54 protein-coding genes and 1 tRNA gene (1 of these 55 running past the window's edge) are annotated in these 56,753 nt (G+C 66.2%); 40 read left to right on the forward strand and 15 right to left on the reverse strand.

Annotated features, from left to right (window positions below):
• A partial coding sequence (locus tag F3J15_RS07635) for a regulator (RefSeq protein WP_166889495.1) occupies positions 1-794 on the reverse strand: 794 nt, incomplete at its 3' end.
• Positions 795-944: 150 nt separating this feature from the next.
• Between F3J15_RS07635 and F3J15_RS07640 the strand changes: the two genes are divergently transcribed.
• The 9 genes from F3J15_RS07640 to ftsB all read left to right on the forward strand — a co-directional run bounded on the left by F3J15_RS07640 (position 945) and on the right by ftsB (position 12,019).
• Positions 945-2,198, forward strand: coding sequence for a lipoprotein-releasing ABC transporter permease subunit (locus tag F3J15_RS07640; RefSeq protein WP_043190315.1), 1,254 nt, complete (start codon positions 945-947; stop codon positions 2,196-2,198).
• Between the two features lie 55 nt (positions 2,199-2,253).
• The gene (lolD, locus tag F3J15_RS07645; RefSeq protein WP_034174517.1) at positions 2,254-2,949 is read left to right on the forward strand and encodes a lipoprotein-releasing ABC transporter ATP-binding protein LolD; all 696 of its coding nucleotides are present in this window, start codon (positions 2,254-2,256) and stop codon (positions 2,947-2,949) included.
• Between the two features lie 67 nt (positions 2,950-3,016).
• Positions 3,017-3,805 (forward strand): TatD family hydrolase, encoded by a 789-nt coding sequence (locus F3J15_RS07650; RefSeq protein WP_089445935.1) that lies wholly within the window; start codon positions 3,017-3,019, stop codon positions 3,803-3,805.
• A 57-nt stretch (positions 3,806-3,862) separates the two neighbouring features.
• Complete coding sequence (locus tag F3J15_RS07655; protein WP_166889498.1) at positions 3,863-6,346, forward strand: DNA internalization-related competence protein ComEC/Rec2; 2,484 nt, start codon at positions 3,863-3,865, stop codon at positions 6,344-6,346.
• 239 nt (positions 6,347-6,585) lie between these two features.
• A complete protein-coding gene (locus tag F3J15_RS07660) occupies positions 6,586-7,431 on the forward strand; it encodes an alpha/beta hydrolase (RefSeq protein ID WP_166889500.1) in 846 nt (281 codons plus the stop codon).
• A gap of 181 nt (positions 7,432-7,612) precedes the next feature.
• On the forward strand, positions 7,613-9,271 hold the full coding sequence (locus F3J15_RS07665; RefSeq protein ID WP_069248345.1) for a CTP synthase: 1,659 nt from the start codon (positions 7,613-7,615) through the stop codon (positions 9,269-9,271).
• Entirely contained in the window at positions 9,268-10,122 is an 855-nt protein-coding gene (kdsA, locus tag F3J15_RS07670) for a 3-deoxy-8-phosphooctulonate synthase (protein WP_166889502.1), read from the forward strand. Before F3J15_RS07665 ends, kdsA begins: the two co-directional genes overlap by 4 nt.
• A 106-nt stretch (positions 10,123-10,228) precedes the next feature.
• Positions 10,229-11,512: a phosphopyruvate hydratase gene (gene eno, locus F3J15_RS07675; RefSeq protein ID WP_011352544.1), complete on the forward strand. Its 1,284-nt coding sequence runs from the start codon at positions 10,229-10,231 to the stop codon at positions 11,510-11,512.
• Positions 11,513-11,593: 81 nt separating this feature from the next.
• On the forward strand, positions 11,594-12,019 hold the full coding sequence (ftsB, locus tag F3J15_RS07680) for a cell division protein FtsB (RefSeq protein WP_046546044.1): 426 nt from the start codon (positions 11,594-11,596) through the stop codon (positions 12,017-12,019).
• Positions 12,020-12,109: 90 nt separating this feature from the next.
• Here the strand turns inward: ftsB and F3J15_RS07685 are convergent, their stop codons facing one another.
• The 3 genes from F3J15_RS07685 to F3J15_RS07695 form a co-directional block, all read right to left on the reverse strand.
• Positions 12,110-12,472: a hypothetical protein gene (locus F3J15_RS07685; protein WP_166889504.1), complete on the reverse strand. Its 363-nt coding sequence runs from the start codon at positions 12,470-12,472 to the stop codon at positions 12,110-12,112.
• A 134-nt stretch (positions 12,473-12,606) separates the two neighbouring features.
• On the reverse strand, positions 12,607-13,557 hold the full coding sequence (gene hslO / locus F3J15_RS07690) for an Hsp33 family molecular chaperone HslO (protein WP_089445930.1): 951 nt from the start codon (positions 13,555-13,557) through the stop codon (positions 12,607-12,609).
• A 25-nt stretch (positions 13,558-13,582) separates the two neighbouring features.
• Positions 13,583-14,107, reverse strand: coding sequence for a gamma carbonic anhydrase family protein (locus F3J15_RS07695; protein ID WP_071334714.1), 525 nt, complete (start codon positions 14,105-14,107; stop codon positions 13,583-13,585).
• Between the two features lie 142 nt (positions 14,108-14,249).
• Here F3J15_RS07695 and F3J15_RS07700 point away from each other — a divergent pair, with 142 nt between their 5' ends.
• The 11 genes from F3J15_RS07700 to F3J15_RS07750 all read left to right on the forward strand — a co-directional run bounded on the left by F3J15_RS07700 (position 14,250) and on the right by F3J15_RS07750 (position 23,606).
• Positions 14,250-15,107 (forward strand): ferritin-like domain-containing protein, encoded by an 858-nt coding sequence (locus F3J15_RS07700; RefSeq protein WP_166889506.1) that lies wholly within the window; start codon positions 14,250-14,252, stop codon positions 15,105-15,107.
• Between the two features lie 178 nt (positions 15,108-15,285).
• The gene (locus F3J15_RS07705) at positions 15,286-16,176 is read left to right on the forward strand and encodes an alpha/beta hydrolase (protein ID WP_166889508.1); all 891 of its coding nucleotides are present in this window, start codon (positions 15,286-15,288) and stop codon (positions 16,174-16,176) included.
• Between the two features lie 81 nt (positions 16,177-16,257).
• Entirely contained in the window at positions 16,258-17,088 is an 831-nt protein-coding gene (locus F3J15_RS07710; protein WP_069249326.1) for a 3',5'-nucleoside bisphosphate phosphatase, read from the forward strand.
• Between the two features lie 73 nt (positions 17,089-17,161).
• A complete protein-coding gene (locus F3J15_RS07715) occupies positions 17,162-17,794 on the forward strand; it encodes an L-threonylcarbamoyladenylate synthase (protein WP_089445925.1) in 633 nt (210 codons plus the stop codon).
• A 49-nt stretch (positions 17,795-17,843) separates the two neighbouring features.
• Positions 17,844-18,506 carry a site-2 protease family protein gene (locus tag F3J15_RS07720; RefSeq protein WP_039364721.1) on the forward strand — a complete coding sequence of 221 codons (663 nt, stop codon included), beginning with the start codon at positions 17,844-17,846 and terminating at the stop codon, positions 18,504-18,506.
• 8 nt (positions 18,507-18,514) lie between these two features.
• The gene (locus F3J15_RS07725) at positions 18,515-19,717 is read left to right on the forward strand and encodes a tryptophan--tRNA ligase (protein ID WP_011352534.1); all 1,203 of its coding nucleotides are present in this window, start codon (positions 18,515-18,517) and stop codon (positions 19,715-19,717) included.
• Positions 19,718-19,725: 8 nt separating this feature from the next.
• On the forward strand, positions 19,726-20,328 hold the full coding sequence (locus F3J15_RS07730; protein ID WP_166889511.1) for a class I SAM-dependent methyltransferase: 603 nt from the start codon (positions 19,726-19,728) through the stop codon (positions 20,326-20,328).
• A 48-nt stretch (positions 20,329-20,376) separates the two neighbouring features.
• Complete coding sequence (gene dapA / locus F3J15_RS07735) at positions 20,377-21,282, forward strand: 4-hydroxy-tetrahydrodipicolinate synthase (protein WP_089445923.1); 906 nt, start codon at positions 20,377-20,379, stop codon at positions 21,280-21,282.
• A gap of 111 nt (positions 21,283-21,393) precedes the next feature.
• Positions 21,394-22,539, forward strand: a complete 1,146-nt coding sequence (gene bamC, locus F3J15_RS07740) for an outer membrane protein assembly factor BamC (RefSeq protein WP_069248335.1) — start codon at positions 21,394-21,396, stop codon at positions 22,537-22,539.
• A gap of 4 nt (positions 22,540-22,543) precedes the next feature.
• Entirely contained in the window at positions 22,544-23,320 is a 777-nt protein-coding gene (locus F3J15_RS07745) for an MBL fold metallo-hydrolase (RefSeq protein WP_089445922.1), read from the forward strand.
• Between the two features lie 121 nt (positions 23,321-23,441).
• Positions 23,442-23,606, forward strand: a complete 165-nt coding sequence (locus F3J15_RS07750) for a hypothetical protein (RefSeq protein WP_164725389.1) — start codon at positions 23,442-23,444, stop codon at positions 23,604-23,606.
• A 20-nt stretch (positions 23,607-23,626) separates the two neighbouring features.
• Here F3J15_RS07750 and F3J15_RS38200 read toward each other — a convergent pair whose 3' ends face one another.
• Positions 23,627-23,872, reverse strand: coding sequence for a hypothetical protein (locus F3J15_RS38200; RefSeq protein WP_075122947.1), 246 nt, complete (start codon positions 23,870-23,872; stop codon positions 23,627-23,629).
• Positions 23,873-23,928: 56 nt separating this feature from the next.
• Positions 23,929-25,149: a cupin domain-containing protein gene (locus F3J15_RS07755; protein WP_166889633.1), complete on the reverse strand. Its 1,221-nt coding sequence runs from the start codon at positions 25,147-25,149 to the stop codon at positions 23,929-23,931.
• A 32-nt stretch (positions 25,150-25,181) separates the two neighbouring features.
• On the opposite strand from F3J15_RS07755, the gene F3J15_RS07760 reads away from it, so the two are divergent.
• The gene (locus F3J15_RS07760) at positions 25,182-25,730 is read left to right on the forward strand and encodes a peptidylprolyl isomerase (protein ID WP_166889514.1); all 549 of its coding nucleotides are present in this window, start codon (positions 25,182-25,184) and stop codon (positions 25,728-25,730) included.
• On the opposite strand, the gene F3J15_RS07765 is transcribed toward F3J15_RS07760, so the two are convergent.
• Positions 25,710-26,981 (reverse strand): hypothetical protein, encoded by a 1,272-nt coding sequence (locus F3J15_RS07765; RefSeq protein WP_205190730.1) that lies wholly within the window; start codon positions 26,979-26,981, stop codon positions 25,710-25,712. The two genes, F3J15_RS07760 and F3J15_RS07765, sit on opposite strands and share 21 nt — an antisense overlap.
• Positions 26,962-29,619 (reverse strand): DNA mismatch repair protein MutS, encoded by a 2,658-nt coding sequence (mutS, locus tag F3J15_RS07770; protein ID WP_166889517.1) that lies wholly within the window; start codon positions 29,617-29,619, stop codon positions 26,962-26,964. Before mutS ends, F3J15_RS07765 begins: the two co-directional genes overlap by 20 nt.
• 312 nt (positions 29,620-29,931) lie before the next feature.
• Between mutS and F3J15_RS07775 the strand changes: the two genes are divergently transcribed.
• Both F3J15_RS07775 and F3J15_RS07780 read left to right on the forward strand, forming a co-directional pair.
• Positions 29,932-30,399 carry an SOS response-associated peptidase family protein gene (locus F3J15_RS07775; protein ID WP_166889637.1) on the forward strand — a complete coding sequence of 156 codons (468 nt, stop codon included), beginning with the start codon at positions 29,932-29,934 and terminating at the stop codon, positions 30,397-30,399.
• A 47-nt stretch (positions 30,400-30,446) separates the two neighbouring features.
• Positions 30,447-31,976 carry a CYTH and CHAD domain-containing protein gene (locus tag F3J15_RS07780; protein WP_166889520.1) on the forward strand — a complete coding sequence of 510 codons (1,530 nt, stop codon included), beginning with the start codon at positions 30,447-30,449 and terminating at the stop codon, positions 31,974-31,976.
• 330 nt (positions 31,977-32,306) lie between these two features.
• On the opposite strand, the gene F3J15_RS07785 is transcribed toward F3J15_RS07780, so the two are convergent.
• Together F3J15_RS07785 and F3J15_RS07790 are read right to left on the reverse strand one after the other, a co-directional pair.
• On the reverse strand, positions 32,307-33,929 hold the full coding sequence (locus tag F3J15_RS07785; protein WP_166889639.1) for an NAD(P)/FAD-dependent oxidoreductase: 1,623 nt from the start codon (positions 33,927-33,929) through the stop codon (positions 32,307-32,309).
• 313 nt (positions 33,930-34,242) lie between these two features.
• Positions 34,243-35,046: an inositol monophosphatase family protein gene (locus tag F3J15_RS07790; RefSeq protein WP_011352522.1), complete on the reverse strand. Its 804-nt coding sequence runs from the start codon at positions 35,044-35,046 to the stop codon at positions 34,243-34,245.
• 280 nt (positions 35,047-35,326) lie between these two features.
• Between F3J15_RS07790 and F3J15_RS07795 the strand changes: the two genes are divergently transcribed.
• On the forward strand, positions 35,327-36,151 hold the full coding sequence (locus F3J15_RS07795; protein ID WP_166889523.1) for an RNA methyltransferase: 825 nt from the start codon (positions 35,327-35,329) through the stop codon (positions 36,149-36,151).
• Positions 36,152-36,419: 268 nt separating this feature from the next.
• Positions 36,420-37,223, forward strand: coding sequence for a serine O-acetyltransferase (cysE, locus tag F3J15_RS07800; RefSeq protein WP_089425733.1), 804 nt, complete (start codon positions 36,420-36,422; stop codon positions 37,221-37,223).
• 48 nt (positions 37,224-37,271) lie between these two features.
• On the opposite strand, the gene F3J15_RS07805 is transcribed toward cysE, so the two are convergent.
• The 4 genes from F3J15_RS07805 to F3J15_RS07820 all read right to left on the reverse strand — a co-directional run bounded on the left by F3J15_RS07805 (position 37,272) and on the right by F3J15_RS07820 (position 40,019).
• The gene (locus F3J15_RS07805) at positions 37,272-38,072 is read right to left on the reverse strand and encodes a UDP-2,3-diacylglucosamine diphosphatase (RefSeq protein ID WP_069248326.1); all 801 of its coding nucleotides are present in this window, start codon (positions 38,070-38,072) and stop codon (positions 37,272-37,274) included.
• 23 nt (positions 38,073-38,095) lie between these two features.
• On the reverse strand, positions 38,096-38,587 hold the full coding sequence (locus F3J15_RS07810; protein WP_006478428.1) for a peptidylprolyl isomerase: 492 nt from the start codon (positions 38,585-38,587) through the stop codon (positions 38,096-38,098).
• An 88-nt stretch (positions 38,588-38,675) separates the two neighbouring features.
• Positions 38,676-39,257 carry a peptidylprolyl isomerase gene (locus F3J15_RS07815; protein WP_011352517.1) on the reverse strand — a complete coding sequence of 194 codons (582 nt, stop codon included), beginning with the start codon at positions 39,255-39,257 and terminating at the stop codon, positions 38,676-38,678.
• Positions 39,258-39,296: 39 nt separating this feature from the next.
• Positions 39,297-40,019, reverse strand: a complete 723-nt coding sequence (locus F3J15_RS07820; RefSeq protein ID WP_047850693.1) for a tetratricopeptide repeat protein — start codon at positions 40,017-40,019, stop codon at positions 39,297-39,299.
• A 234-nt stretch (positions 40,020-40,253) separates the two neighbouring features.
• On the opposite strand from F3J15_RS07820, the gene cysS reads away from it, so the two are divergent.
• From cysS to cyoD, 12 genes are all read left to right on the forward strand, one after another.
• Positions 40,254-41,651 (forward strand): cysteine--tRNA ligase, encoded by a 1,398-nt coding sequence (cysS, locus tag F3J15_RS07825; protein ID WP_069248324.1) that lies wholly within the window; start codon positions 40,254-40,256, stop codon positions 41,649-41,651.
• A 43-nt stretch (positions 41,652-41,694) separates the two neighbouring features.
• Positions 41,695-42,522: a DNA-3-methyladenine glycosylase gene (locus tag F3J15_RS07830; protein WP_089484184.1), complete on the forward strand. Its 828-nt coding sequence runs from the start codon at positions 41,695-41,697 to the stop codon at positions 42,520-42,522.
• Positions 42,523-42,625: 103 nt separating this feature from the next.
• On the forward strand, positions 42,626-43,597 hold the full coding sequence (locus F3J15_RS07835) for an acetyl-CoA carboxylase carboxyltransferase subunit alpha (protein ID WP_039364696.1): 972 nt from the start codon (positions 42,626-42,628) through the stop codon (positions 43,595-43,597).
• Between the two features lie 46 nt (positions 43,598-43,643).
• A complete protein-coding gene (tilS, locus tag F3J15_RS07840) occupies positions 43,644-45,065 on the forward strand; it encodes a tRNA lysidine(34) synthetase TilS (RefSeq protein WP_166889538.1) in 1,422 nt (473 codons plus the stop codon).
• A 343-nt stretch (positions 45,066-45,408) separates the two neighbouring features.
• The gene (locus F3J15_RS07845) at positions 45,409-46,662 is read left to right on the forward strand and encodes an aspartate kinase (RefSeq protein WP_027787050.1); all 1,254 of its coding nucleotides are present in this window, start codon (positions 45,409-45,411) and stop codon (positions 46,660-46,662) included.
• Between the two features lie 110 nt (positions 46,663-46,772).
• Positions 46,773-46,866 (forward strand) — tRNA-Ser (locus F3J15_RS07850).
• A gap of 6 nt (positions 46,867-46,872) precedes the next feature.
• Complete coding sequence (locus F3J15_RS07855) at positions 46,873-47,217, forward strand: hypothetical protein (RefSeq protein ID WP_166889541.1); 345 nt, start codon at positions 46,873-46,875, stop codon at positions 47,215-47,217.
• A 586-nt stretch (positions 47,218-47,803) separates the two neighbouring features.
• Positions 47,804-49,333 carry an NADH-quinone oxidoreductase subunit M gene (locus tag F3J15_RS07860; RefSeq protein WP_089445900.1) on the forward strand — a complete coding sequence of 510 codons (1,530 nt, stop codon included), beginning with the start codon at positions 47,804-47,806 and terminating at the stop codon, positions 49,331-49,333.
• 275 nt (positions 49,334-49,608) lie between these two features.
• Positions 49,609-50,496 (forward strand): ubiquinol oxidase subunit II, encoded by an 888-nt coding sequence (gene cyoA / locus F3J15_RS07865; protein WP_039342567.1) that lies wholly within the window; start codon positions 49,609-49,611, stop codon positions 50,494-50,496.
• 3 nt (positions 50,497-50,499) lie between these two features.
• On the forward strand, positions 50,500-52,506 hold the full coding sequence (cyoB, locus tag F3J15_RS07870; protein ID WP_069248320.1) for a cytochrome o ubiquinol oxidase subunit I: 2,007 nt from the start codon (positions 50,500-50,502) through the stop codon (positions 52,504-52,506).
• On the forward strand, positions 52,506-53,114 hold the full coding sequence (gene cyoC / locus F3J15_RS07875; protein WP_085039314.1) for a cytochrome o ubiquinol oxidase subunit III: 609 nt from the start codon (positions 52,506-52,508) through the stop codon (positions 53,112-53,114). Before cyoB ends, cyoC begins: the two co-directional genes overlap by 1 nt.
• Positions 53,115-53,447, forward strand: coding sequence for a cytochrome o ubiquinol oxidase subunit IV (gene cyoD / locus F3J15_RS07880; RefSeq protein ID WP_009692722.1), 333 nt, complete (start codon positions 53,115-53,117; stop codon positions 53,445-53,447).
• A 107-nt stretch (positions 53,448-53,554) separates the two neighbouring features.
• On the opposite strand, the gene F3J15_RS07885 is transcribed toward cyoD, so the two are convergent.
• Complete coding sequence (locus F3J15_RS07885) at positions 53,555-53,854, reverse strand: DUF4148 domain-containing protein (protein ID WP_069248318.1); 300 nt, start codon at positions 53,852-53,854, stop codon at positions 53,555-53,557.
• Between the two features lie 216 nt (positions 53,855-54,070).
• Between F3J15_RS07885 and F3J15_RS07890 the strand changes: the two genes are divergently transcribed.
• The 3 genes in view from F3J15_RS07890 to F3J15_RS07900 are tightly spaced (at most 19 nt apart) and all read left to right on the forward strand, a layout consistent with a single transcriptional unit that may run on beyond the window.
• Positions 54,071-54,745, forward strand: a complete 675-nt coding sequence (locus F3J15_RS07890; RefSeq protein ID WP_089445897.1) for a response regulator transcription factor — start codon at positions 54,071-54,073, stop codon at positions 54,743-54,745.
• An 11-nt stretch (positions 54,746-54,756) separates the two neighbouring features.
• Positions 54,757-56,148 carry a HAMP domain-containing sensor histidine kinase gene (locus F3J15_RS07895; RefSeq protein WP_166889544.1) on the forward strand — a complete coding sequence of 464 codons (1,392 nt, stop codon included), beginning with the start codon at positions 54,757-54,759 and terminating at the stop codon, positions 56,146-56,148.
• A 19-nt stretch (positions 56,149-56,167) separates the two neighbouring features.
• A protein-coding gene (locus tag F3J15_RS07900; protein ID WP_166889546.1) for a winged helix-turn-helix domain-containing protein crosses the window boundary here: on the forward strand, positions 56,168-56,753 show its 5' portion. The gene runs 80 nt beyond the window's last position; only the first 586 of its 666 coding nucleotides appear in the window; it begins with the start codon at positions 56,168-56,170; its stop codon lies beyond the right edge, outside the window.

Genomic DNA, 56,753 nt, shown 5'->3' on the forward strand with positions numbered 1-56,753 from the left:
GGCGGCGCGCCGGCGTCGGCTTGCGCGGCGCGCGCGAGGCCGAGCGCCGCAGGCGACGCGGACAGCACGCGCGCGAACGGCTTGCCCACCGGCTTCAGCGTGCCCTGCGCATGGAACCAGATCGAATTGACGGCCGGCAGGCCACGCGCCTCGCGGGCCTCGTTGACCGGATGCTGGAACCACGCCATCTGCACTTCGTTCTGCAGCTTCATCCACATCCGCGAGCGCTCGCCCGTATGGGCTTCGTGCGGCAGCCAGATCTCGATGTTGCGGCCGCTCGCGCGCAGCGGCGCGGCGCCGGCGAGGCGGGCGAGCTGCTCGCTCGACAGGTACCAGCGTGATGGGTTCGGCGCCTCGAGCCGGACGCCGAGCTCCTCGATCAGCGGCCGCGCGACCGCGAGCAGCGCGGCGGCGTCGCCTTCGTCGAGTGCGAGGGCCGCCGGATCGACGAGCACCAGGTGATCGTGCGCGATTTCGACGTGGACGGGCTCGACGCAAGCCCACGCGTGCGCGCCGGGATCGCCGCCGTCGGCCAGCAGCATGTAGGGCGCGAGCGGCGCCTCGTCCGCGGCGTTGCCCTGGGTTGCGCCGAACTGGCGGGCCAGCCAGCGCTCGTGCGGCAGCGTGCGCTGGAAGTCCTCGCCGGCCACGCGCTCGACGAGGCTGGCGCGGGCGAGCAACTTTTCGAGCGCGGGGCTGTCCAGCGTGTGCAGGGACGAGGCCGCATCGGCCGCCGACGGCAGCGCGAACGGAACGAGAAAATGGAGGCGTCGGTCGTGCATGATGGTGCGCATTGTATGGCAAACTGCGCGCGTGATCGGGCCGGCTGACGGCCCGTTCGCGTCCGGCGGCCGTTTTTCGACCGTGCCCGGGCCGGTGGCCGCCACCGGGCGGCGGTCCGGCCGCGGGGCGCCTCCCCGCCGTAACCAGCAGAAAGGATTCGCTTGAAACTTCCGTACGAATGGCAGATCGGCTGGCGCTACACGCGCGCCGGCAAACGCACGACCGGTAACGGCTTCATTTCCTTCATCGCACTCGTGTCGATGCTCGGGATCGCGCTCGGCGTCGCGGCGCTGATCGTCGTGCTGTCCGTGATGAACGGCTTCCAGAAGGAAGTGCGCGACCGCATGCTGTCGGTGCTCGCGCACGTCGAGGTGTTCTCGCCGACCGGCTCGATGCCCGACTGGCAACTGACCGCGCAGGAAGCGCGCCGCAATCCGTCGGTGATCGGCGCGGCGCCGTACGTCGACGCGCAGGCGCTGCTCACCCGCCAGGACGCGGTGAGCGGCGTGATGCTGCGCGGCGTCGAGCCGACGCTCGAGCCGCAGGTGTCGGACATCGGCAAGGACATGAAGGCGGGCCAGCTCGGCGCGCTGGTGCCGGGCCAGTTCGGCATCGTGCTCGGCGATGCGCTCGCGGGCAACCTCGGCGTGACGGTCGGCGACAAGGTCACGCTGGTCGCGCCGGAAGGATCGATCACGCCGGCCGGCATGATGCCGCGGCTGAAGCAGTTCACGGTCGTCGGCGTGTTCGAGTCCGGGCACTACGAATACGACAGCACGCTCGCGATGATCAACATCCGCGACGCCGAGGCGCTGTTCCGGATGGCCGCGCCGACCGGCGTGCGGCTGCGGCTGAAGGACATGCAGAAGGCGCCGGACGTGGCGGTCGAGCTGTCGCATACGCTGTCGGGCAGCCTGTATATCCGCGACTGGACCCAGCAGAACAAGACCTGGTTCTCGGCCGTGCAGATCGAGAAGCGGATGATGTTCATCATCCTCACGCTGATCATCGCGGTGGCCGCTTTCAACCTCGTGTCGTCGCTCGTGATGACGGTGACCAACAAGCAGGCCGACATCGCGATCCTGCGCACGCTCGGCGCGCAGCCGGGGTCGATCATGAAGATCTTCGTCGTGCAGGGCGTGACGATCGGCTTCGTCGGCACGGCGTCGGGCGTCGCGCTCGGCTGCCTGATCGCGTGGAGCATCCCGTGGCTGATCCCGATGATCGAGCACCTGTTCGGCGTGCAGTTCCTGCCGCCGTCCGTGTACTTCATCAGCGAGCTGCCGTCCGAACTCGTCGCGAGCGACGTGATCCGGATCGGGCTGATCGCGTTCGCGCTGTCGGCGGTCGCGACGCTCTATCCGAGCTGGCGCGGGGCGAAGGTGAAGCCGGCGGAGGCGCTCCGCTATGAATGATCGCGCGACCGCATTCGCGGATTCACGACAACACAACAAACAGGATTCGGCAGGTATGCAGGAATACGTGCTTCAGGCGCGCGGGATCACGAAGGCGTTCGTGCAGGGCGGCTTCAACGTGCAGGTGCTCAACAACACCGAGTTGACCGTGCGGCGCGGCGAGAAGCTCGCGGTCGTCGGCGCGTCGGGTTCCGGCAAGAGCACGCTGCTGCACGTGCTGGGCGGGCTCGACGAGCCGAGCGCGGGCGAGGTGTCGCTGCTCGGCAAGCCGTTCACGCAACTCGCCGAGCGCGAGCGCAACGAACTGCGCAACCGTGCGCTCGGCTTCGTCTACCAGTTCCACCACCTGTTGCCCGAGTTCACCGCGCTCGACAACGTCGCGATGCCGCTGCGCATCCGCCGGATGACGACCGAGGACGCGCGCGAGCAGGCCCAGGCGATGCTCGAACGCGTCGGTCTCGGCCCGCGTGCGAAGCACCGGCCGGGCGAGCTGTCGGGCGGCGAACGGCAGCGCGTTGCGATCGCGCGTGCGCTGGTCACGAAGCCCGCGTGCGTGCTCGCCGACGAGCCGACCGGCAACCTCGACGGCACGACGGCCGATACGGTGTTCAACCTGATGCTCGAATTGTCAGAGACGCTCGAAACGAGCTTCGTGATCGTCACGCACGATCCCGATCTCGCCGCGCGCTGCGACCGCATCATGCGGCTGCGCGACGGCGTGCTGCACGAGGAGCCGGCGCTGCCGGTGTAAGAAGCGAACGCGCTTGGCCTGCTGCCGGGGTGGTCCCGGTGCGGCGCCAGCGCGCAGGACTGCCGCCATGTGGATCGACACGCACTGCCATCTCGATGCCGCCGAGTTCGACGCCGACCGCGACGCGGTCGCGCACGCGGCGCGCGCCGCCGGCGTGTCGCGCATCGTGATCCCGAGCGTCGGGCGCGACAACTTCACGACGGTGCGCGAACTCGCGCAACGCACACCGGGCGCGGTCTACGCGCTTGGCATCCATCCGATGTATACGCCACGCGCACGCGACGAGGATCTCGACCTGCTGCGCATGGAGATCGAGGCGAGCCTCGACGATCCGCGCTTCGTCGCGATCGGCGAGATCGGGCTCGACTATTTCGTGCCGGGGCTCGACGAAGACCGGCAGCAGTTCTTCTACCAGGGGCAGCTCAAGCTCGCGCGCGAATTCGATCTGCCCGTGCTGTGCCACGTGCGCAAGTCGCAGGATCGCGTGCTCGCCGGGCTGCGCCGTTTCGGCGTGCGGCGCGGCATCGCGCATGCGTTCAACGGCAGTTTCCAGCAGGCTGAAGCGTATCTCGCGCACGGGCTGCATCTCGGCTTCGGCGGCAACGTGACCTTCACGCGCGCGCTGCAGATCCGCCGGCTCGCGGCGCAGTTGCCGCTCGAGGCGATCGTCGTCGAGACGGACGCACCCGACATCGCGCCCGAATGGGCGTACAAATCCCGGAACACGCCCGACCAGGTGCCGCGCATCGGCGACGTGCTCGCCGAACTGCGCGGGATCGACGCCGGCGCGGTGTCCCTATGCACTTCGGCTAACGCGCTCGCCGCGCTGCCGCGACTCGCACTTTCGTCCGCATAATCGTTGCCCTGAGGCGCCGCATGCTCGATGGTGGCGCCGGGTCGACGAGGAGAGGCGATGCGCGTGTGGTGGATCGCGTTCGCGCTCGGCGTGGTCGTACTGCAGCGGCAGGCGACGCTGCCGGGGGCGCTCGCATGGACGATCGGTGCGGCCGTGCTCGTGGGCTGCGCGGTGTTGAGCGTGTGGAGCATGCGTCGCCGGCGTACGCGGGCGACCGTCGCATTCGGATGGATGCTGTGCGCGCTCGTGGCGTGCGTCGTCGGGTTCGGCTACGCGGCCGCGCGGGCCGAATGGCGGCTGCGCGACAGCCTGCCCGTCGAGTGGGAAGGGCGCGACATCGTCGTCACCGGCGTGATCCGCGGGCTGCCCGTGGTCGACGAGACAGGCGCGCGGCTGCTGGTCGCGGTCGAGTCGAACGATGCGGGGCTGAGCCGTTTCCCGCCGTTGATCCGGCTGTCGTGGCGCGCTTATGGCGCATCGGTGACACGCGATCCACTTCCCGATCTGCGCGCCGCGCAGCGCTGGCGTTTCGTCGTACGCCTGAAGCGCCCGCATGCCGAGGCCAATCCCGGCGTGCGCGACAGCGAGGCGGCATGGCTGGCCGCAGGCATTCGCGCGATCGGCTATGTCAGCGCGCCCCGGCGGGCGGAATTACTCGATGAACGCGCATCGGGATGGCGTGCGTCGATCGATCGGCTGCGCGACGCGCTGCGCTCGCGTATCGGCGAGTCGCTCGGCAGCGACGCGGGCCATCGCGGCATCGTCGCCGCGCTCGCGATCGGCGACCAGTCGGGCATCGGCGACGACGACTGGCGCGTGCTGCGCAACACGGGCACGAGCCACCTCGTCGCGATTTCCGGCCTGCATGTCGGGCTCGTCGGCGCGATCGCGGGCGGGCTCGTATCGATGGTCTGGCGCCGCCTGCGCTGGCGCGCGCGGGCCGCGACGCTCGTGTTGCCGGCACCTTACGCGGCCGCGCTCGCCGCACTGGCAGCCGCGGGCGGCTATGCGGCACTCGCCGGCTTCAACGTGCCGGCGCAGCGCGCATGGTGGATGATCGCGGCCGGCGGCATCGCGTATCTGGCCGGGCGCCGCGTGCCGACGTCCGCCGTGCTGTGCGCGTCGCTCGGCGGCGTGCTGCTTGCCGACCCGTGGGCCGTGCTGTCGGCCGGATTCTGGCTGTCGTTCGGGGCGGTCGCGGTGATCTTGCTGGCCGTGGCCGGCTGGCGTGCCGCGCGTGAGGCCGGTGCCGAAGGCGAGGGGGGCGACGGCACGGCCGGCCTGTCGAGCCGGTTGCGCGCGTGGAGTGCACGCGCCGGGCGCCGTATCGCCGAGGCCACGCGCGTGCAGTACGCGGTGACGATCGGTCTCGCGCCACTCACTGCCGCATGGTTCGCGCAGATATCGCTGTCGGGCCCGTTCGGTAATGCGTTCGCGATTCCGTGGGTCAGCTCGGTCGTGACGCCGATCGTGCTGGCCGGTATCGCGCTGCCCGCGCCGCTCGATGCGTATGCGTTCCGGCTTGCGCATGCGGCGCTCGAACCGATGATGACGCTGCTGGGATACCTCGCCGACTGGCCGGCCGGCGTGTTCTGGCTGCGCATGCCCGACTGGCCGGTGCTGGTGCTGGCCTGCGTGGGCGTCGCATGGGCGCTGATGCCGCGCGGCTGGCCGTTGCGCTGGGCGGCCCCGCTCACGTGGCTGCCGCTCGTCGCGCCGGCATCTGATGCGCCACCGCCGGGCGGCTTCCGGCTGACGGTGCTCGACGTCGGGCAGGGCGCGTCGGTGCTGGTGGAGACCGCGCGGCGTACCTTGCTGTTCGATGCGGGGCCGGGCGCGGAGTCGACCCACGCCGGCGCGCGGATCGTTGCGCCGGCGTTGCGTGCACGCGGCATCGCGGCGATCGATTCGCTCGTGCTCAGTCACGCGGATGCCGATCACGCGGGCGGCGCGCCGGCCGTCTATGCGGCTGCCGACGTGCGCCAACTGCTGGCCGGCATTGCGCCGAACAGCCGGCTGTGGCGCGACGCCGCGGCCGCCGGCGTTGCCGACCGGCTGCCGTGCGTGGCCGGGCAGCGCTGGACCTGGGACGGCGTCGCGTTCACGATGCTGTGGCCGCAGGGCGGCCCGGGTGCGGGTACCTCGAACGGGCAGTCGTGCGTGCTGCGCATCGATGCGGGCAATACGTCCGCGCTGCTGACGGGCGACATCGAGGCGCGCGCAGAACGCGAGCTCGTGGCCGCCGCGCGCGACGCGCTGGCCGCGCAGATCCTGGTCGTGCCGCACCACGGCAGCCGCACGTCGTCGGTCGAGCCTTTCCTCGATTCGGTCGGGCCGCGCGTCGCGGTATTTCCTGTAGGCTATCGCAATCGTTTCGGACATCCGCACCGGACGGTTCTCGCCCGTTACGAGGCGCGCGGGATCCCGCTGCCGCGCACCGATCGCGACGGCGCCGTGCGGTTCGACGTCGCGCCGGCCGACGGCGGGTTTGCCTTCGAGCGTCATCGCGACGTTTGGCGACGGTACTGGATGGATCGGTGAGCGCGGCGAAAGCCGGCGTATCAATAAGATGGCCCGGGAGCCGCGCTCGATGCCGAAGCATGGGCCCGGCAGAACGCGAAGCATGGGACCGGAGAAGTTGCTGAAGCACTGACTCCGGCCGACCGCGAAGCATGGGACGAGAGTAAGTGCTAAAGCGACTAACTCTTGTCGACCGCGAAGCATGGGACCGGAGTAGGCGCTGAAGCGCCAACTCCGGTCGACAAAGGAGACATCGGCGTTTGAAGGACATCCTCCACTTCTCGCATGCGAACGGCTTTCCGGCATCGACGTACCGCACGATCTTCGCCGAACTGGCCGACGACTACGAGCTGCGCTACATCGAACGGATCGGCCACGACCGCCGCTACCCGGTGACGCGCGACTGGCCGCATCTCGTCGAGCAACTGCTCGACGACATCGGCAGCCGCTACGAGCGTCCCGTCTGGCTCGTCGGCCATTCGCTCGGCGGCTACCTGTCGCTGATGGCCGCGCTGAAGAAGCCGCAATGGGTGCGCGGCGTCGTGATGATCGATTCGCCGATCATCGCGGGCTGGCGCGCCGGCGCATTGCGCGCGAGCCAGTGGGCGGGGCTCGACGAGCGGCTGTCGCCGGCCGCCGCGACGCGCAACCGGCGTACGCACTGGGTAAGCCGTGACGAAGTCTGGCGGCACTTCCGCGAGAAACCGGCGTTCGCCCGCTGGGACGAACGGATGCTGGCCGACTACATCGACTACGGGATTCCGCAGGCCGGCGCCAACGGCGAGCGCTCGCTCGCGTTCGACCGGCAGGTCGAATACCTGATCTACCGGACGCTGCCGCACACGCTCGGCTCGCGGCTCGCGCACGGCGCGCCGGTGCCGCTCGGCTTCCTCGCCGGAACGCGTTCGCGCGAGGTGCGTCAGGTCGGGCTCGATGCGACACGCCGCGCGGCGCGCGGCCGCGTCGAATGGCTGGAAGGCAGCCACCTGTTTCCGATGGAGCGGCCGCTCGAGACCGCCCGCGCATTGCAGCGGATGCTGAATTCGCTGAGGGCGGCCGAGGGCGATGTGTCGCATGCCGTCACCCCGCTCGCGAAGCGCGCCTGACGCACGGTTCGGCAGCCGGGGCGCCGCCTCCGGCACGCGCGGTTGCACCGGCCGGCGGGCGGCTTTGCCCCGGCGAGCACGGCTGATGCGGGGCGGCGCGAAAGGGCGCGATCATCACGCCAATTGCTGAGAGAAGGGCGGGCTTTACGGTATAATCCGTTTTTCCCGCGAGCATCCAGCGATGACCAAATATGTTTTCGTCACCGGCGGCGTAGTTTCTTCCCTCGGCAAGGGTATTGCCGCCGCCTCTCTCGCCGCGATCCTCGAATCGCGCGGTCTGAAAGTCACCCTCCTCAAACTCGATCCGTACATCAACGTCGACCCCGGCACGATGAGCCCGTTCCAGCACGGCGAAGTGTTCGTGACGGAAGACGGAGCGGAGACCGACCTCGACCTCGGCCACTATGAGCGCTTCATCAGCACGAAGATGCGCAAGGCCAACAACTTCACGACCGGCCAGATCTACGAATCGGTGATCCGCAAGGAACGCCGCGGCGACTATCTCGGCAAGACCGTGCAGGTCATTCCGCACATCACGAACGAAATCCAGGCGTTCATCGAGCGCGGGGCCGCGTCGGCCACCTGCGGTGAGCCGGATGTCGCGATCGTCGAGATCGGCGGCACGGTCGGCGACATCGAATCGCTGCCGTTCCTGGAAGCCGCGCGCCAGATGAGCCTGCGCCTCGGCCGCAACAGCGCGTGCTTCGTGCACCTGACGCTGGTGCCGTACGTCGCGACGGCCGGCGAGCTGAAGACGAAGCCGACCCAGCACAGCGTGCAGAAGCTGCGCGAGATCGGCATCCTGCCGCACGTGCTGCTGTGCCGTGCGGACCGCCGCATTCCGGACGACGAATCGAAGAAGATCTCGATGTTCTCGAACGTGCCGGAAGACGCCGTGATCTCGGTGTGGGACGCCGACAGCATCTACAAGATTCCGCAGATGCTGCACGACCAGGGTCTCGACCGCATCATCTGCGAGGAACTGAAGCTGTCGCCGAAGGACGCGGACCTGACCATGTGGTCGGCGCTCGTCGAGAAGCTCGAGAACCCGAAGCACGAAGTGACGATCGGCATGGTCGGCAAGTACGTCGACCTGACCGAGTCGTACAAGTCGCTGATCGAGGCGCTGCGCCACGCGTCGCTGCACACGTCGACCAAGGTCAACATCGAATACATCGACTCGGAAGAGATCGAGACGAACGGTGTCGACAGCCTGAAGCATCTCGACGCCGTGCTGGTGCCGGGCGGTTTCGGCCGTCGCGGCACGGAAGGCAAGATCGCGGCGATCCGCTATGCGCGTGAAGCCAAGGTGCCGTATCTCGGCATCTGCCTCGGCATGCAGCTCGCGGTGATCGAGTTCGCGCGCGACGTCGTCGGCCTGAAACAGGCGAACAGCACGGAATTCGAGCCGGACACGCCGGAACGCGTGGTCGCGCTGATCACCGAGTGGTACGACCGCGACGGCAAGGTCGAGACGCGCACCGAGGAATCCGATCTCGGCGGCACGATGCGCCTGGGTTCGCAGCGCTGCCCGATCAAGCCGGGCACGATGGCGGAAGAGATCTATGGCAAGGACGTGAACGAGCGCCATCGCCACCGTTATGAAGTCAATAACCGCTTCGTGCCCCAGCTCGAAGCCGGCGGCCTTATCATCAGCGCCCGTACCCCGAGCGAGGATCTGCCGGAAATGATGGAGCTGCCGCGTTCGATGCACCCGTGGTTCGTCGGCGTCCAGTTCCACCCGGAATTCACGTCCACGCCGCGTGACGGTCATCCCCTCTTCAAGTCGTTCGTCGAAGCTGCGCTTGCCAACAAGCAAGCGCGCGGAGTGCAAGCATGAAGCTGTGCGATTTCGAGGTCGGTCTCGACAAGCCTTTCTTCCTGATCGCGGGTACCTGCGTCGTCGAATCGGAGCAAATGACGATCGACACGGCGGGCCGCCTGAAGGAAATCTGCGCGAAGCTGAACATTCCGTTCATCTACAAGTCGTCCTACGACAAGGCGAACCGCAGCTCGGGCAAGTCGTTCCGTGGCCTCGGAATGGACGAGGGCCTGCGGATCCTGTCCGAGGTGAAACGCCAGCTCGGCCTGCCGGTGCTGACCGACGTGCATTCGATCGAAGAGATCGAGCAGGTCGCGTCGGTCGTCGACGTGCTGCAGACGCCGGCGTTCCTGTGCCGCCAGACCGATTTCATCCATGCGTGCGCGCGCTCGGGCAAGCCCGTCAACATCAAGAAGGGCCAGTTCCTCGCGCCGCACGACATGAAGAACGTGATCGACAAGGCGCGCGACGCCGCCCGTGAAGCGGGACTGTCGGAAGACCGCTTCATGGCGTGCGAGCGCGGTGTCTCGTTCGGCTACAACAATCTCGTGTCGGACATGCGTTCGCTCGCGATCATGCGCGAGACGAACGCGCCGGTCGTGTTCGATGCGACCCACTCGGTGCAGCTGCCGGGCGGGCAGGGCACGAGCTCGGGCGGCCAGCGCGAATTCGTGCCGGTGCTCGCACGGGCGGCAGTCGCGACGGGCGTCGCGGGCCTGTTCATGGAGACGCACCCGAATCCGGCCGAAGCAAAGTCGGACGGCCCGAACGCGGTGCCGCTGAACCGGATGGGTGCGCTGCTGGAGACCCTCGGCACGCTCGACCAGGCGGTGAAGCGCAATCCGTTCCTGGAAAACGATTTCAATTAAAGATCGAATGAACCTTGCGACGGCTTCTCGCGTCAGTAGCGAAAGCGGTTCAGGCGCGCGCGCCGTCGCAGTTTGAAGAATCCATCGTCATTCTCAGAGGAAACCCATGAGTGCAATCGTAGATATCATCGGCCGCGAGATTCTGGATTCGCGCGGCAACCCCACCGTCGAATGCGACGTGCTGCTCGAATCGGGCACGATGGGCCGCGCGGCGGTGCCGTCGGGCGCGTCCACCGGCTCGCGTGAAGCGATCGAACTGCGCGACGGCGAAGCCGGCCGCTACAACGGCAAGGGCGTGCTGAAGGCAGTCGAGCATATCAACACCGAAATCTCCGAAGCCATCATGGGCCTCGACGCGTCGGAACAGGCGTTCCTCGACAAGACGCTGCTCGAGCTGGACGGCACCGACAACAAGTCGCGCCTCGGCGCGAACGCGATGCTGGCCGTGTCGATGGCCGTCGCGAAGGCAGCCGCCGAAGAGGCCGGCCTGCCGCTGTACCGCTATTTCGGCGGTTCGGGTGCCATGCAACTGCCGGTGCCGATGATGAACATCGTCAACGGCGGCGCGCACGCGAACAACAGCCTCGACATCCAGGAATTCATGATCGTCCCGGTGAGCCAGCCGACGTTCCGTGAAGCCCTGCGTTGCGGCGCGGAAGTGTTCCACGCACTGAAGAAGATCCTGAGCGATCGCGGCATGAGCACGGCAGTCGGCGACGAAGGCGGCTTCGCGCCGAACTTCGGCAGCAACGACGAGTGCCTGTCGACGATCCTGCAGGCAATCGAGAAAGCCGGCTACCGTGCCGGTGAAGACGTGCTGCTCGCACTCGACTGCGCGGCATCCGAGTTCTACCACGACGGCAAGTACCAGCTCGCGGGCGAAGGCCTGCAACTGTCGTCGGCCGAATTCACCGACTACCTCGCGACGCTCGCCGACAAGTTCCCGATCGTGTCGATCGAGGACGGCATGCACGAAAGCGACTGGGAAGGCTGGAAGCTGCTGACCGACCGCCTCGGCAAGAAGGTGCAGCTGGTCGGCGACGACCTGTTCGTCACGAACACGCGCATCCTGAAGGAAGGCATCGAGAAGGGCATCGCGAACTCGATCCTCATCAAGATCAACCAGATCGGTACGCTGACCGAAACGTTCGCGGCAATCGAAATGGCGAAGCGTGCAGGCTACACGGCCGTGATCTCGCACCGCTCGGGCGAAACGGAAGATTCGACGATCGCGGACATCGCGGTCGGCCTGAACGCCGGTCAGATCAAGACGGGTTCGCTGTCGCGCAGCGACCGCATCTCGAAGTACAACCAGCTGCTGCGCATCGAGGAAGATCTCGGCGACATCGCAAGCTACCCGGGTAAATCGGCTTTCTATAACCTGCGCTAACGCGCTACTATCGGGTTCGTCATATCGACGCCGCTCTGTGCATGTGCGCGGAGCGGCGCTTCTTATATCTGCGGTTCTTACATGCGGCTTGTCACTGTCGTCCTGATTGCCTTGCTGGCGCTCATTCAGTACCCCCTATGGTGGGGACACGGCGGCTGGCTGCGGGTGCATGAATTGCGTCAGCAGCTCGACGACCAGCTCCAGAAGAACGCGGACGAGAAGCTGCGCAACGAGCGCACCGCTGGTGAAGTGCAGGATCTGCAGGGCGGCACGGCGGCCATCGAGGAGCGCGCGCGCTACGAGATGGGCATGGTGAAGGACGGCGAGGTATTCGTGCAGTTCGTGTCGCCGAATGCGCCTGCTGTACCGCTGAACAACACACCGTCGAATACGTCGACGCGCGGCGCCGTGTCCGCGGCACCGGTGCGTGTCGTGCCGAATCCGCAGTCGATCGCGAAGCCGTCGCGGCATCATGGCGGCGACAAGGGCAAGGCCGCGCATCACTGATGCACGATTGCTCGAACCCATTGAAAAAGCGCGGGAAATGCCGCGCTTTTTTATTTCCTGCCGGTAGTCAATCGGCTGAGCGATGCACGCTCACCACCACCATCCCGGGTAGCCGTAGCTGATGCCCGAGCCCCAGCGATTGCCCCATCCGCCGTAATACCCACCGTAGACCGTCACCGGCGGCGGCGAGTAATAGGCCCATGCGCGCGCGGCGGCCTCGGCTGCCATCGCGCTGTTCTGTTCGCGCAGCACCTGCTGGTCGATCTCGTCATAGCGCTTGCGTTCGGCGCTCGACAGCGCGGGCGGCTGGCCGCCCGATGCACCGGGTTCGGGCAGGCGGCTCAGGATCGTGGAAGTCGGCGGGGGCATCGCGCAACCGGCCAGCGCGAGCGTGCCGGCGGCAACGCTCGTCAGGACGATGGCGCGGAACGGACGATGAAGCGGGCGATTCATGTGTTTCTCCTGCAGCGCGCCGACGACGGGAAGCGGCTTGCGCCGAAGTGCGTGACTTCGGCGCGGGAGCCTTGCGTGCGACGCTCGTGCGTCCATTATGCGCCCGTGCCCGCACGTCGGCATCGGGCCACTGATCAGTGACGCTGCTCGGTCGCGGGCGCGATGCCCGTCTCGACGCCGGGTGCCGCGAACAGCTGCGCGACATCGACCGGATCGAATTCATAGCGCTGGTTGCAGAACTCGCAATGAATCTCGACATGGCCGCGCTCGACGATCACGCTGTCGACTTCTTCACGGCCGAGCATGCGCAGCATCGCGCCGACCTTCTCGCGCGAGCACGAGCACTGGAAGCGCGTGCCGGCCGGTTCGAAGTGCTGCACGTTTTCCTGCCAGAACAGCCGGCGGAACACGACTTCCGGTTCGACTTCGAGCAGTTCCTGTGCGGACAGCGTGCCGCCGAGCGTGCAGACGCGCTCCCACGTATCGGTATCGGTTTCGGCGTTACGCGGCACGATGCCGCCGTCGCCCGGCAGCTTCTGCAGCAGCATGCCGACCGCGCGGTCGCGATCGGCCGCGAGCCACATCCGCGTGTCGAGCTGCTCCGAGTGATGCATGTAATGCTCGAGCACCTGCGAGACGGATTCGAGCGGGCCGTCGACGCCGTTCAGCGGCACGATGCCCTGGTACGGCTGCTGGCCCGGCAGCTTGTCGGCCGGGTCGAGCGTGATCACGCAACGGCCGTGGCCGCTCGCATTGACGAGCGATGCGAAGCTGGTGTCGTCGCCGATCGTCTGGGCTGAGTCGCCGGCGAACTTCGCGGTGGCCCGCATCGACAGATCCGAACCGCACTGGACGACCAGCATCTGGACCGGCCCGTCGCCGAAGATCTGCATGATCAGGGTGCCGTTGAATTTCAGGTTCGCGGACAGCAGCGCGCACGCGGCCATCATCTCGCCGAGCACCGTGCGCACCGGGGCAGGGTAGTCGCGGCGGGAGAGCACTTCCTGCCACGTATTGCGCAGCGAAACGATCTCGCCGCGCACGGGCGCCGCATTGAACATGAATTTCTGTAACTGGTCGCTCACTCTTCTTCCTTGAAATCCGTGCGAATCACCCGATCCGCACGAGTTGCTCCTTGAAATGCGCACGCCGCTCGACGTACGTCTTCGCGTTCGTGCGCAGCCGCGCAATGTCTTCCGCCGACAGCTCGCGCACGACTTTCGCCGGTGCGCCGAGAATCAGCGAGTTGTCCGGGAACGTCTTGCCTTCCGTCACGACCGCGCCGGCACCAACCAGACAGTTGCGGCCGATGACCGCTCCATTCAAGACCACCGCCTGGATACCGACCAGTGAACCCTCGCCGATCGTGCAGCCGTGCAGCATGGCCTGATGCCCGATCGTCACGTTTTCGGCAATCGTCAGCGGAAAGCCGGGGTCCGTGTGCAGCACCGCGCCTTCCTGGACGTTGCTGCCTGCACCGACGGTGATCGTCTCGTTGTCGCCGCGAATCGTCGCGCCGAACCAGACGCTCGCATTCTCCTCGAGCACGACCTTGCCGATGATGGCCGCCGTATCGGCGACGAATACGCTTTCGTGGATCGTCGGGGCCGTATCGCCCAGCTTGTAGATCGTCACGGAGTCTCCTTGTCTCTTCGATGAAGGGCGCCGGTAGAATGGCGCGTCTGGTTTGCCCGGCGCATGCGCCGCGGAACAATCGCCTATTGTAAACCGTCGCGTGCGTGCGCTCCCGCGATGCGCACGCAGGGTGTCCCCGTTTATGAGCATGGAGTCTTCTTCTTTCGGCAATGCGTCTGCCTGCGTGCGCCGCACCGCGCTGGCCGCGCTGCGTGACGCCGAACCCGCGGCCAAGGCCGCCCAGGTGCGCGCGCTCTACGACGCACTGCGGGCCGGGCAGGCGGCGATCGCGCCGTCGCTCGAATTGCCCGAACCGGCCGATCTGCCCGGCCGGCCGGCGCGCCCGCCGCTCGTCGAGCCGCGCCAGCTCGAGCGACGCAGCATGCGTTCGCCTGAAGGGCGCGCCGTGCTGCTGCACGCGCTTGCCCATATCGAGTTCAATGCGATCAACCTGGCGCTCGACGCGGTCTGGCGCTTCACGGGCCTGCCGGCCCCGTTCTACGCGGACTGGCTGAAGGTGGCGGCCGAGGAGGCCTATCACTTCACGCTGCTGTCCGACCGCCTGGCGGCTTTCGGGCATGCGTACGGCGATTTTCCCGCGCACAACGGTCTGTGGGAGATGTGCGAGCGGACCAAGGGCGATGTGCTGGCGCGCATGGCGCTCGTGCCGCGCACGCTCGAGGCTCGCGGGCTCGATGCATCGCCGCCGATCCGTGCGCGGCTCGTGCAGGCGGGCGACGATGCGTCGGCTGCGATCCTCGATGTGATCCTGCGCGACGAAATTGGCCATGTCGCGATCGGCAACCGCTGGTTCCGGCATCTGTGCGACGAAGCCGGCCGCGATCCCGTGCCGACCTACCGGCAGCTCGCCGAGCAATACCATGCGCCGCGGCTGCGCGGCCCGTTCAATTTCGATGCGCGCCGCGATGCCGGATTCGAGCAGGCCGAACTCGACGAACTGGCCGCGCAGGACGTGGCGGACGGTAACGCGCCACGCTAGCCGGCTCGCGTTCGGCCGCGCGTCGACTGCCGCCAGCCGACCCGGGTGCCCGGGACGGGGCGCGTCCCGACAGCCCCTGGCGTATGCGCGCCGCTAGAGCGGCGCCTCGATTGCCGGACGCCGGAAAGAGGGCGTCGCCGCTATAATCGAACGATCATTCTTTTTTCTGGCGGCTGCAATGAGTGCCTTGAGTTCTGTTTCCGATTTCGTCACGGTGCGCGGCGTCCAGCTGCATGTCCGGCGCTGGGGCCGGCCCGATGCGCCCACGCTGTTCATGCTGCACGGCTGGATGGACGTCGCGGCGTCGTTCCAGTTCGTTGTCGATGCGCTTGCGGGCGACTGGCAGGTGATCGCGCCCGATGCGCGCGGTTTCGGGCTGTCCGACTGGCCGGTCGCGCGGCAAGGCGGCGGCCACTACTGGTTCCACGAGTATCTGGGCGACCTCGATGCACTCGTCGACCACTATGCGCCGACCGGCGAAGTCAACCTGGTCGGGCACAGCATGGGCGCGAACGTCGTGTGCCTGTATGCCGGCGCGCGGCCGGAGCGCGTGCGGCGCGTGGTCGATCTCGAGGGTTTCGGGCTGGCGCCCGCGCGGGCCGAACAGGCGCCGCGCCGGTTGCGCGGCTGGCTGGACGAGTTGCGTGAACCGCCCGTGCTGCGCCCTTACGCGTCCCTCGACGACGTGGCGGCGCGCCTGACCAAGACCAATCCGCGGCTCGACCCGCGCCGCGCGGCGTTCCTTGCCGCGCACTGGTCGAAGCGCGGCGACGACGGCCAATACCACCTGCTGGCCGACCCGGCACACAAGATGCCGGGCCCGCTGCTGTACCGGCTCGACGAAGTGATGGCCACCTGGGCGCAGGTGCGCGCGAAGGTGCTGCACGTCGAAGCCGTCAATTCGCCGACGCTGGCCCACATCGCGGGCGACATCCCGCTGCCGGAATTCAAGGCGCGCTTCAACGCGTTCCCCGACTGGCGCGAGAAGCTCGTCGAGGATGCCGGCCACATGGTGCATCACGACCAGCCCGAGCAGATCGCGGCGCTGATCGAGGCGTTCTGCGCGTAAGCGCGCGGCGGCAGCGGCGGGGCACGCGGGCGGCGCATTGCCGCGTTGCAGTAGAATGAAGCCTTACCTGCCATGCCGACAATGAACGCCGATCTCCACTGCCATTCGAATGTTTCCGACGGGTTGCTGCCGCCTGCCGACGTCGCGCGCCGCGCCCATGCCGGCGGCGTGACCCTGTGGGCGCTGACCGACCACGACGAGATCGGCGGCCAGGCAGCGGCGCGCAGCGAAGCGGAAGCGCTCGGCATGCGCTACCTGAGCGGCGTCGAGATTTCGGTTACGTGGGCGTCGCGCACCGTGCACATCGTCGGTCTGAATGTCGATCCCGCGAATCCGGTGCTGGTCGACGGCCTGTACCGCACGCGCCACGGCCGCGCGGCGCGCGCGGTGGCGATCGGCGAGCAGCTTGCCACGCTCGGCATTCCCGGTGCGTACGAAGGTGCGTTGAAGTATGTGTCGAATCCCGACCTGATCTCGCGCACGCATTTCGCCCGCTTCCTCGTTGAAAACGGCCACGCGACGTCGACGTCCGACGTGTTCGATCGGCTGCTCGGCGACGGCAAGCCCGGGTTCGTCCCGCACCGCTGGGCGACGCTGCCCGATGCCGTCGCGTGGATTCGGGCGGCCGGCGGCGAAGCCGTGGTCGCGCATCCGGGCCGTTACCGCTATACGCCCGTCGAATTCGACGCGTTCTTCGGCGAGTTCATCGATCTGGGCGGCCGCGCGATCGAGGTCGTCACGGGCAGCCACGCCCCCGACCAGTACCGCGAATATGCGGACGTCGCACGCCGCTTCGGCTTCGAAGCGTCGCGCGGCTCGGATTTCCATGCGCCAGGCGAGGGCCGCGTCGAGCTCGGCAGCCTGCCGCCGCTGCCGCCGGACCTGACACCGGTCTGGGAACGCTGGCTCTGACACCGGGCGGCGGCCTGCCACCTTCGTTGCTGCCGGCCGCGCGCACCCGACTTCTCCCCCTTTACCACCCCCCATGTCCCAGTTCTTCAGGATTCACCCGGAAAATCCGCAGCCGCGCCTGATCAAGCAGGCCGTGGAAATCGTCAGCAAGGGCGGCGTGATCGCGATGCCGACCGATTCGAGCTATGCGCTCGCGTGCCATCTCGACGACAAGGACGCGGTCGAGCGCGTGCGCCGGATTCGCGGCCTCGACGAGAAGCAGCACCTGTCGCTGCTCGTGCGCGACCTGTCGGAGCTCGCCAACTTCGCGATGGTCGACAACCGCCAGTACCGGCAGATCAAGTCGGTGACGCCGGGCCCGTACGTCTTCATCCTGCAGGCGACGAAGGAAGTGCCGCGCCGGCTGTCGCACCCGTCGCGCAAGACGATCGGGCTGCGCGTGCCCGATCATGCGATCACGCTCGCGTTGCTCGAATCGCTCGGCCAGCCGCTGCTCGGCACGACGCTGATCCTGCCGCCGGACGACGAGCCGCTCAACGATCCTGAAGAAATCCGCGAGCGGCTCGAGAAACAGGTCGACCTTGTGATCGACGGCGGCGCATGCCCGCGCGAGCCGTCGACGGTGATCGACCTGACCGGCGACGAGCCCGAACTCGTGCGCGCGGGGCGCGGCGCGCTCGAACCGTTCGGACTCTCGGCCGCGTAAGCGCGTCGTTCCATTTTTTGCGCGAGTGCGCTTGTTACAATAACGCGATATGGATGCTTCCCTGATACAGACCATCGCCGTCTATGCGCTGCCCGTGATCTTCGCGATCACGTTGCACGAGGCCGCGCATGGCTACGCCGCCCGCCTGCTCGGCGACAATACCGCCTACATGATGGGGCGCGTGTCGTTCAACCCGATGCGTCACATCGATCCGCTCGGCACGATCGCGATCCCGCTCGCGATGTATTTCCTGACGGGCGGCGCGTTCCTATTCGGCTATGCGAAGCCGGTGCCGGTGTCGTTCGGCAACCTGCGCGATCCGCGCTGGGGCAGCCTGTGGGTATCGCTCGCGGGCCCGGCCTGCAACTTCGTGCAGGCGCTGATCTGGGGTGTGCTGACCCTCGTGCTGCCCGCCGTCGGCATCGACGAGCCCTTCTTCACGCGGATGGCGTTTGCCGGCGTCAGCGCGAACCTCGTGCTCGGCGTGCTGAACCTGTTTCCGTTGCCGCCGCTCGACGGCGGCCGCATCCTGGCGGCGCTGCTGCCGACGAAGCAATCGATCGCGCTGTCGCGCATCGAGCCGTACGGTTTCATCATCGTCCTCGTGCTGGTCGCGACGGGCGTGCTGACGAACTTCTGGCTGCGCCCGCTCGTCAACGTCGGCTACGCCGTCCTGAGCGCCATCCTGTCCCCATTCGCCTCGCTTCTCTAACGACAATCATGTTCCCTGAACGTATTTTCTCCGGCATGCGACCCACCGGGTCGCTGCACCTCGGTCACTACCACGGCGTGCTGAAAAACTGGGTGAAGCTGCAGTCCGAGTACCCGTGCTTCTTCTGCGTCGTCGACTGGCATGCGCTGACGACGCACTACGAGACTCCCGAGGTCATCGAGAAGAACGTGTGGGACGTGCTGATCGACTGGCTCGCATCCGGCATCGATCCGGCGCAGGCCACGCTGTTCATTCAGAGCAAGGTGCCCGAGCACGCCGAACTCGCGCTGCTGCTCGGCATGAGCACGCCGCTCGGCTGGCTCGAACGCGTGCCGACCTACAAGGAGCAGATGGAGAAGCTGAAGGACAAGGACCTGTCGACCTACGGCTTCCTCGGCTACCCGGTGCTGATGGCGGCCGACATCCTGCTGTATCGCGGCTCGCTCGTGCCGGTCGGTGAAGACCAGGTGCCGCACGTCGAGATGACGCGCGAGATCGCACGCCGCTTCAACTACCTGTACGGCCGCGAGCCGGGCTTCGAGGAGAAGGCGCTCGATGCCGCGAAGAAACTCGGCGGCAAGCGCGCGAAGCTCTATCACGAGCTGCGCAACGCCTATCAGCAGGAGGGCGACGACGAGGCGCTCGAACAGGCGCGCGCGATGCTGCAGGAATCGCAGAGCCTGTCGATGAGCGACCGCGAGCGCCTGTTCGGCTATCTCGAAGGCGCGCGCAAGATCATCCTCGTCGAGCCGCAGGCGCTGCTGACCGAAGCATCGCGGATGCCGGGCCTCGACGGGCAGAAGATGTCCAAGTCGTACGGCAACACGATCGGCCTGCGGGAAGACGCCGAGACGATCACGAAGAAGGTCCGCACGATGCCGACCGATCCCGCGCGCGTGCGCCGCACCGATCCGGGCGACCCCGACAAGTGCCCGGTGTGGCAGCTGCATCAGGTCTACACCGACGAAGCGACGCACGACTGGGTGCAGAAGGGCTGCCGCTCGGCGGGCATCGGCTGCCTCGACTGCAAGCAGCCGGTCGTCGAAGGCATCCTGCGCGAACAGCAGCCGATGCTCGAGCGCGCGCAGAAGTACATGGACGATCCGTCGCTGCTGCGCGCGATCGTCGCGGACGGTTGCGACAAGGCGCGCAAGTACGCGACGGAAACGATGCGCGACGTGCGCGACGCGATGGGCCTGTCGTACAACTGATCGACCGCATGAGCGCATCCGTCATCGCCGCCGCGGGCGGCCACGTCGCCCAGGCCGAGCCGTCGCGCTGGGTCGCGCAATGGGCGCGGCTGGTGTCGCCAGGCGGCGCGGTGCTGGATGTCGCTGCGGGCGGCGGCCGCCATGCGCGCTGGTTCGCGTCGCACGGCCATGCGGTCGTCGCACTCGAGCGCGACCCGGCCGCACTGGCCGCGTTGTGTTCGATTCCGGGCGTCGACGCCCGTGACGCCGATCTCGAAGGCGCGCCGTGGCCGTTGCCGGCCGGCGAGCAGTTTGCGGCGGTGGTCGTCACGAATTATCTGCATCGTCCACTCTGGCCCCATCTGCTCGATGCGGTGGCGCCGGGTGGCGTGCTGATCTACGAAACCTTCGCGCAAGGAAACGAAACGGTCGGGAAACCGTCCAACCCCGCGTTCCTGCTCGCCCCGGGCGAGCTGCTGGACGCCGTGCACGGCCGCCTGCGGGTGGTTGCGTACGAGGACGGGTTCGTCGCCGCGCCGCGCGAGGCGTTCGTCCAGCGTCTCTGCGCAGTGCGCGAGGGCGCGACCCCGAAGGCGGGGGCGGGAATTCCACGTTACGAACTGCCCGGCTAATCCGCTACAATCTCAATGTTTACCGGTACATAATCTCAATCGCGTTTCATGGCTAACGGCACCCAAGACGGCATTCAAATCCGCGGCAGCATCCCCGCGATCGTCACCCCGATGCTCGAAGACGGCAGTCTCGACCTGCCGGCGTTTCGCAAACTGATCGACTGGCACATCGCTGAAGGCACCGATGCGCTCGTCGTGGTCGGTACGAGCGGCGAGTCGGCAACGCTCAACGTCGAAGAGCACATCCTGATGATCCGCACGGCGGTCGAGCATGCGGCGAAACGCATCCCGATCATCGCGGGCGCGGGCGGCAACTCGACCGCCGAGGCGATCGAGCTGACGAAGCACGCGAAGGCTGTCGGCGCGGACGCGACGCTGCAGGTCGTGCCGTACTACAACAAGCCGACGCAGGAAGGCATGTACCGTCACTTCAAGACGATCGCCGAAGCGGTCGATCTGCCGGTGATCCTGTACAACGTGCCGGGCCGTACGGTCGCCGACATGGCGAACGAGACGACGCTGCGCCTCGCGGACGTGCCGGGCATCATCGGCGTGAAGGAGGCGACCGGCAACATCGATCGCGCCGCGCACCTGATCAAGGCCGCGCCGAAGCATTTCGCGATCTACAGCGGCGACGATCCGACCGCGATCGCGCTGATGCTGCTCGGCGGCCACGGCAATATCTCGGTCACGGCGAACGTCGCACCGCGCGCGATGAGCGACCTGTGCCGCGCGGCGCTGGCTGGCGACGTACAGACGGCTCGCGCGCTGCACATGAAGCTGCTGTCGCTGCACAAGAACCTGTTCATCGAAGCGAACCCGATTCCGGTGAAGTGGGCGCTGCAGGCGATGGGCAAGATGCAGGGCGGCATCCGGCTGCCGCTCACGGCGCTCGACGAGCGCTGCCACGAAGCCGTGCGTTCGGCCCTCGTCGAGGCCGGCGTCCTCGCCTGATGCCGAGGCGGCCGCGTCCTGCGGCCGCCGGCTCGAACCCTGATCAACCCGCACCGGCCGGCTCCGTCCGGCGCCGCTCCTGACGAGCGTTCTAGCAAGACGAAGGATTTCATGAAACGTTTCGCCTTTTCCTCTCGCGCCATCCAGATGTCGGTGATGGCGCTGGCGCTGGGCGCGCTCGCCGGCTGCGATACGCTGAACGACTACCTGGCCCCCGACCGGGTCAACTACAAGAACACCGGCTCGGCGCCGCCGCTCGCGGTGCCGAGCGACCTGAAGCCGGTGCAGACGACGCAGCAGTTCGTCGCGCCGCCGACCAACGCCGGTCTCGGCACGCTGCCGCCGCGGGTCACGACGCAGGCTGGCAATGCGACTGACGGCATCCCGAGCGCGCAGGATCCGCTCGGCATGCACATCGAGCGCGACGGCGACCGCCGCTGGCTCGTCGTCGACGGCCGGACGCCCGAGCAGCTGTGGCCGATCCTGAAGGAGTTCTGGCAGGAGAACGGCTTCTCGCTGAAGACCGATGCGCCGTCGACGGGCATCATGGCCACCGACTGGGCTGAAAACCGCGCGAACATCCCCGACGACTGGTTCCGCCGTACGATCGGCAAGGTCATCGATTTCGCGTACTCGTCCGGCACGCGCGACCGCTTCCGTACGCTCGTGAACCGCACGTCGGACGGCAACACCGATATCTCGATCACGCACAGCGCGATGGAAGAAATGATGGTCGGCCCGCAGGGCGGCACGTCGTCGCGCTGGGAAGAGCGTCCGCGCAACCCGGTGCTCGAAGCCGTATTCCTGTCGAAGCTGATGCAGAAGTTTGGCCTGACCGATGCGCAGGCGAAGCAGCTGCTGACCGATGCCCGTCCCGCGACGGCGCCGGCGCAGGTCAGCGACACCAGCAGCGGCGGGGCGACGCTCCAACTGGCCGAGTCGTTCGACCGTGCATGGCTGCGTGTGGGCCTGGCGCTCGACCGCACCAACTTCGCGGTCGACAATCGCGATCGCGAGAAGGGCGTGTACACCGTGCGCTATGCGAACACGATGGAAGAGCTCAAGCGCGACGGCCTGTTCGGCAAGCTGTTCTATGGTGGCCCGTCGGCCGCGAAGCCGGGCAAGGAGTATCTCGTCAACGTGCGCGCGCAGGGCAACGGCAGCACGCAGGTTGCGGTGGTCGGCGCAAACGGCCAGGTCGACAACTCGTCGGACGCACAGCGGATCATTTCGCTGCTCCACGCGCAGCTGAACTAAGCGCGTGCGATTCTCCAGCCTCGGAAGCGGCAGCGAAGGCAACGCGCTGGTCGTCGAGGCCTCGAGCGGCACGACGACCACCCGCGTGCTGCTCGACTGCGGCTTTTCTGCCAAGGAGGTCGAGCGCCGGCTCGGCCGACTGAATCTCTGCATCGGCGATCTCGATGCGATCCTCATTACCCACGAACACAGCGACCACGTCGGCAGTGCGCTGACGCTCGCCCGTCGCGGCTCGCTGCCGCTCTACATGAGCTGGGGCACCGCGCGCGCGGTCGGCGCGGACGAGGCCGATGTCGACCTCCACGTGCTGTGGGGCGACGAGACGGCCGCGATCCGCGATCTGGCCGTGATGCCCTATACCGTCCCTCACGACGCGCGTGAGCCGCTCCAGTTCGTCTTTATGGACGGCGCCAGCCGGCTCGGCGTGCTGACGGACGTCGGAATGGCCACGCCGCACATCACGGCCGTGCTGAGCGGCTGTGACGCGCTGGTGCTCGAATCCAACCACGACACAGCGATGCTGGCCGCGAGCCGCTATCCGCAGTCGCTGAAGGCGCGCATCGGCGGCAACCATGGCCACCTGAGCAACGACGCGGCGGCGGACATCCTTGCGTCGCTTGAACGCAGCCGCCTCCAGCACCTGGTCGCCGCGCACCTGAGCCAGCAGAACAACCTGCCGGAGCTGGTTCGCCAGGCGTTTGGCGGTGTATTGGGGACGAGCGGGGACGACGTGGTCGTGGCCACGCAGGACGCGGGCTTCGACTGGCTGGCGCTCGGATGAGCGGGGCAGGGCCGCTATGGCGGCCCGGTGCGACTGCCGTGCGATAGACGCAGAAACGACAGACGTAAAAAAACCGGCCCTCGGGCCGGTTTTTTTTCAGCTGACGCTGAGGCTTACTGGCTTGCGCCCGAAGCCGGAGCAGCCGTCGCTGCCGAAGCAGCCGACGCCACTGCAGCAGCAGCGTCGCTCGCAGCAGCCGTTGCCGACGAAGCAGCAGCCGAAGCGTCGCTCGCAGCACCAGCAACTGCCGAAGCAGCCGACGAAGCAGCAGCCGAAGCGTCGCTAGCAGCCGACGAAGCAGCTTGATCAGCGCTCTTGTTGCAAGCAGCCAGTGCAACAGCAGCCAACAGGGAAGCTACGAGGAGGGATTTCTTCATGATCACGTCCTTTTATGGTTAAAGGTAAGCAACAGCGCGAAACAATACCGGTAATGTGCTCCAACACCGACCTGGGCCGCTGGTGGAGATGCACTTCTAGAGCGTGAATCTTCCCTACGGCTTGGGCGGAAATTATATGCACTTTCCTATCGACCGTCGACAAATGCGGGGTCAATACGTTGTCTTTCCCATACAGAATTTGATCCGTACGGGCATACGGGGCGACTCACACTAAATCCGGTTTCCGACCCGTATCCAGCCCGCACGATACCACTCGTGCAACAAGGCTGTCATCGAGGGAACCCGGGATAGTGTTACAAACCGTTTCGCCTCCATCTGGCGTTGATTGGCCAATTCGGGCAGCCATTCGCTGGCCTGCTCGAGCGGTCCTTCTTCACCATTAATGAAGTACGAGCGCGCGTTATACATCAATGCGGCCCTTCTGTCGAGACACACGCCACGACGTGACGCTTGCGTGACGAACGCGGCCTCGGACAGCGGACGCGCGGGCGGGTCGAAAACGACGTTCGGTTTGGGCTCGCTCAGGTAGCAGCCGAGGAATTCGGCGACGTCCCGCTTGCGCCAGCGGATCGCGTCCACGATCTCGGCAACACGCTCGACCATCGCCGGAGGCAGCTGGGCGGGCGTGTCGACGGCCGGCTGCTTCGGATCGCGGTAAAGATCATCGCCGCAACCGTCGCGCAGGCCGCCACGCTCCGCGAGATAGTACAGGAACTGGGCGCCCAGCTCGCCGGCGGACGGAGCCCGGAAGCCGATCGAGCAGGTCATGCATTCGCCTTCGGCGACGCCATCGTGCGCGATGTGCGGCGGCAGGTAGAGCATGTCGCCGGGTTCCAGCACCCATTCGTCGCTCGGCTCGAAGTTTTCGAGGATCTTCAGCGGCACGTCCGGTTGCAGCGACAGATCCTTCTGCGCACCGACGCGCCAGCGGCGCCGACCTTCGACTTGCAGCAGGAATACGTCATACGAATCGAAGTGCGGACCGACGCCGCCGCCGTCCGTCGCATAGGAGATCATCAGGTCGTCCAGACGCACATCGGGGATGAAGCGGAAGCGGTCGAGCAGTGCGCGCGCGGCATCGATGTGCAGGTCGAGCCCCTGCACGAGCAGGGTCCAGGCCTTGCGCGTGACGGCCGGCAGCGAGCCGGGCTCGAACGGGCCCTGCTCAAGTTGCCACTTGTTACGAAAATGGGTGATCAGTCGCGATTCCGCGTCATAGTCCGCTGCAAGCTCGAACAGCGCGTCGCGCGAGACCGGCGACGCGACGCCGGGGATTGCCTGGCGGATCAGGAGCGGCTTCTTCTGCCAGTAGCCGCGCATGAATTGCGCCGGCGTAAGACCGCCGAGCAGCGGTGTGGGAAGATCGGAAGGCGGCGCGCCGAGCGGGGCGGCAGCGGCATCCCGCGGTTCGGCTTGAGACCGGTTGCGCATCGTATAATGAGATTTGTATTTGGGAGAATTGGATGAAAATCGCAAAAAACACCGTCGTGTCGGTCGCTTACAAGCTGTCCGATGCACAGGGCAATCTGATCGAGGAAAGCGACGAGCCGATGGTCTATCTGCACGGCGGCTATGATGGCACGTTCCCCAAGATCGAGGAACAGCTCGACGGCCATGAGCCGGGCTACGAGGCGCAGGTTCAACTCGAGCCGCAGGACGCGTTCGGCGACTACGATCCCGAACTCGTGAAGATCGAGCCGCGCGATCGTTTTCCCGAGCCGCTCGAAGTGGGCATGCAGTTCGAAGGCACGCCGGAAGACGGCGACGAGGAAGTCGATTCACTGATCTACACGGTCACCGACGTCGCCGAAGACAAGGTCGTGCTCGACGGCAATCACCCGCTGGCCGGCATGGCGCTGCGTTTCGCACTCACCGTGAAGGACGTTCGCGAAGCCACCGAAGACGAAATCGAGCATGAGCACGCACATGGTGCGGAAGGGCTCGAGATCGTCGACGAGGACGAGGACGAAGACGAAGACGGCGAAGCGCCGTCAGGGCGTACCCTGCACTGAGCTCGCAGGCAGGCCCGGTGCCGGCCCCGACGCAGGGGCGGGCGCCGGCCACGACGCGCCGCCCGGTGCGGCGCTGTCACCCTGCAATGGCGGCGCGACCGACGACGAGTCGGGCAGCGCCGGCAACGCAGGGATTTCCGGCATCTGCGGCAGCGGCACCTCGTCACGCGGCACGAGCGGCAGCGCGGGCGGCACGGGCAGGTTCTTCGGCACTTCCTGCAGGCTCACGTTGAAGATCGTCTGCCGTGCCGGCGACACGCTCACCTTGACCCACTGATTCGTCGGATGGCGCGGTCCGATCGCGACGCGCGTCACGTTACCCACCAGTTCACCGTCGTCTGCCCGCAGCGGGCGGTCGATCAGAAAACCGTTCGCAAGCGGCTCGCCGCTCGCGTGCATCACGAGTATCGGGCCGCGGAACGTCGCCGCCGCCTTCACCAGCGTTCGTTTCAGCTCACGGAAGCCGTCGCGCACGCGCGGCCGGTTGAACCGCAGCCATGCGAAGCGTTCCGCGCGCTCGTAGCGTTCGAATTGCGGATCGCCTTCGAACATCACCACCATCGCGCGTGCCTCGCGCCGCTTCGCATATTCGGCCGCGTGGTCGATCCAGAAACCGTTCGCGATGATGCGGTCCTCGAATTCGCCATTGCGGCCGCCGGCCGTCAGGTAGTGGTTGTTCGGCGCCGGCGCGTTGAGCGCGACGTAGACGATGTCGTCGCGCATCCAGCGGGCGTTTTCCCGATACGGGCGGAACCGTGCGACTTCGCTTTCACGCGTGATCTGCAGCGCGCCGGGGTCGGGTAGTGCCGAATCGGCGAGCAGCGTCTGCCGCAGGAAGTCGAGCCGCTCGACCGGATCGTAGCCGCCGCCGGCCGCGGTGTTGCACGTTACCCAGTCGTCGTGGCCGGGAATGAACACGAGCGGCACGCGTGCCGCATCCAGGATCGCGCCGCGCTGCGAATACAGCGCATCGCGGCACGCTTCCTTGGGACCCTTGAGATCACCCGCGTAGACGACGAACGCGAGGTTGCGCTCGCGCGCGATCGCATCGAGCAGCCGCTGGGCGGCCGGTTCGTCGCCAGGGACGTTGATCACACCCGACACGACCGCGAACGAGTAGGGCGTGGTGCTGCGCTTCGGCGGCGCGGCCAGCGCGGTGGCCTGCGCGAGCGCGAGCACCGCCGCGACGAGCGTGGCGGCCGTGCGAGCCGGCAGGCCGCACAGGATGCGCTTACGCGTGTCCGTCGACATCGTGCGACCGGACCAGCGTGCGCAGTTCGTACAGCAGGTCGAGCGCCTCGCGCGGCTTGAGATCGTCGGGATCGATGTCGCGCAGTTTTTCGAGCGCCGGATGCGGTGTGTCGGGCAGCGCGGGCGCGTCCGCGCACTCGAGATCGTCGGCGACCACCGGCGGCGCGCTGAACAGGTCGAGCTGCGGCGTGTGCTGCGACGCCGACTGCTGTTCGAGATACGCGAGGTGCTTGCGTGCGGCGCGGATCACGGGCGCCGGAACGCCTGCGAGCTGTGCGACCTGCAGGCCGTAGCTCTGGTTGGCCGGGCCTTCGTTGACCGCGTGCAGGAACACGATGCCGTGGCCGTGCTCGACGGCCGACAGGTGGACGTTGGCCGCCTGCGGGAATTCGGCCGGCAGTTGCGTCAGCTCGAAGTAGTGCGTCGCGAACAGCGTGTAGCACGCGTTGTGCGCCAGCAGGTGGCGCGCGATGGCCCACGCGAGCGCGAGGCCGTCGAACGTCGACGTGCCGCGGCCGATCTCGTCCATCAGCACCAGGCTTTGCGGCGTCGCGTCGTTGAGGATCGCTGCGGCTTCGGTCATTTCGACCATGAACGTCGAGCGGCCGCCCGCGAGATCGTCCGCCGCGCCGATCCGCGTGAAGATCCGGTCGATCGGGCCGAAGCGTGCCGACTTGGCCGGCACGTAGCTGCCCACGTAGGCCATCAGCGCGATCAGCGCGGTCTGCCGCATGAACGTCGACTTACCGCCCATGTTCGGCCCGGTGATCAGCAACAGCTTGCGCTCGGTGCCGAAGCGGCAGTCGTTCGCGATGAACTGTTCGACCTGCGCTTCGACGACCGGGTGGCGGCCCTGTTCGATTTCGATGCCGATCTCGTCGGTGAAGGTCGGTGCGACCCAGTCGAGCGCGCGAGCGCGTTCGGCGAATGCGGCGAGCAAGTCGAGTTCGGCGAGCGCCGATGCGACACGCTGGCACTCGGGGATGAACGGCAGCAGCGCCTGCAGCACCGCGTCGTATAGCGCGCGCTCGCGGGCCAGTGCGCGTTCCTGCGCGGACAGCGCCTTGTCCTCGAAGGTTTTCAGTTCGGGCGTGATGTAGCGCTCGGCGTTCTTCAGCGTCTGGCGCCGGCGGTAATCGTCGGGCACCTTGTCGGTCTGGCCGCGCGTGACCTCGATGTAGAAGCCGTGCACCTTGTTGTATTCGACGCGCAGGTTCGCGATGCCGGTGCGCGTACGCTCGCGCGCTTCGAGATCGATCAGGAACTGCCCGCAGTTCTCCGAGATGTCGCGCAGCTCGTCGAGTTCGGCGTCGTAGCCGCGCGCGATGACACCACCGTCGCGGACCATCGCGGCCGGCTCGGGCGCAATCGCGCTGGTCAGCAGGTCGAGACATTCGGCGGGCGGTGCGAGTGCTGCGTCGACGCGGGTGAGTGCGTCCGCGTTCGCGATGATCGCGCTGATACGCTCGCGCAGTGCCGGCAGCGCGGCGAACGTGTCGCGCAGGCTCGACAGGTCGCGCGGGCGCGCGGACAGCAGCGCGAGACGCCCCGTGATCCGCTCGACGTCGGCGATCTGGCGCAGCGCGCTGCGCAGCGCATCGAGGCTGGCGTTGGCCGGTGCATCGAGCAGTGCACCGATTGCCTGCTGCCGCGACTGAGCGGCGACCGACGCACGCGGCGGGTGATGCAGCCAGTGACGCAGCAGGCGGCTGCCCATCGTCGTGCAGCAGGTGTCGAGCAGCGAATACAGCGTCGGCGACTCGGTGCCGCGCAGCGTCTCGGTCAGTTCGAGGTTGCGGCGCGTGGCCGGATCGAGGCCGATGTACTCCGTTTCGTTCTCGACCTTCAGGCTGCGCACGTGCCGCAGTTGCTGGCCCTGCGTGGCGGCCGCATAGAGCAGCAGCGCACCGGCTGCGCCGCACGCGCTCGTGAGTGAATGCGCACCGAAACCGTCGAGGCTTGCGACATCGAGCTGGTCACACAGGCGCTGCGTGCCCGATGCGATGTCGAAGTGCCATGCCGGCACGCGCTTGCTTGCGCCCGCGCCGGCCGGCACGGCGTCGGTCGCGCCGTCCGGTGTCAGGATCTCGGCCGGCCGGATGCGCTCGAGCGCGGCAGCGAGCTGATCGGGTTCGATTTCGGCGAGCCGCAGCGCGCCGCTTGCGAGGTTCAGCCATGCAAGGCCGATGTTCACCGCGACGCCGCGCTTGTTGTGGCCCGTGCACATCGCGAGGAGGTAAACGTCGTTCTTGTCGGACAGCAGCGCGGCATCGGTGAGCGTGCCTGGCGTGACGACGCGCACGACCTTGCGCTCGACGGGGCCCTTCGACGTGGCGGGATCGCCGATCTGCTCGCAGATCGCGACCGATTCGCCCATTTTCACGAGCTTCGCAAGATACTGCTCGACCGCGTGATGCGGTACGCCGGCCATCTTGATCGGCGTGCCGGCGGAAGCACCGCGTTGCGTGAGGGTCAGGTCGAGCAGGCGTGCGGCTTTCTCCGCGTCTTCGAAGAACAGCTCGTAGAAGTCGCCCATCCGGTAGAAGACAAGCGTGTCGGGATGGTCGGCCTTGATGCGCAGGTACTGCTGCATCATTGGGGTATGGCCGGCGAAGGCGTCGGGCGACAGCGTGGTCATAAGTCAGGCGTGAAGTTGTTGCTTTGGTTGCCCGAGTTTACCAGTGGCTTCATGTGCGGGCGCGAAGTTGGCCGTTTGGCCGGTTACTGGTGATGACGTGGGGAGGCGAAGCGTCTCCCAACCGTCGCTACAACAGACGACGAACATGGAATCACAAATCGGAGACGGACCATCCGTACACACCTTCGCGCCGCCGCTAGCAGCAGGGCAAAGGTATCGATGGCATCGTAAATGTCACACCGCCTATGCTAACGATCGCATTCTGCGTATCCGTAACGTCCACGTATCTGAACGCTAGACGAAGATCCCGGCATCAACGAGCTGAAGATCGGCATTCGCGATCTGTACCGCCGCGCCCCGTGGGAGCCGGATGTGTACCCGGACTATGCAGCGCCGATCGCATCGGCGGACGGGGAGGGCCTTGGGGTCGTCAAGGCGGTGTTCGGATTCTGGCCGAAGTTCATGCAGCCCGAGCGCGTCGACGACAACGGCAAGAAGCGGAGAAAGCTCGACACGGTCAATGCTCGTTCGGAAACTGTTGGGGAGTCCCGGCTGTACGGCAAGGCGTGGCGAGCCGGTCAGCGCTGCTTGATCCCGGTCCGATGGATATACGAGCCTTGCGTCTGGGCGGAAACCAAAGACTACAAACCACAGAGCGTCCGATGCGGTGGAGCCGGATTTACCGCCCCTAGAGGACCGAAAGAAGGTGGCTGTCGACAATCGCCTATGCTCAACACGTACGGCGCCAAGATGTCGTTCCACGCGCGAAGTCTGGACTGAAACTTGCTGGATCCAGAGCACGGGTGACATCCCGAACGGAGGCAGCCATGGAACAGGAGTTGAAGTTACGAATCCCCCCCAAGCACCTTGGCAAGCTTCGTCGCGCGCCTCTGCTTGTGCATGGTCGCACTGAGGCCAATCCATCGAAACTCCTGACCAGCACCTATTTCGACACGCCGGATCTGGCTCTACACGGGTGCGGCGCGTCGCTGCGTGTGCGGGCCGACGGCCGGCGGCGGATCCAGACATTGAAGCTCGGGGGCGTTATTGATGCGGGGGTTTTCGACAGGAGTGAGTTCGAAGTACCAATCAATGGCGACGCGCCCGACCTCACGCTGCTGCATGAGGCGATACCCGCCGACACGGATTGCGGAAAGCTGATTCGTGATCAGGGTGTTGCCGCGCGCCTCGCTCCCGTTTTCGTCACACGCATGAATCGAACCGCGATCCCGATACATCTTGCGTCGGAAGACGTAATCGAAGTAGCCGTAGACGAGGGAACCATTGAGGCGCAAACGGGCTCCGTGTCCGTTGCAGCAGTCGAACTCGAACTCAAGCAGGGCAACCGGCAAGCCCTCCATGCGACGGCGCTCGAACTCCTGAAAGCCGCACCATTGCGAATCGACCATCGCAGCAAGGCCGATGTCGGTTACGAATTGCTTGTCGCGGAGCATGCGGAAGCCGTAAAGGCAAAGCCCGTCCGCCTCGGAAAGAGCGCTTCAATTGAAGATGCGTTCTGCACGATCCTGCGTAACTGCCTTGATCAGGTTCACGCGAACGCGCGCGGCGTCGTTTCCGGTCACGATCCGTCATGCGTGCATCAGATGCGGGTGGGACTCCGGCGTTTGCGTTCGGCGTTGGACTTGTTCGCCAAGGTGATTCCCGCATACTCAGGACTCGACGACGAACTGCGCTGGATTGCGGCAGAACTCGGTGCGGCGCGCGATTGGGGAGTCCTGGCCGGGGCCACGCTCGATCATGCCGGAGCTGATAGCAATGAAGAAGAGCTGGGGCCGATTCGGCGGGCTTGCACGCAGATGGCAGTGGCCAACCGCAAACGAGCGGCGACCGCGGTCGATTCGGTTCGCTACACGCGGCTGATACTGGAGTTCACGCTATGGCTGGAAGTCAAAAGATGGCGCGACGCGATGACCGACGAACAGCGCGCGGCGATCGAAGGTTCCGCGAGGAAGTTCGCCGTTGAAGTGCTGCACAGTCGGCACCGGAAGCTGATCAAGCGTGGCAAAAAGCTTGCCGATCTGGACGACCACCATCGGCACCGCGCCCGTATCGCGGCGAAGAAGGTTCGCTACGCGACGGAGTTCTTTCAGTCGTTGGTTTCCAAAAGGGCCGTGCGTCACTACGTCGATGCACTGACGGACCTTCAGGACGATCTTGGGTGGCGCAACGATGCGGTTGTCGCGGATAAACTCCTGCGCATCGTGTCGCGGAAGTCGACCGAAGCCGATCGTGGCGCGGCTTTCGTCAGAGGTTATCTGGCTTCACGCGTTGCCGCCGATCATCGAAGGCTAAGTAAGTTGTGGAAGCGTTTTGAACGCATATCGCCACCGCACTAAATCGGATCGGGAATGGTTGGGCGATCTGATGCAGACATGTCCCGCACGTCAGATAAGCCGCAGGTACTGCTGGATCAACGGGTGTGGCCGGCGAAGGCGTCGGGCGACAGTGTGGTCATAAGTCAGGCGTGAAGTTGTTGCTTGGGTTGCCCGAGTTGACCAGTGGCTTCGGCATGCACGCGCGAAGTGCGCCATTCGGCCAGGTTGCCGGAGATTGCGCGACCGGCGGCGATCGTTCTCACGCCGCCGTCCGACTGCGCTCCTGGCCGGCCATGCGAAAGTCGGCGCCGCTCAGGTCGAGAACCTTCGCGCGCCGACTCGTTTCGTACATCAGGCCGTCTTCGCCGACGTCATGCTGAGCGCCACCGCCTGCGCGACTTCGATCCCGTCGATGGCCGCCGAATAGATGCCACCCGCATACCCCGCACCTTCACCCGCCGGATACAGCCCCTCGACGTTCATGCTCTGGTAATCGTCCTTGCGCCGAATCCGGATCGGCGATGAAGTGCGCGTCTCGACACCGGTGAGCACTGCATCGTGCATCGCGAACCCGGCGATCTTCTTGTCGATCTCGGGGAGGGCTTCGCGGATCGCTTCGATCACGTAGTCGGGCAGCGCGGTGCTGAGATCGGTCGGGTTCACGCCCGGCTTGTACGACGGTTCCACGGAGCCGAGCGACGTCGACGGCCGGCCGGCGATGAAATCGCCGACCAGCTGGCCCGGCGCGCGATAATCGCCGCCGCCGAGTTCGAACGCGCGCTCTTCCCATTTGCGCTGGAACGCGATGCCGGCCAGCGGCCCGCCGGGATAGTCGTCCGGCGTGATGCCGACGACGATGCCCGCGTTCGCATTGCGCTCGGCGCGCGAATACTGGCTCATGCCGTTGGTGACCACGCGGCCCGGCTCGGAGGTTGCCGCGACCACCGTGCCGCCCGGGCACATGCAGAAGCTGTAGACGGCGCGGCCATTGCTGCAGTGGTGCACCACCTTGTAGTCCGCCGCGCCGAGCTGCTTGTGGCCCGCGAACTTGCCGAAGCGGCTGCGATCGATCAGCCCCTGCGGATGTTCGATACGGAAGCCGAGCGAGAACGGCTTGGCTTCGATATAGATACCGCGATCGTGCAGCATCTGGAAGGTGTCGCGCGCGCTGTGGCCCACAGCCAGCACCACGTGGTCGCACCGCAGCGTTTCGCCGTTCGAGAGCTTCAGCGAGCGTACCTTGCCCTGATCGATCTCGATATCGTCGACCCGCGTTTCGAAACGCACTTCACCACCCAGTTCGTGGATGGACGCGCGCATCTTTTCCACCATGCTGACGAGGCGGAACGTGCCGATGTGCGGCCGGCTCAGATACAGGATGTCGTCCGGCGCGCCTGCCTTGACGAATTCGTCCAGCACCTTGCGGCCGTAGTGGTTCGGATCCTTGATCTGGCTGTACAGCTTGCCGTCGGAAAACGTCCCGGCCCCGCCTTCACCGAACTGCACGTTGGATTCGGGGTTGAGCACGCTCTTGCGCCACAGGCCGAAGGTGTCCTTGGTGCGCTCGCGCACGGCCTTGCCGCGTTCGAGGATGATGGGGCGGAAACCCATCTGCGCAAGGATCAGCCCCGCGAACAGGCCGCACGGCCCCATGCCGATCACGACCGGGCGCAGGAAATTGCCGTGCTCGGGCGCCTTCGTGACGAAGTGGTACGCCATGTCGGGCGTCACGCCGCAATGCGGCTTGCCGGCGAGGCGCTTGATCGCGGCCGCTTCGTCCGCGACTTCGACATCGACGATATACGTGAGCTTGATGTCGGCGCGCTTGCGCGCATCGTGCGCACGGCGGAACACGGTGTAACGGAGGAGCCCGTCCGCGGCCACGCCAAGCTCCGCGAGGCGCGCGCGAATCGCGGCCTCGAGCGCGCTTTCGGGGTGGTCGAGGGGGAGTTTAATTTCGCTTAGCCGTAACATGAGGACTCGGATGCGATTGCCACGGCGTCGTGGCGGTGTTGATATGGCCGGGGTCCGGCAGGCCGGCGGTATTGTCCGCCGTGCGGGCATGCCGGACGCCAACCCATCATTGTCATTGCGGGAAGGGCCGTGCAAGCGGAAGTACGCTGACCGGCCCGAACAACTCAAGCAACTTCAGGATAGGCGCACGAAGCGACCCTGGTGCGGGAAGATTGTCCCGCCTCCCGGTAACCGGGAGGCGAACGGCGCGCCGTCATGACGATGCCCGCGAGCGGTATGCGCGAAAGCCGCGCCATGCAGGCGCGGCCGGAGCTCACTCCGCCGCCGGATGCACGCGGGTGTAGCCCTTCAGGATCGGGATCATCTGCGCGTAGATCTTCGGGTTCGCGGCGACGATTTCATGGCGATGCAGGAAATCGGCGTCGCCCGTGTAGTTGCCGACGAGGCCGCCGGCCTCGGTGATCAGCAGGCTGCCTGCTGCCATGTCCCACACGTTGATGCCCTGCTCGAAGAACGCGTCGAGGCGGCCGGCCGCGACGTTCGCGAGGTCGAGTGCGGCTGCGCCCGGACGGCGCAGGCCCGTGCAGGCCTGCGTCATTTCGGTGAAGAGGCGCGCGTAGGCATCGAGGCCGTCCTTTTCGCGGAACGGGAAGCCCGTGCCGACCAGTGCGTCCGACAGGCGGTCGCGGCGGCCGACGCGGATGCGGCGGTCGTTCAGGTACGCGCCGCGGCCGCGGGTGGCCGTGAACAGGTCGTTCTTGTTCGGGTCGTAGACGACAGCCTGCGTGACGACGCCCTTGTGCTCGAGCGCGATCGATACGCAGTAGTACGGGAAGCCGTGGATGAAGTTGGTCGTGCCGTCGAGCGGATCGATGATCCACTTGAATTCGGATTCGTTCTCCGATTCGCCCGATTCTTCCGCGAGGATCGCGTGGTCGGGGTAGGCGGTTTTCAGCGTCTCGATGATCGCGTCTTCGGCGGCCTTGTCCACTTCGGTGACGAAGTCATTCTGCTGCTTCTTGCGGATCTCGATCAGGTCGAGATCGAGGGACGCGCGATTGATGATCTGTCCGGCGCGGCGCGCAGCCTTGACAGCAATGTTGAGCATGGGATGCATGAGCCTGGATCCTGTAGCCGGCGGCATGGGCCGCCACGAAGTGGAACAACCGCCCGGCACGGCGCAAGCGTGGCAGGCGAGGTGAGACGCGAATTGACAAAGAACGGGGTACGACCCGCGCCGCACGGAGTGCGACGCGTAAAGGCATGATTTTACCCGATTTTTGGCGGTTTCAGGCGACCGGCGTACGGGGAAACCCCCACTATCCATCCGGACGAGTGGGTTTGCCGCGGCGATGGCGATACCATACTGCCATTCTGATGAACCGAGTCGTATCGTAGTGGAAACCCCGCAGATCACCGCCGCGCCGTCCGAGCCGGGCGCGGCCTCGTCCCAGCCGCCGTCCGGCGGCTTCACGTCCACCCGTTTCGTGCTTGTCGAGCCGAGCCATCCCGGCAATGTCGGGGCGGCCGCCCGTGCGCTGAAGACGATGGGCTTCTCGCGTCTTGTGCTGGTCGCGCCCCGCGTGCCGCACGTGCAGAGCGATCCCGAGGCGATCGCGATGGCCAGCGGCGCGGACGACGTCCTCGCGTCCGCGCATGTCGTGCCGACGCTCGGCGACGCACTGTCCGGTGTTCACTGGTCGATCGCGCTGACCGCGCGCTCGCGCGAATACGGGCCGCCGCGCCTGGCGCCGCGTGCCGCCGCCGCGCAGGCGTGCGCGCAGGTCGGCACGGGCGACATCGCGCTCGTGTTCGGCAACGAGCGCACGGGCCTCGCGAACGAGCATGTCGAACAGTGCAGCGCGCTGGCGCATATCCCGGCGAACCCGGCTTACAGTTCGCTGAATCTCGCACAGGCCGTACAGGTGCTTGCGTACGAGCTGCGTGTCGCGTTTCTCGAGCAGGCGAGCGAACCGTCGGCGCAACCGTCGGCCGAAGCCGGCACGCTTGCGCAGAGCGACGAGATCGAGCGGATGTACGTGCACCTCGAGAACGCGCTGATCGCGCTCGACTTCCTCGATCCGCGCAACCCGAAGAAGCTGATGCCGCGGCTGCGGCGCCTGTTCGCGCGCACGGGCCTCGAGCGCGAGGAGGTCAACATCTTGCGCGGTGTCGCGAAGCACATCCTGCTGAAATCGGGCAAGCCCGACGGCGACGCGTAAGCGGTCGGCGCACGGGGTGCCGGATGTCCCGGCGCGCGGGGCAACCACGCGTCGGCAGGTGCCGGGTCGGCCGCCGAAAGCGCCGGGGCCGATCGCTCCACTTGGTCGACCACCCCGCAAACCCAGTAACAGCAAGCGTTCCGCCCGAATACCCGCGCCGGCGGCGGGGTGAACTTGCGAGCGCGTGCGGCCGTTCGTGACTCGCCCTACAATCGCCAAACGTCATAAGTAAATTACCCGGCGCGATAACGGCCGGTCATTGCCGGCGATGCGCGCCGGCCTTTTCCCAGACCACATCATGTTCACGAGACTGCGCGAAGACGTTGCAACGATTCGCGAGCGGGATCCCGCCGCTCGCAGTGCATGGGAAGTGCTGACCTGTTATCCGGGGTTGCATGCGCTCGTGCTGCATCGGTTCGCACACGCATGCTGGCGTGCGAAGCGCTACTGGCTCGCGCGTTTCGCGTCGCAGGCGGGCCGGTTCCTGACGGGGATCGAGATTCACCCCGGCGCGACGATCGGCCGGCGCGTGTTCATCGATCACGGGATGGGGGTCGTGATCGGCGAGACGGCGATCGTCGGCGACGACTGCACGATCTATCAGGGCGTGACGTTGGGCGGCACGTCGCTCACGCGCGGCGCCAAGCGCCACCCGACGCTCGAGGCCGGCGTGATCGTCGGGGCGGGCGCGAAGGTGCTCGGCGGCTTTACGGTCGGGGCGGGTGCGAAGATCGGTTCGAACGCGGTCGTCGTGAAGCCGGTACCGGCAGGCGGCACGGCGGTCGGCAATCCGGCGCGCGTCGTGATGCCGGCGCAGCCGAAGCCGCAGCCCGAACGTGCGGCGTTCTGCGCGTACGGGATCACGCCGAATGCCGACGATCCGATGTCGCTCGCGATTCATGGGCTGATCGATCACGCGGCGAAGGAAAGCCGCCGTGTCGACGAGATCGTCGCGGCGCTCGAGCGGCTCGGCACGCATCTGGAAACGCTGCAGGGCGCCGACGCGGCGCGCCTCGATCTGCGCCGGCTGTCGGCCGTGCTGGAAGGCAAGTCGGTCGAACGCCAGGCGTAATTCAATGGATGCCCGCTGCTGCCGGTTGTTGCGACGGTAGCGGCGGCGTCAGTCGAGCGGCATCGCGTGGATGCCTTCCGCGTCGACGCGCAGGTAGCCGCCGCGCGGCTTGCCGTGGTCGAGATCCCAGTCGGGCAACACCCAGCGGATGCCACCGGGTTCCAGGTGGCGCGCGGGGCGGTGCGTATGGCCGTGAATGATCACGCTCGCGCGGCTTTTCCGGAACAGCGCCGCCACGCCTTCACGCGTGACATCGTAAATCGCCGAAGCAGGGCGCATCCGGCCCGCTTCGCTGTTCGAGCGCATGCGCTGCGCGAGCGCGCGGCGCCAGCGGAACGGCCACGCGAGAAACAACCATTGCGCGATGCGGTTGCGTGCGAAGCGGCGGAACACCTGGTAGCCGCGGTCGGCCGTGCACTGCGCGTCGCCATGCGCGAGCACGATGCGCTGGCCGAACGCCATGACCAGCGAAGGATCGGGCAGCAGCATCGCACCGGCTGCCTTCATGAAGCGCCGGCCGAGCAGGAAATCGCGGTTGCCGTGCATCACGTAGAGCGCGATGCCGCGCTCCGAGAACGTGTGCATCAGCGCGGCCATGCGGGCCGCGAACGGATCGTCGTCGAGGATGTCGTCGCCGATCCAGTATTCGAACAGGTCGCCGAGGATGAACACCGAGTCGGCGCTGTCGGCGGTGTATTTCACGAAATGCTCGAACGCAGCGACCGTCTTCGGAATCGCTTCGCTCAGGTGCAGATCGGAGAGAAACAGGAACGGGCGTGCGGCTTGCGCGTATTCGCGCTCGCCCGGCACGCCCGCGGAGACGCTTCGCGGCGGACTCTCCTGCAACATCGAAGTGCCTCCGTAACGACGCGTCAGACCACGACGGCCTTCTCGATCACGACGTCGTCAGTCGGCACGTCCTGGTGGAAACCAGCGTTGCCCGTCTTGACGCCCTTGATCTTGTCGACCACGTCCTGGCCTTCGACGACCTTGCCGAACACGGCGTAGCCCCAGCCTTGCGGCGTCGGCGACGAGTGGTTCAGGAAGTCGTTGTCGTTCACGTTGATGAAGAACTGGGCGGTCGCCGAGTGCGGATCGTTCGTGCGTGCCATTGCGACCGTGTAGTTGTCGTTCTTCAGACCGTTGTTCGCCTCGTTGTCGATCGGCGCATCGGTCGGCTTCTGCTTCAGGCCCGGCTCGAAGCCGCCGCCCTGGATCATGAAGCCGTTGATCACGCGATGGAACACGGTGCCGTCGTAGTGGCCCTTCTTCACGTAGTTCAGGAAGTTCTCGACCGTCTTCGGTGCCTTCGCGGCGTCGAGCTCGAGCTTGATCACGCCGTGGTTCGTATGCAGTTCAACCATGATGAATTCCTTCGGTGAGGCGGTTTAAATGGCACGCGGCCGGTCGTGCGACGCGGCCGCGTGAGGCGCCGGACGTGCCGGCAGGTTCTTACTTCGAGACGATGCTGGCCGATTCGATCACGATCGGTTGCGCGGGCACGTCCTGCATCGGGCCGCGCGAGGTCGTCGCGACGCCTTCGATCTTCTTCACGACGTCGAGACCCGACACGACCTTGCCGAACACCGCATAGCCGTTGCCGTCCGGGTTCGGGTAGTCGAGGCCGCTGTTGTCGACCGTGTTGATGAAGAACTGCGCGGTGGCCGAGTTCGGATCGCTCGTGCGTGCCATCGCGATCGTGCCCGTCAGGTTCTTCAGACCATTGCGGCTCTCCAGCGGGATCGGCGCGCGGGTCGGCTTCTCCTCGAAGTTGGTCTTGTAGCCGCCGCCCTGGATCATGAAGCCCTTGATCACGCGATGGAAGATCGTGCCGTTGTACTGGCCGGCCTTCACGTAATCGAGGAAGTTGGCGACGGACTTCGGCGCCTTCTCCGGGTAGAGCTCGACGCGGATATCGCCCTGCGAGGTCTTCAGCTGCACGACGGGGTGCGCGGTAGCCGATTGCGCGAACGCAGGTGCGGTCGCGGTCGCGAGAAGGGCGGCGCCGCCAAGCGCCAGCAACAGACGTTTCATTGCGATCCTCAGGTTGGGAGGGAAAGAAGGCCGCGCCGCTTATTTCGACGGCGCGACGTACGGCGCCGCCAGTGCGCCCGACGGACCGCTGAACTGGAACGTCGGCGACATCGGCAGCGTGGTGGTGCTCACGTTCGCGGCAGCGCGGTCGGAGTAGTCGCGCGTGGCCGGTGCGGTCGCGCGGGCATTCGGCGCCGCCTTAGGCGGCGACACGATCTTCTGGAGATCGGCGAGGCGCTGCGCGGTCGCGCCGCTCGTGCGGCCGAGCGATTGCGCGCGCTTGTACGACTCGGCCGCGAGGCGCAGGTAGAGATCGCCGAGGTTCTCGTACGCGAGCGAGTAGCCCGGGTTCGATTGCGTCGCCGTGACGAGCGCGGTGCGCGCTTCGTCGTAGCGGCCATGCTTCGCGTAAAGCGCCGCAAGGTTATTGTACGGCTCGGGCAGTTCGGGGTACGCCTGCGTGATCGCGACGAACTGCTGGATCGCGTCGTCATCGCGATTCAGGCGGGCCAGCACGGTGCCGCGCTTGAACTGCGCCTGCACGTCGTGCGGGTTCGACGCGATGCGCGCGTCGAGCTGCGCGAGCGCCTGCTTCCACTGCTTGCCGGCGATCGACGCGTCGATTTCGGGCGTGCCGTCGGCGGTGGCCGGGGCCTTCTGCGCATGCGCCGCGGGAGCCGCGAAAAGCGTCAGCGCGACGCCCATGACGGTGGTCGCAACGAGGGTCGCAGCGCTCTGCGCGCGGCCGCGATGAGGTTTCATAGGCGTAAATCGGAATGTTATACTCCGAGCCATTCTAACAAAACGTCTGCGCGTTCCGGCGAGCGTCAGACAGTCTTTCTTTGCCTCTCGTGGCCGTCACCGCTGTGCTTGCAGCCTGACCGCCCCATGTGATATCGAGGACGCTCGGCCTGGTGCCGCAGCAGATGGTCCGTCCGTTTCGCATGCTGGGCGAGCTTCGCCAGGGCGGTTTCCTTCGGCTCACGGTTCATCTCTATGGAATCACTGCGCATCTACAACACGCTCGCGCGTGACAAGCAAGTCTTCGTGCCGCGCCAGGCTGGCGAAGTGCGGATGTACGTATGCGGAATCACCGTATACGACTATTGTCACGTGGGCCACGCGCGCATGCTGGTCGTGTTCGACCTCGTCCAGCGCTGGTTGCGTGCGATCGGTTACCGGGTCACGTATGTGCGCAACATTACCGACATCGACGACAAGATCATTCGCCGCGCGGTCGAGAACGGCGAGACGATCAAGTCGCTGACCGACCGGTTCATCGGCGCGATGCACGACGATGAAAGCGCGCTCGGCATCCAGCGGCCCGACATCGAGCCGCGCGCGACCGAGTTCATCCCGCAGATGCTCGGCATGATCGAGACGCTCGAGACGAACGGCTACGCGTACCAGGCGACCGACGGCGACGTCAATTACTCGGTGCGCAAGTTCGCGAACTACGGGAAGCTGTCGGGCAAGTCGCTCGACGACCTGCGTGCGGGCGAACGCGTCGCCGCGAACGACGCGAAGGAAGATCCGCTCGATTTCGTGCTGTGGAAACGCGCGAAGCCGGAAGATCCGGAAGGCACGTCGTGGGCGTCGAAGTACGGGATGGGGCGCCCGGGCTGGCACATCGAGTGCTCGGCGATGGGCTGCACGCTGCTCGGCGAGCATTTCGACATCCACGGTGGCGGGCAGGATCTGCAATTCCCGCACCACGAGAACGAGATCGCGCAGAGCGAAGGCGCGACCGGCCAGACGTTCGTCAATTACTGGATGCACAACGGTTTCGTGCAGGTCGACAACGAGAAGATGTCGAAATCGCTCGGCAACTTCTTCACGATCCGCGAAGTGCTCGAGCGCTACGATGCCGAAGTCATGCGCTTCTTCATCGTGCGCACGCACTACCGTTCGCCGCTCAATTACAGCGACGTGCATCTCGACGATGCGCGCGCGTCGCTCACGCGTCTCTATACCGCACTGAAAGACGTTGAAGCCGACACGCTCGCGCTCGACTGGAACGAGCCGCACGCGCAGCGTTTCGCCGCCGCGATGAACGACGACTTCAACACGCCGGTCGCGGTGGCGACGCTGTTCGAGCTGGCGGGCGAGGTGAATCGCACGGGCGACGCATCGCTCGCGCGGCAGCTGAAACAACTGGCGGGCCTGCTCGGCCTGCTGGGCCGCGAACCGCGCGCGTTCCTGCAGCAGGCGTCCGGCGCCGCGCAGGCGGGCGGGCTCGCCGCCGACGAGATCGAAGCGAAGATCGCCGCGCGTGTCGCGGCGAAGCAAGCGAAGGACTATGCCGAAGCGGACCGGATCCGGGCAGAACTGCTCGAGACCGGTATCGCACTTGAAGACAAACCGGGCGGATCGACCGAATGGCGTCGCGTATGAGCGCGGTGCGTTCCACTGACCGATCCGTCAGGTAGGAGGCAAGATGGCAACGGCCAGAAAAGCGCCGGTCAGGCGCGCGACCCCGGTCGCCGCGCGTCCGGCAGCCAAGCGCGTGCCGCCGGCGAAGACGGACGCGACGCGCGCCGTGCCGAACGGCGCGCTCAACGGTCATGCGCAGCCGGCGGCTGCGCCGCCGGCCGCCGACGCGGCCCGCAAGGCCCGTGCGTCCGAAGCGGACGGCGAGGAGGTCGTCGTGCGTCCCGCATACTGGGATAAAGCATGCGCCGACCTCGTCAAGCGCGACCGGATCCTGAAGAAACTGATTCCGAAGTTCGGTCCCGCGCATCTCGTGAAGCGCGGCGACCCGTTCGTCACGCTCGCGCGCTCGGTCGTCGGCCAGCAGATTTCGGTACCGTCGGCGCAGTCGCTGTGGGCACGCATCGGGGATGCCTGTCCGAAACTCGCGCCGCAGCCGGTGATCCGGCTCGGCGCGGACAAGCTGATCGCGTGCGGGCTGTCGAAGCGCAAGACGGAATACATCCTCGATCTCGCGCAGCATTTCGTGTCGGGCGCGCTGCACGTCGACAAATGGACGTCGATGGACGACGAGGACGTGATCGCGGAACTCACGCAGATCCGCGGCATCAGCCGCTGGACGGCCGAGATGTTCCTGATCTTCAACCTGTCGCGGCCGGACGTCCTGCCGCTCGACGACCCGGGCCTGATCCGCGCGATCAGCGTCAATTACTTCAGCGGGGAACCCGTCACGCGCAGCGAGGCGCGTGAAGTTGCGGCCAACTGGGAACCGTGGCGTACCGTCGCGACCTGGTACATGTGGCGCAGCCTCGATGCGCCCGACGCCGACGCCTGAGCGGCGGCTATCGGGTTTTAAACATCAATAGTTGAGAGCCGGTTTTGAGCGTCGCCCGCGCGGGTAGAATACGCGCTGCCGCAAGACCCAAGGATTCGAACACATGAAGACCACGTTTCTGGATTTCGAACAGCCGATCGCCGAACTCGAGGCCAAGATCGAAGAGCTGCGATTCGTGCAGGACGACTCGGCTGTCGACATTTCGGAAGAAATCGAGCGGCTGTCGAAGAAAAGCCAGCAACTGACGAAAGACCTCTACGCGAACCTGTCGCCGTGGCAGGTTTCGCAGATCGCGCGGCATCCGCAGCGTCCGTACACGCTCGATTACGTTGCGGAACTGTTTACCGATTTTCACGAGCTGCACGGCGACCGCGCATTCGCGGACGATGTGTCGATCGTCGGCGGCCTCGCGCGCTTCGGCGGCCATCCGTGCATGGTGATCGGTCACCAGAAGGGCCGTGACACGAAGGAGCGCGCCGCGCGCAACTTCGGGATGCCGCGTCCGGAAGGCTATCGCAAGGCCGAACGCCTGATGCGTCTCGCCGAGAAGTTCGGTCTGCCGATCTTCACGTTCGTCGACACGCCGGGCGCGTACCCGGGCATCGGCGCGGAAGAGCGCGGCCAGTCGGAGGCGATCGGCCGCAACCTTTACGTGATGGCCGAGCTGAAGACGCCGATCATCACGACGGTGATCGGCGAGGGCGGTTCGGGCGGCGCGCTCGCGATCGCGGTGGCCGACACGGTGATGATGCTGCAATTCTCGACCTACTCGGTGATCTCGCCGGAAGGCTGCGCGTCGATCCTGTGGAAGAGCGCCGCGAAGGCGCCGGAAGCGGCGGAAGCGCTGGGCCTGACCGCGCACCGCCTGAAGGCGCTTGGCCTGATCGACAAGATCATCAACGAGCCGCTCGGCGGCGCGCATCGCGATCCGAAGGGCATGGCTGCGCTGCTGCGCCGTGCGCTCGCCGACTCGCTGCGCCAGTTCCAGGGCATGAGCATCGATGCGCTGCGCGAGCGTCGCTTCGAGCGCCTGATGGCCTACGGCAAGTTCAAGGAAACCACGCCGGGCGCATGACCGGCTGCGTCTTCCATTCGCGCGCCGCTGCGCGCGCGTTCCTCTCGTGATTCCGCCAACCGAATATTCCGCCGACCGCGTCGTTCTCGACGCGGTCGGCGTTGCGCTTTCCGGCATGCCGCCCGATGCACGCATCGCGATCGCGTACAGCGGCGGCCTCGACTCGACGGTGCTGCTCGACGCGGCCGTGCGCGTCGCGGGCGCGTCGCGCTGCGTCGCACTGCACGTGCATCACGGGCTGAGCGCGAATGCCGACGCGTGGGTGGCGCACGCCGAGGCCAGCGCCGCCGGGCTCGGCGTCGCATTCGAATCGATGCGCGTCGACGTGCCGCGCGACAGCGGCCTTGGCGTCGAGGCGACGGCGCGCGAGCGGCGCTATGCGGCGCTCGAGGAGATGTGCGAACGCCACGGCGCGGCCGCGCTGTGGCTCGCGCAGCATGCGGACGACCAGGCCGAGACCGTATTGCTGCAGTTGTTGCGCGGCGCGGGGATCGCGGGGCTCGCCGCAATGGCGCCGCGTTACCGGCCTGACGGCGTGAGCGTCGAACGTGTGCGCCCGCTGCTGCGACTGTTGCGTGCGCAACTCGAGCGCTATGCGACGCAGCGCGATCTGGCATGGATCGACGACGAATCGAACAACGACACGCGTTACGCGCGCAATGCGTTGCGCATCGACGTGCTGCCGGCGCTGGCCGTGCATTTCCCGGGCTTTCGCGACGCGCTCGGCCGCGCGGCCCAGCATGCGGCGGCCGCCCAGAGACTGCTCGACGATCTGGCCGAACTCGACTTCGCCGTTGCCGCGCGCGATGACGGGCACGCACTGGCGCGCGATGCGCTGGTCGCGTTCGACGATACGCGCGGCGCGAACCTGCTGCGCTTCTGGATGCGTCGGCTCGGTCTGCCGAGTGCGTCGGCTGCCCGGCTCGCCAACATGATGCGGCAGTTGCGTGCCACGAATGTCGCCCATGCGCTGCGCGTCGATCACGCAGGGCAATGCCTGCGCCTGTATCGCGATGTCGTCTACTGGGAAGCGGGCGACAGCAGCGAACCAGCCGATGACGGCACCGGGAGCCCGCATCCGGAAGCGGTGCTCGCGTGGGACGGACAGGACGTCTGGCACCTGCCGGGTTGGCGCGGCACGTTCGTGTTCGTGCCGGCCGATGCGGGAAGCGCCGACGCGGTGCCGGAGGCGCTGCTGCGCGGCGCGCGGCTGGCGGCGCGTGCCCGAGCGGGCGGCGAGCGGATGCGCACGTCGCCGGGCGGCCCGGGCCGTACGCTGAAGAACCTGTTCCAGGAGCGTGGCGTGCCCGCCTGGCAGCGCGACGTGCCGCTGCTGTTCGCCGGCGACTGGCTGATCTACGTGCCGCGCCTCGGCGTGAATCGCGATGCCGGCATGTCCGGCGGCGGAGCGCCCGGTGATGGCGCGTGGCGCCGGATTGAGTGGCGTCCCGACTTGCTGATCGCATAGCGGCGGCGGCCCGCGTGGCGGCGCGATGGCACACGCATTTTCACCATTTGGTAAACAGCGCCGGAACGGCCCCAGGCGCCGCGCGCGGCTTGTCAAGCGGGCCTCTATCGGGTACGCTCGGTCGTTTGCTCGGCTCGATTTTTGAGCGATTTGTGCAGGTTTTCCGCGTGACGTACCCGGTTTGCGCGGCCTGATCGGCCTTCCGGGCAAAATCCGTCACGCTTGCGTGTTGCGTCCCAGCCGTCCCCCTCGTCGTCCGTCCACAGCCACAAGCCGCGTGACCGAACGGCTACGCGGCCTGCCCAGCGCGCCCGTGCGGTTTCTCCTCCAGTTCAGAACGACAATGGCACTCATCGTACACAAATACGGCGGCACTTCGATGGGCTCGGTCGAGCGCATCAAGAACGTCGCGAAACGCGTCGCAAAATGGCATCAGGCCGGGCACCAGATGGTGGTCGTGCCTTCGGCGATGTCCGGCGAAACCAACCGTCTGCTCGGTCTTGCGAAAGAGATTTCGAGCCAGCCGAGCCCGCGCGAGCTCGACATGATCGCGTCGACCGGCGAGCAGGTCAGCGTCGGCCTGCTGTCGATCGCGCTGCAGGAAATCGGCGTCGAGGCCGTGAGCTACGCCGGCTGGCAAGTGCCGATCAAGACCGACAGCGCGTTCACGAAAGCGCGCATTCACTCGATCGATGACGAGCGCGTGAAGGCCGATCTGAATGCAGGCAAGGTCGTGATCATCACGGGCTTCCAGGGCGTCGATCCGGACGGTCATATCACGACGCTGGGCCGTGGCGGCTCGGATACGTCGGCGGTGGCGGTCGCGGCTGCGCTGGGTGCCGAAGAGTGCCTGATTTATACGGACGTCGATGGCGTCTACACGACCGATCCGCGCGTCGTCGAAGAGGCGCGACGCCTCGATCGCGTGACGTTCGAGGAAATGCTGGAAATGGCCAGCCTCGGCTCGAAGGTCCTGCAGATCCGCTCGGTCGAATTCGCCGGCAAATACCAGGTGAAGACGCGTGTGCTGTCGAGCCTGACCGATCCGCTGATTGCGCTCGACGAAGAAATGCGCTCGGGCACCCTGATTACTTTTGAAGAAGACGAGACCATGGAAAAGGCAGTCATTTCCGGCATCGCGTTCCAGCGCGACGAAGCACGCATTGCTGTGATGGGCGTGCCCGACAAGCCGGGCATCGCGTATCAGATCCTCGGCCCGGTCGCGGATGCGAACGTCGACGTCGACATGATCATCCAGAACCAGAGCGTCCAGGGCAAGACCGACTTCACGTTCACGGTCGGCCGTGGCGACTACCAGAAGGCGATGGACATCCTCACCAACCAGGTGAAGGGCCACGTGAATGCCGAGCAGGTGCAGGGCGACCCGAAGGTGTCGAAGGTGTCGGTCGTCGGTGTCGGCATGCGTTCGCACGTGGGCGTCGCGAGCAAGATGTTCCGCACGCTGTCGGAAGAGGGCATCAACATCCAGATGATCTCGACGTCCGAAATCAAGATTTCGGTGCTGATCGACGAGAAATACATGGAGCTGGCCGTCCGCGCGCTGCACAAGGCATTCGAACTCGACCAGGCATCGTGAATTTTTCGTGATGCATTGAAGAAAATGCATCACGGAAATTGACGCGCGGTTCGAAACCCTATATTATTTCGTTCTCGTCGCACTGCCTCCCTGGTGCGAGCGAAAGTTTGGGAGACGTGGCCGAGAGGTCGAAGGCACTCCCCTGCTAAGGGAGCATCTGGGCCAAAACCTGGATCGAGGGTTCGAATCCCTCCGTCTCCGCCAAAAGCGGTGACAAAGCCCCGCAAGTTCTCGGACTTGCGGGGCTTTTTCTTTTTCGGGCCCGTCGACGGACTTGTCGACAACCACGCGCCGTTAGGCACGGCGACACGGTTACCGGCATGCGACAGCACGCACGCGTATGACAAGCGCCGGCAGATCCTGCGCAAGTACCACACGATCATCGTGCAGCGTGTTGCAATGGAGCAGGGCAGCGATGCTGCTCGTGCCCCGGTCCCTCTCCGGTTCGCATTCGATACGCATGCCGCACTGCTGGATGTCGCGAACTGCATCTGCGATGCGATTGTCATGACGCCCCCGCGTCGAAGTCGGCACAGTCCGCCGCAAGCGGCATGATCGACGCCGGTCCATGCCACGCGTGCAAGCCGCTTCGGCCCATTTCCTGCGCAACACGATCATCATCGCGCGATGAGGATGCGCATTGGGGACCGCCTGAGTCGTCCGCGATCAGCTCGGGAACATGAAGACGAGGGGGAGCGACCATTCCCTCGACCTGCGTCGAGCAAGGTCAAATGAAAAGACAATGAAAGGTGATGTGTAAGGATTGAGAGCCGCACACGCATCGTCCCGCCGACCGTCAATTAGCGCGTTCCGACCCTTAGAAACAGACCATCAGTGTCAAAAATGCGGCACTGCGTCGATTTTCGCGATCGGCGTCATCGGGCAATACAAAAAATTACACATAAAAATCAGCTACATAGGGCGACGTTAAAAATCAATGCTCTGCTGCGCTGCAGAAAATAATCAATCCCCTTATGCTGGTTAACCCGATCGCGTTTGAGCGGCGTCAAGTTTTCCGGTGATGCCGCTTTACATTTTGCCAACACTGGCGATTCACGAAATCTACCTGTCGATTTGATTTCGTTCCTTTCGTCTCGCCTGTCCCCGATGCAGTGCGCGACTTCATCAAGGCCTCGTTGACATGCATGATTTCCCCTTCCTGAGCCTGGCCATCTGGGCTCCGATCCTGTTCGGCGCGTGCCTGCTGCGCGCCGGTTCCGACCATCATCCACGCCGTACGCGGTTGATCGCGCTCGTCGGCGCGCTGGTAGGGCTTGCCGCGGTCGTGCCGCTGGTTGCCGGTTTCGATGCGCATTCGGCCGCGATGCAGTTCGTCGAAAGCCGCAACTGGCTGGCGGCATTCAATTCCGGATGGCGGGTCGGCATCGACGGCGCGTCGCTATGGCTCGTCGTACTGACCGCGTTCACGACGCTCGTGGTGGTGGTGGCGTCATGGGAGTCGGTCACGGTACGCGTCGCGCAGTACTACGCGTCGTTCCTGATCCTGTCGGGGCTGATGGTCGGCGTGTTCGTCGCACAGGACGGGCTGCTGTTCTTCATCTTCTTCGAGGCGACGCTGATCCCGCTGTACCTGCTGATCGGCACGTGGGGGCGCGAGCGTCGCGTGTACGCGGCCGTGAAGTTCTTCTTCATCTCGTTCGCCGGCTCGCTGCTGCTGCTGATGGCGATGCTGTACCTGTACGCGCAGTCGCATACGTTCGACATGGCCGTGTGGCGGACGCTGCAGCTCGGCTTCGCGCCGCAGTTGCTGGTGTTCCTCGGCTTCTTCGCCGCCTTCGCGGTCAAGGTGCCGATGTGGCCGGTCCACACGTGGCTGAGCGACGTCTATACCGACGGCCCGACCGGCGCCGCGCTGATGCTCGCGATGCTCAAGCTCGGCGGCTACGGGTTCCTGCGCTTCGCGCTGCCGGTCACGCCCGATGCGGCCCACTTCTTCGCGCCGGCCGTGATCGCGCTGTCGCTGTTCGCGATCGTCTATGCGAGCCTGATCGCGCTCGCGCAGACCGATCTCGGCAAGCTGCTCGCGTATTCGACGGTCGCGCACATGGGGATCGTCACGCTCGGGCTGTTCCTGTTCAACCGGATCGGTGTCGAAGGCGCGATCGTCCAGCTCGTGTCGTACGGCTTCGTCGCGGGTGCGATGCTGTTGTGCGTGAACGTGCTCGTCGATCGCACGAAGCAGCGCGAGATTGCCGCTTACGGCGGCGTCGCGGGCGTGATGCCGCGTTTCGCGACCTTCACCGTGCTGTTCGCGATGGCCAACGTCGGCCTGCCGGGCACGTCGGGGTTCGTCGGCGAGTTCATGGTCATCATGGGCGCGATCCGCTTCAACTTCTGGATCGGCGCCATCGCGGCACTGACGCTGATCCTCAGCGCGTCGTACACGCTGTGGATGCTCAAGCGCGTCGTGTTCGGCAAGGTCGCGAGCCAGCGGATCGCGAAGCTCGCCGACCTGAACCGTCGCGAGATCGTGATGTTCGCGTCGCTCGCACTCGTGGTGCTGGCGGTCGGCATCGATCCGAAGCCGTTCACCGACGCGATCGATCCGACCGTCGGACGGCTGATCGAAGACGCGAGCCATTCGAAGCTGCCGACAGGGGACGGCCCTGCGCAGCCTCAGCCGTCGTACATGGCATCGACGCGCGGCTGATCGCGGCACGTTGCGGGAGTGGGGCGCACCGCACGGCGGTGCGGTCGTTGCACGCGCATCGATCCGGTCGCGGTCCGGCGCAGGCAGCGCCGGGCCGGCTTTCGGCTGCGTGAAATTACCCCGCGACAATCTGTCTCACAGCAGATTCTGCAATGATGATTTTCCACATTAGCTGGTTTTTCATCGCACTCGCGCGACGTATGATTCGGCCACTTTCGTGGATCGAATGCGCATCGGGCATACGCAAACGGATTCAATGACCCTCGGGCTGTGTGATGAAAAGAAAAGCTTCAAAAGGCGGAGTGGCGCTGATGTCGATCGGCGCGGCTTTGAGCCTGTCAGGCTGTAATTTAGATGTACTAAATCCGAAAGGAAGCGTGGGCGCTGCCGAAAAGGCGCTGATCGCGACGTCCACCTGGGCGATGCTGATCGTCGTCGTGCCGGTGATCCTGCTCACGCTGTGGTTCGCGTGGCGTTACCGCGCGTCGAACCGCAACGCCACCTACGCGCCGAACTGGTCGCACTCGACCGCGATCGAGGTCGTGATCTGGACGGTGCCGACGCTGATCATCCTGTTCCTCGGCGTGCTCACGTGGAAGACCACGCACGAGCTCGACCCGTACAAGCCGCTCGAGTCGTCGGTGAAGCCGATCGACGTCGAGGTCGTCGCGCTCGACTGGAAGTGGCTGTTCATCTATCCGGAACTCGGCATCGCGTCGGTGAACCAGCTCGCGATTCCCGTCGGCACGCCGGTGAACTTCCGCATCACGTCGGATTCGGTGATGAACTCGTTCTTCATCCCGCAGCTCGGCGGCCAGGTCTACGCGATGGCCGGCATGCAGACGCGCCTGCACCTGATCGCCGACGAGCCGGGCAACTATGCGGGCACGTCCGCCAACTTCAGCGGCCGCGGCTTCTCCGACATGAAGTTCCGCACGCTCGCCGAGCCGCGCGAACAGTTCGATGCATGGGTGCAGAAGGTGAAGGCGTCGCCGGACCGGCTCGACGCGACCGTGTACGGCACCGTCGCGCAGCCGAGCGAGAAGGCGCCCGTGCGCTACTTCTCGTCGGTCGATCCGCGGCTCTTCCACAACATCATCGCGAAATACAACGATGGCCACGTCCTCGACCTGAAGGACGCCGCCTGCGGCACGAAGGGGTAACGCATGTTCGGCAAACTCACACTCTCGGCGATCCCGTTCGATCAGCCCATCATCATGGGGGCCGGTGCCTTCATGGGGCTGGTCGTGCTGGGCATCCTCGCCGCGCTGACGATCACCGGCCGGTGGAAATGGCTGTGGACGCAATGGCTGACCACGGTCGACCACAAGAAACTCGGCGTGATGTACATCATCGTCGCGCTGATCATGCTGCTGCGCGGCTTCGCGGACGCGATCATGATGCGCATGCAGCTCGCGCTCTCGTACAACGGGCCCGGTTACCTGCCGCCGCACCACTATGACCAGGTCTTCACGGCACACGGCGTGATCATGATCTTCTTCATGGCGATGGTGTTCATGGTCGGCCTGATGAACCTGATCGTGCCGCTGCAGATCGGCGCGCGCGACGTCGCATTCCCGTTCATCAACTCGCTCTCGTTCTGGATGACGGCCGTCAGCGCGATCCTGATCAACATCTCGCTCGTGATCGGCGAGTTCGCCCAGACGGGCTGGCTCGCGTATCCGCCGCTGTCGGAACTGCAGTTCAGTCCGGGGGTAGGGGTCGACTACTACCTGTGGGCGCTGCAGATCTCGGGCGTCGGCACGCTGCTGACCGGCGTGAACTTCTTCGTGACGATCATCAAGATGCGCGCGCCGGGCATGACGCTGATGAAGATGCCCGTGTTTACGTGGACCGCCCTCTGCACGAACGTGCTGATCATGGCGTCGTTCCCGATCCTGACCGCGACGCTCGCGCTGCTCGGCCTCGACCGTTACCTCGGCATGCACTTCTTCACGAACGAAGCCGGCGGCAACGCGATGCTGTACCTGAACCTGATCTGGGCATGGGGTCACCCCGAGGTGTACATCCTGATCCTGCCGGCGTTCGGCATTTTCTCGGAAGTCATCTCGACGTTCGCGAAGAAGCCGCTGTTCGGCTACAAGACGATGGTGTACGCGACCTGCGCGATCATGGTGCTGTCGTTCCTCGTGTGGCTGCACCACTTCTTCACGATGGGCTCGGGTGCGAACGTGAACGCGTTCTTCGGCATCATGACGATGATCATCGCGATCCCGACCGGCGTGAAGGTGTTCAACTGGCTGTTCACGATGTATCGCGGCCGGATCGAATTCACGACGCCCGTGCTGTGGACGATCGGCTTCATGGTCACGTTCACGCTCGGCGGCATGACCGGCGTGATGATGGCGATCCCCGGCGCGGACTTCGTGCTGCACAACAGCCTGTTCCTGATCGCCCACTTCCACAACGTGATCATCGGCGGCGTGCTGTTCGGCTATCTCGCGGGCTTCAACTACTGGTTCCCGAAGGCGTTCGGATTCAAGCTGAACGAGAAGCTCGGCAAGGCGGCGTTCTGGTTCTGGCAGATCGGTTTCTACGTTGCGTTCGTGCCGCTCTACGTGCTCGGCTTCATGGGCATGACGCGCCGGATCAACCATTACGACAACCCGGCCTGGCATCCGTGGCTGCTGGTCGCCGCATTCGGCGCCGTGCTGATCGCGATCGGCATTGCATGCCAGCTGCTGCAACTGGTGGTCAGCATCCGCAACCGCAACCTGCCCGAGTATCGCGACACGACGGGCGATCCGTGGGGCGGCCGCACGCTGGAGTGGGCGACCTCGTCGCCGCCGGCCGACTACAACTTCGCGGTGATCCCGCACGTGCGCACGCTCGACGCGTATGCGGACATGAAGGCACACGGCGAAGGCCGGCCGAACCCGGCAGCGATTCGCGACATCCACATGCCGTCGAATACCTGCGCGGGCCTCGTCGTCGCGATCTTCAGCCTGGTGCTCGGCTTCGCGCTGGTGTGGCACATCTGGTGGATGGCGATCGGCGGGCTCGTCGGGATCGTCGCGACGCTCGTGATCTACAGCTCGCGTGACAACGACGGCTATTACATCCCCGCGTCGACGGTGCGGAAGATCGAAGACAAGCAGCCGACGAAGCGCGTGGCTGCGCGCGTCGACGACGTGGAACTGGAGGCCAACTGATGTTGCAGAAAACCTTGAGCGCAACCCTGCTCGAGCACGACGACCATCCGCCGTCGCATTCGGTGTTCGGGTTCTGGCTGTACCTGATGACCGACTGCGTGATCTTCGCGGCGCTGTTCGCGACGTTCGCGGTGCTCGGCCAGCAGTACGCGGGCGGGCAGACCGCGAAAGAGCTGTTCGACATTCCGGGCGTCGCGGTGGAAACCGCCGCGCTGCTGCTGTCGAGCATCACGTACGGTTTCGCGATGCTCGCTGCGTACAAGCAGCGGCGCGGCGCGCTGCTCGCGTGGCTCGCGGTGACGTTCGTGCTCGGCGCGGCGTTTCTCGTGATGGAACTGCGCGAGTTCTCGCACCTGATCGCGGAGGGCGCAGGCCCGCAGCGCAGCGCGTTCCTGTCGGCGTTCTTCACGCTGGTCGGCACGCACGGGCTGCACGTGACGGCCGGCCTGCTGTGGATGATCGTGCTCGCCGGGCAGATCGTGTTCCGCGGCGGCGACCTGACCGATCGCGACCTGCGACGCCTGACGTGCCTGAGCCTCTTCTGGCACTTCCTCGACATCGTGTGGATCTGCGTGTTTTCCTTTGTCTATCTCGCGAGCGTGATCTAAATGGCCCATTCGCATTCGTCTCAACTCGAAGAAGGGCACGGCAGTGTCGGCGGCTACGTCGCCGGTTTCATCCTGTCGGTGCTGCTCACGGCCGCGTCGTTCGGCCTCGTGATGGGCGGCGTGCTGTCGCCGCACGCGTCGCTGGTCGCGCTGGCCGTGCTCGCGTTCGTGCAGATCGTCGTGCACCTCGTGTACTTCCTGCACATGAACGGCTCGTCGGGCCAGCGCTGGAACGTGATGGCGTTCAGCTATACGGTGCTGACCGCGGCGATCCTGATCGTCGGCACGCTGTGGGTGATGCACAACGTCAGCATGAACATGATGTCGCGCTGAGCGGCAGCAAAGCGCAGCGATCGATATCCATGCGCGTTCACGAACAAAAGGCGGCACGCGAGTGCCGCCTTTTGTTTTTCCCGGCCGTGTTGCGCCGGGCAGCGAAATCAGTGCCGTGCGCCCGCGTCCGCCGTCAGCGCATGCGTGCAGTCGGCGCGGTACTCGGCGGCGAGTCGATCTTTCGCACCATCAAGATCGTCGGGGTAATACGGGCTCGCATGCGCTGGCTCGTAGCCGACCTGTTCGAGCTCGGTCAGCTCGCGCACGAGGTCCGCATGCGTGACGCCGTGGCCGGTGTGGACGAACGGATACGCGTTGCATTCCTGCGGCGTCAGGTGCGGTGCCGCGAACGCGGCGGTGCTGGCGCATGCGAGCAGCATGCAGGCGACGGTAGTCGACAGTTTCATCCGGTAGCTCCTGGTTGCGCGGCCCGATGCCGCATGACGCCAGCGTAGGCGGCGCGCACGACGGGGCGGGCGACGCACGGATGAAACATGTTTCACGCGTGCGCCTCCGCACCGGATGAAGCATTTTTCATGTAACGCCGGACGGCGATCGGGGCGTCTACGATAGTCGCGGGCGCCTCGCGTGCGCCCGTCATGATGTTCATTGCGAGGGCAACCATGCGAGTACTGACGGTCGAGGATGATGCGGTGACCGCGAACGAAATCGTCGGCGAACTGACCGCGCGCGGGTTCGAGGTCGACTGGATCGACAACGGCCGCGAAGGCATGCTGCGCGCGATGAGCGCGTCGTACGACGCGATCACGCTCGACCGGATGCTGCCGGGCGCGGACGGCCTCGCGATCCTGACCGCGATGCGCACGGTCGGCATCGATACGCCGGTGCTGATGCTGAGCGCGCTCGGGGATGTCGACGAGCGCATCCGCGGGCTGCGCGCGGGTGGCGACGATTACCTGACGAAGCCGTTCGATTCCGGCGAGCTGAGCGCCCGCATCGAGGTGCTGCTGCGTCGCCGGCAGGCGTCGGGCGTGCCGCAGCAGACGCTGTTGAAGGTCGGCCCGCTCGAACTCGATCTCATTTCGCGCTGCGCGCGTCGCGGGGCCGACGAGATTCCGCTGCTGCCGACCGAGTTCCGCGTGCTCGAATTCATGATGCGCAATGCGGGGCAGACGATCACGCGCACGATGCTGTTCGAGACCGTGTGGGGCTATCACTTCGATCCCGGCACCAACCTGATCGACGTCCACATGGGCCGGTTGCGCAAGAAGATCGACCCGCCCGGCGCGACCCCGATGATCCAGACGGTACGCGGCTCGGGCTACATGCTCGCATGACGGAGGCGCGGATGGATGCGGCTCGCGCGGCGAACTTCACGCGCCGCTGGCACACGACGACGTTCCGGTGGCTGTGCGCGTATGCGGCGATCTTCTCGGTTTCGCTGCTCGTGCTCGCGGGCGTGATCAGCGTGGCCGCGACGCACACGATGGCGCGCGACACCGACGAGGTGCTCGCGTGGCAACTGATCTATTTCGATTCGATTCCCGATGCCGAGCTGCCGCTCGCGATCCACCGGCGGCTCGAGCACGAGCACATGCATACCAGTTTCTACGGGCTGTTCGACACGAACGGGCGCCGCGTGGCCGGCGACATCGCGACGCTGCCTGTGCTGCGCACGGATCGCCACGGACGCACGCTGAACCGCACGCTTGCGCCGCTCGACGGCCAGCCCGCGCCGATCACGCGCGCGATGGCGGTACGCCGCGACAACGGGATGACACTGGTGGTGGCACGCGACCTGTCGCATTTCATCCAGATCCGCGATGTCGCGATCCGCGGGCTCGTGATCGGCGGCGTGATGATCCTGATCGCGGGCATCGCGGGCGGCAGCATGCTCGGCATGCGGCAGATGCGCCGCGTCGCCGCGATCCGGCGCGTCACGCGGCAGATCGCCGAGGGCGATCTCGGCAAGCGGCTGCCGGTCGGGCGCTACGACGAACTCGACCTGCTCGCGCATCTCGTGAACCACATGCTCGACGAAGTCGAGCGGCTGATGGGCGAGGTACGTCATACCTGCGACGGCATCGCGCACGATCTGCGCACGCCGCTCGCACGCGTGCATACGATGCTGGCCCGGCTCGCGGAGCAGCCGTTTTGCGCGGATGATCCCGCGTCGTCGGCATTGCTCGCGTCGGCGCGCGACGAGACCGACCGCCTGCTCGAGCGTTTTCGCGCGATGCTGCGCATCTCCGAGATCGGCACGTTGAGCCGGCGCGGAGGCTTTGCCGCGGTCGACGTCGCGGCCTTGCTACGCGACGTTTGCGAGCTTTATGAACCGCTGGCCGAAGCCGTCGACGTGTCGTTCGAACTCGCCGCGACATCGGTCGACCGCATCCACGGCGATCGCGCGTTGCTGTTCGAGGCATTCAGCAATCTCGCGGACAACGCGATCAAGTTCACGCCGCCGGGCGGCCGCGTGCGCGTCGCGCTCCATTCAACGCCGAGCGGGCCGCTCGTGCGGATCGAGGACACCGGGCCCGGCATCCCGCCCGGCGAACGCGACGCAGTGCTCGAGCGTTTCTATCGGGGCGAGCGCACGCGCCATGTGAGCGGCTCGGGGCTCGGCCTGAGCATCGTCTCGGCGGTGATGCGCGTGCACGGCTTTGCGCTGGAGATCGGCGATGCGCCGCTGGCCGGTGCGGCGATCACGGTCGAATGCTGGCCGCGCTCGCTCGCATGACGGCGTCGGGGTACGAACGATGCGCATTCTGCTGATTTCTCCGTCGAACCCGGAGGCCGCGCGGCTCGACAAGGCATTTCGCGAGAGCACGCATGGCGTCGAGCGCGTCGACGAATGGCGCGACGGCTGCTTCGTGGCTGAGCAGGACCGGTTCGATGCCATCGTGATCGTTGCGCCCGACACGGCCGCCGCCCCGATGATGCTCGAGGCATTGCCGCGACTCGCCGCATCGGCCGGCGGCGCGACGCTTGCCGCGATCGTCGCCGGCACGACACCTGCGCAGCGCGCGCGGATGTTGCTGGCCGGCTGCGATGTGTGTCTTGCCCATCCCTGTTCGTTCGTGGAGCTGCACGAGCGGTTGCGCGCGCTGTGGCGCCGAACTGGCGTAATCGGGATGCGCGAGCCGGTCCGGCTCGACACGGCCACGCGCGCACTCGAGGAGCATGGCCGCAGGCTGGCGCTCAGCACGCGGGAATTCCGTCTCGTCGAATGCCTGCTGCGGGAAGCGGGGCGGCCGGTCGGACGCGACGCCGTGCTGCGTTATGCATGGGGCGATGCCGACGTCGAACCCGAGACGGTCAATGCGCTGGTCGTGCGATTGCGGC

Origin of the sequence: Burkholderia sp. Ap-955 (assembly GCF_011753045.1) — a bacterium.
GTDB classification, from domain to species: Bacteria; Pseudomonadota; Gammaproteobacteria; order Burkholderiales; family Burkholderiaceae; genus Burkholderia; species Burkholderia lata_D.

Coding starts and splice junctions, on each gene's coding strand:
- F3J15_RS07815 (WP_011352517.1), bottom strand. CDS start 39,257: ATGAAACGTCTGTTGCTGGCGCTTGGCGGCGCCGCCCTTCTCGCGACC.
- dapA (WP_089445923.1), top strand. CDS start 20,377: ATGGCTAACGGCACCCAAGACGGCATTCAAATCCGCGGCAGCATCCCC.
- mutS (WP_166889517.1), bottom strand. CDS start 29,619: ATGACCACGCTGTCGCCCGACGCCTTCGCCGGCCATACCCCAATGATG.
- F3J15_RS07805 (WP_069248326.1), bottom strand. CDS start 38,072: ATGTTGCAGGAGAGTCCGCCGCGAAGCGTCTCCGCGGGCGTGCCGGGC.
- F3J15_RS07820 (WP_047850693.1), bottom strand. CDS start 40,019: ATGAAACCTCATCGCGGCCGCGCGCAGAGCGCTGCGACCCTCGTTGCG.
- lolD (WP_034174517.1), top strand. CDS start 2,254: ATGCAGGAATACGTGCTTCAGGCGCGCGGGATCACGAAGGCGTTCGTG.
- cysS (WP_069248324.1), top strand. CDS start 40,254: ATGGAATCACTGCGCATCTACAACACGCTCGCGCGTGACAAGCAAGTC.
- F3J15_RS07650 (WP_089445935.1), top strand. CDS start 3,017: ATGTGGATCGACACGCACTGCCATCTCGATGCCGCCGAGTTCGACGCC.
- F3J15_RS07700 (WP_166889506.1), top strand. CDS start 14,250: ATGAGCATGGAGTCTTCTTCTTTCGGCAATGCGTCTGCCTGCGTGCGC.
- F3J15_RS07665 (WP_069248345.1), top strand. CDS start 7,613: ATGACCAAATATGTTTTCGTCACCGGCGGCGTAGTTTCTTCCCTCGGC.
- cyoD (WP_009692722.1), top strand. CDS start 53,115: ATGGCCCATTCGCATTCGTCTCAACTCGAAGAAGGGCACGGCAGTGTC.
- eno (WP_011352544.1), top strand. CDS start 10,229: ATGAGTGCAATCGTAGATATCATCGGCCGCGAGATTCTGGATTCGCGC.
- bamC (WP_069248335.1), top strand. CDS start 21,394: ATGAAACGTTTCGCCTTTTCCTCTCGCGCCATCCAGATGTCGGTGATG.
- F3J15_RS07890 (WP_089445897.1), top strand. CDS start 54,071: ATGCGAGTACTGACGGTCGAGGATGATGCGGTGACCGCGAACGAAATC.
- F3J15_RS07710 (WP_069249326.1), top strand. CDS start 16,258: ATGAACGCCGATCTCCACTGCCATTCGAATGTTTCCGACGGGTTGCTG.
- F3J15_RS07720 (WP_039364721.1), top strand. CDS start 17,844: ATGGATGCTTCCCTGATACAGACCATCGCCGTCTATGCGCTGCCCGTG.
- F3J15_RS07830 (WP_089484184.1), top strand. CDS start 41,695: ATGGCAACGGCCAGAAAAGCGCCGGTCAGGCGCGCGACCCCGGTCGCC.
- F3J15_RS07885 (WP_069248318.1), bottom strand. CDS start 53,854: ATGAAACTGTCGACTACCGTCGCCTGCATGCTGCTCGCATGCGCCAGC.
- F3J15_RS07765 (WP_205190730.1), bottom strand. CDS start 26,981: ATGTCGACGGACACGCGTAAGCGCATCCTGTGCGGCCTGCCGGCTCGC.
- F3J15_RS07780 (WP_166889520.1), top strand. CDS start 30,447: ATGGAACAGGAGTTGAAGTTACGAATCCCCCCCAAGCACCTTGGCAAG.
- F3J15_RS07835 (WP_039364696.1), top strand. CDS start 42,626: ATGAAGACCACGTTTCTGGATTTCGAACAGCCGATCGCCGAACTCGAG.
- cyoC (WP_085039314.1), top strand. CDS start 52,506: ATGTTGCAGAAAACCTTGAGCGCAACCCTGCTCGAGCACGACGACCAT.
- F3J15_RS07730 (WP_166889511.1), top strand. CDS start 19,726: ATGAGCGCATCCGTCATCGCCGCCGCGGGCGGCCACGTCGCCCAGGCC.
- F3J15_RS07725 (WP_011352534.1), top strand. CDS start 18,515: ATGTTCCCTGAACGTATTTTCTCCGGCATGCGACCCACCGGGTCGCTG.
- ftsB (WP_046546044.1), top strand. CDS start 11,594: ATGCGGCTTGTCACTGTCGTCCTGATTGCCTTGCTGGCGCTCATTCAG.
- cysE (WP_089425733.1), top strand. CDS start 36,420: ATGCGCGCCGGCCTTTTCCCAGACCACATCATGTTCACGAGACTGCGC.
- F3J15_RS07860 (WP_089445900.1), top strand. CDS start 47,804: ATGCATGATTTCCCCTTCCTGAGCCTGGCCATCTGGGCTCCGATCCTG.
- F3J15_RS07785 (WP_166889639.1), bottom strand. CDS start 33,929: ATGTTACGGCTAAGCGAAATTAAACTCCCCCTCGACCACCCCGAAAGC.
- F3J15_RS07655 (WP_166889498.1), top strand. CDS start 3,863: ATGCGCGTGTGGTGGATCGCGTTCGCGCTCGGCGTGGTCGTACTGCAG.
- F3J15_RS07760 (WP_166889514.1), top strand. CDS start 25,182: ATGAAAATCGCAAAAAACACCGTCGTGTCGGTCGCTTACAAGCTGTCC.
- F3J15_RS07715 (WP_089445925.1), top strand. CDS start 17,162: ATGTCCCAGTTCTTCAGGATTCACCCGGAAAATCCGCAGCCGCGCCTG.
- F3J15_RS07755 (WP_166889633.1), bottom strand. CDS start 25,149: ATGCGCAACCGGTCTCAAGCCGAACCGCGGGATGCCGCTGCCGCCCCG.
- F3J15_RS07705 (WP_166889508.1), top strand. CDS start 15,286: ATGAGTGCCTTGAGTTCTGTTTCCGATTTCGTCACGGTGCGCGGCGTC.
- cyoA (WP_039342567.1), top strand. CDS start 49,609: ATGAAAAGAAAAGCTTCAAAAGGCGGAGTGGCGCTGATGTCGATCGGC.
- kdsA (WP_166889502.1), top strand. CDS start 9,268: ATGAAGCTGTGCGATTTCGAGGTCGGTCTCGACAAGCCTTTCTTCCTG.
- F3J15_RS07845 (WP_027787050.1), top strand. CDS start 45,409: ATGGCACTCATCGTACACAAATACGGCGGCACTTCGATGGGCTCGGTC.
- F3J15_RS07895 (WP_166889544.1), top strand. CDS start 54,757: ATGGATGCGGCTCGCGCGGCGAACTTCACGCGCCGCTGGCACACGACG.
- F3J15_RS07810 (WP_006478428.1), bottom strand. CDS start 38,587: ATGGTTGAACTGCATACGAACCACGGCGTGATCAAGCTCGAGCTCGAC.
- F3J15_RS07685 (WP_166889504.1), bottom strand. CDS start 12,472: ATGAATCGCCCGCTTCATCGTCCGTTCCGCGCCATCGTCCTGACGAGC.
- F3J15_RS07790 (WP_011352522.1), bottom strand. CDS start 35,046: ATGCATCCCATGCTCAACATTGCTGTCAAGGCTGCGCGCCGCGCCGGA.
- cyoB (WP_069248320.1), top strand. CDS start 50,500: ATGTTCGGCAAACTCACACTCTCGGCGATCCCGTTCGATCAGCCCATC.